We start from the raw sequence: 55561 nt of genomic DNA, 5'->3' as shown, positions 1-55561 counted from the left end.
ATGGGCGACGAGGTGGAGCCGCGGCGGGACTTCATCGAGACGAACGCGTTGCGGGCGGGGAATATCGACGTGTGAATGTCGGTGATGCGGTTGGATGCTGTTCGTGGCAGCTGCCGTCTTGCCAGCCAATGAAAAGCGGCAAGAGCTTGGGAGCGGTCAACCGATCCCGCAAAACATCCCATGACGCAACGATCCAGGGCTTGCTCTCCTCCAGCAATTCGGAGGCTGGCAGCTTGCCGGACGCTTACCTTTGTCCGTGCAACCTGCCTCAGACACTGATGCGCGAGAGCAGATTTTCCCGGTCGTTCGCCACACGCGAGTCGCCCTGCAGGATCACCTGGCCGCGCTCGATCAGGTAGTGCCGCGTGGTGAGCCGGATGGCGCGGTGCACGTTCTGTTCCACCAGCACGATGGGCGTGCCTTCGCGGGAGAGTTCACTGATCAGCTCGAACAGCTCGTCCACGATGATGGGCGCCAGGCCTTCGGTGGGCTCGTCGATCAGCAGCAGCCGGGGCGAACCGGCCAGCACGCGGGCAATGGCCAGCATCTGCTGCTCGCCGCCCGAGAGCGTGGTGCCCATCTGGCGGCGGCGTTCGGCCAGGCGCGGAAAGCGCTGGTAGATCTCGTCCATGCGACGTCGGGACTCGGCCCGGGCCCGCGAGGGGCACTGCATCTGTCCGAGCCAGAGGTTTTCCTCCACCGTCAGGCCAGGGAAGATGCGGCGGTCTTCCGGCACCAGGCCGACGCCGCGCCGGCAGATGCGGTCGGAGTCGAGGCCGTCCAGACGTTCGCCGTCGAACAGCACCTGCCCGGTGGAGGGTTTCACCCAGCCGGCGATGGTCTTGATCACGGTGGTCTTGCCCACGCCGTTGCGGCCGAACAGGCCGATCACCTCGCCTTTGCCGACCCGCAGGTCGATGCCCTGCAGCACATGGCTCAGGCCGTAATGGGCATGCACGCCCTTGAGTTCGAGCATCAGGTCTTCTCCCCGAAATACGCGGTTTGTACAGCGGCATTGGCACGCACCTCGGCCGGTCGGCCTTCGGCCAGCTTCTGGCCCTGGTGCATCACCACTACATGGTCGGACAGGTTCATCACAAGCTCGACGTCGTGTTCGACCAGCAGGATGGTCAGCCCGTGGTCGCGCGAGAGGCGCCGGATCAGCGCTTCGGTCTCGTGCGTGTCGCTGTGACTCATGCCCTGGGTAGGTTCGTCGAGCAGCAGCATGCGCGGCCTTGAGGCCAGCGATACCGCGATCTCCAGCCGGCGCTGCTCGCCGTGGGACAGGTAGCCGGCCAGCTCGTCTGCCTTGCCATCCAGGTCGAACTGTTCCAGCAGCTCGTCCACGCGGCGCCGCGCGGTGGCGCTGTGCTGCACCGGCCGAAGCAGGCCGCGCCCCTGCTCCAGGAACTGGGCTGCCAGGCGCAGGTTCTCTCGCACACTCAGGTCGAAGAACAGGTTGGTGATCTGGAACGAGCGCGACAGTCCGCTGGCCAGTAGCCGGTGCGGAGGCTGCGCAGTGACATCCTGACCATCGAATCGGACCGAACCTGCCGTGGGTCGGATGGCGCCGCTGATGAGGTTGAACAGGCTGCTCTTGCCCGCCCCGTTGGGCCCGATGACCGCGGTGATCGCGCCCTGCCGGGCTTCGAAGCTCACATCGTTGACCGCCTTGAGCGGGCCGAACTGCACGCTCAGGCCCTGCACCGAAAGAATGGGGTTCATGCCTGTTCTCCTGCGTTGTCACGGCGTCGGTCAAGCCAGCGCTGCAGCACCGGGGTGGCATATCCGATCAGGCCGCGCGGCATGAGGATCACCACCACCACGAACAGCACGCCGATGACGATGTGGTGGTGTGCGGTGAACGAACCCACCACCGAGCGCAGGCCGGTCAGGATGGCCGAGCCATAGAGCGGTCCGATCAGCGTGCCGGTCCCGCCCACGATGACGTTGATGACCGCATTGCCGGACACCTGGAAGAACATCAGCTCCGGCGACACGAAGCCGCGCAGCATTGGGTAGAGCGCACCGCTGACCCCGGCGATGCAGGCCGCCGCCACGAAGGCCCCCAGCTTGTAGCGCCAGGCGTCCACACCCAGGAACGAGACACGGTGTTCATTGATGCGGATGGCATCGAGCTGCCGGCCCATGGGCGTGTCCATGAGGTAGCGCAGCGCGAGGTAGAAGGCACCGATCAGGCCGAGCACCAGCAGGAAGAACAGCTGCGGCGTGCCCGAGGTCAGCCCTGGCGCGATGGTGGCCGCCGGCACGCCGATGATGCCGTCGGATGCGCCCAGTTCGCGGGTGTTGTAGATCAGCTTGGAGACCACCTGCGCCAGGCCGAAGCTGATCAGCGCAAAGTACACCCCCTTGGACCGGATGGCGATCAGTCCGCCAATCAGACCGGCCAGGGCACTGAACACCAGCGCCACACCCAAGGCCAGCCAGAGCGAATCGGTCCAGTGCTTGAGCACCAGTGCCGACACATAGGCACCCAGCCCGAAGAATAGCGCCTGGCCCAGCGGCAGCAGCCCGACCCGGCCGAGCAGCAGGTCGACCGACAGGGCCAGCCCCCCGAAGATCAGGGCTTCGGTGGCCAGCCGCAGGTAGAACACATCGCCCTGGGCGACGGCCACCGCGCCGAACAGCAGTGCGCCGGCAAAGAAGACGACGGCCAGCCAGGAGGCGGCGGACAGGCGGCAGGCCGGCGCCGGGGTGGCGGCGTGGGCCGTGGCCGACGCAGCAGAGGTGATGGGGCTGCTCATGTCAGGCACTCCCCAGCTTGCCGAACAGCCCCTGCGGGCGCCACATCAGCACCAGCACCATGATGCCGAACAGCAGCGGATCGCTCCACACCGGCGAGATGTACAGGCTGGAGATGGACTGCACCTGGGTGAGCAGCAGGCCGGCCAGCACCGCGCCCTTGATGGAGCCCATGCCGCCGATGATGACCACGCTGAAGGCGATTAGCACGAAGTCGCGACCCATGGTGGGGAACACGGAGTAGATGGGGGCGAGCAGCACGCCGGCGATGCCGGCCAGGGCCACGCCGAAAGCGAAGGTGGCGGCATAGACCCGCTGCACCGGTACCCCCAGAGAAGCGCTCATGTGCCGGTCGTAGGCGGCGGCCCGCACCACCGCACCGAGCGACGTGCGGAACACAAGCAGCCACACCGCCGTGATCAGGGCAGCGCCCAGCAGCATGACGAACAGCCGGTAGTTGGGGAAAAACAGGCCCACCACCTCGGTGGCACCACTGATGGGGGCTTCCACCCGCAGCGGGTTGGCACCGAAGACGATTTTCAGCGCGTCTTCCAGTACCACCGCCACCCCGAAGGTCAGCAGCAGGGTCAGCGTGTGGCGGTCCTTGCTGTGGAACACCCTCTGGATCAGGCCGCGCTCGGTGGCGTAACCGAGCACGGCCATGAGCAGCGGCGTGAGCACCAGGGCCCACCAGAACGACAGCCCCAGGCCGAGCAGGGCCACTGCCAGATAGGCGCCGATGGCATAGAACTCGCCGTGCGCCATGTTGATGACGTCGAGCAGGCCGAAGATGATGGTCAGCCCCAGCGCCATCAGCACCACGGCCACGCCGATGGACAGGCCGTTGATCATCTGGGGCGCCAGGACGAACTGCAACCAGTCCAGAGCATGGTTCATGGTGTGGCTCGCAGCTTGTGTGTCAGAAGCGGGTGCAGACGTCCGGGCCGATGGCGGCATCGGCCTTGACCTGACCCACCACCTCGAACTGCCCGCCATTCACGCGCATGGCATACATGTCCTGCATGGCCTGGTGGTCGCCGGCGCGCATGGTCTTGGTTCCTTGGGGGGTGGACCACTGCAGACCGCGCATGGCGATACGTACCTTGTCGGTGTCGGTGCTGCCGGCCTTCTCGACTGCGGCCTTGTAGAAGAACAGCACGCCGTAGCTGTCGGCGCCGTAGAGGTCTGGCCTGGCCTTGTTGGCGGCCTCGAAGTCGGCCACGAACTTGCGGTTCTCCGGCGAGTCGATGCTGGTGGCATAACCCACGCCGGTGACGAAGCCGTCGGCCGCCTTGCCGATGGCCGGGAGGTTCTGCGAAGTGACGGTGCCCGAGGCACCCACCACCTGCACATTGCGACTGATGCCGAACTCGGCCATCTGCGAGAACAGGCGCACCGTGTCGTTGCCGGCCACCGAGGTGTAGATCACGGCCGGGCGCGAGGAGCGCATCTGGCCGAAGAAGGGTGAATAGTCCTTGTTGTCCAGCGGCGCGAACACCTCGCCCACCGACTTGGCGCCTTTGGCTTCTGCCGCCTGCTTGAAGGCGGCCACCGTACTGCGGCCCATCTCGTAGTCGGGGCCCAGGTAGAACACGTTGGCATTCGGTCGGGTGGAGGCCATCCAGTCGGCCAGGGCGGCGGACTGCATGCCGGCGCGGGCATTGACGCGGAACACATTGGGCGAGCACTTGTCACCTGTGATCGAGTCCGCAAAGGACACGGTGGTGGCAATGAGGCGGTTGTTGCGCTCGGCCAGCTGGCCCACGGCCAGGGTCGATCCGCTGTTGACGGTGCCGGTCAGGAAGTCGACCTTGTTCACCTGGAACAGCTTCTCGGCCTTCTGCACCGCCACCGCCGGGTTGGCTTCCTCGTCTTCATAGACAAGCTCCAGCGGGCGGCCGGCCACGCCGCCGGCGGCATTGATCTGGCGCGCTGCCAGATCGAGGCCCCACTTCACCTGCTGGCCGATGCCGGCGTAGGTGCCCGAGAGTGGCGTGACCACGCCGATGCGGATCGGCGTGTTCTGGGCCAGGGCGCTGCCGGCGAGGCAGGCCAGAGCCAGGGCGATGGGGGTGGTGCGGAAGGTGTTCTTCATGTTTGTCTCCTGGGTTGGAACGGGGGCGGAACGGAATCAGGTGCCGTTGAAGCGGGCACGGCGCTTGTCGTGGAAGGCCTCCACGCCTTCGCGGAAATCGTTCGAGCTGCGCAGGCGCGAGTAGCAGTGGCCCTCGAGCTCGATGGCGATCGACAGCGGCGAGTCTTCGGTGTCGTTGAGCAGCTTCTTGGCGGTGCGCTGGGCCAGCGGCGAGAAGCCGCGCAGCTCTTCGACCAGCGCGTCGGTGGCGGCTTCGAGCTCCTGGTCGGGCACGCACTCGGTGGCCACGCCCCAGTCGTAGGCCTGGGCACCGCTGATGCGGCGGCTGCGCATCACGATGTCCTTGGTGCGGGTGATGCCCACCATCTTCTGCAGGCGGGCCGAGCCGCCCGAGCCGGGAATCTGGCCCAGCTTCTGTTCCGGCAGGGCATACAGCGTGGTCGGTGTGACCAGCCGGAAGTCGCAGGCCAGAGAGATCTCGAAGCCCACGCCGAAGCAGTAGCCGCGGCCGGCCGCAATCACAGGCTTGCTGCAGCGCGCCGGTGCGGCCACGTTCCAGGCCAGCTTGCTCACGTGTTCCGGCGAGGCTTCCAGAAAGCCGCTGATGTTGCCGCCGCTGGAGAAATGCTCGCCCTCGGCACGCAGCACGATCACGCGCACATCGTCGTTGGCATCGAGTGCCTCGAAGGTGATGCGTAGCTGCTCGCGCTGCGTCATGGAAATGACGTTGAACGGCGGGCGGTTCAGGATGATGTCGGCACGCTGGCGGGCCGGGTCGATCTCGACGCGGTAGCCGTCGAGGGTGGCGCTCAGGGTGAGCGCGGGGTGCTTGAGGTCGTTGAGCTGCATGGCTTCCTGCGGGGTTGGGTGAAGGGAAGGGGGGCGGGTGGGCCGGTTCAGGCCGGTGGCACCAGGGGCAGGGGCGGGGGCATGGCGTCGAACTCGCCGGCCACCAGTTTTCGGCGCAGCACCTTGCCCACGGGGGATTTGGGGATCTCGCGCACGAACACGTACTGGCGCGGTCGTTTGAAATTGACAAGGTCGGATGCCCGGCAGTGGGCGTCCAGGGCATCGGCGGCCACGCCGTCGCGCGGCTTGACGAAGGCCACGACGCGCTGGCCCCAGCGCTCGTCCTTCAGGCCGGCCACGGCCACCTCGTCCACCGAGGGATGCAGCGAGAGGACCGACTCGATGTCGACCGGCGAGATGTTCTCGCCGCCGCTGATGATCATGTCGTCCACCCGGCCGGTGACGAACAGGTCGCCCTCGGCGTCCACATAGCCGGTGTCGCCGGTGAAGTACCAGCCGTCGCGCAGGCTGCGGGCGTTGGCATCGGGCCGGTTGTGGTAGCCCTCGAAGGCCTCGTCGCTGAGCAGGTCGGCCACGATCTGGCCTTCTTCCATCGGGGCCGCCACCTCGTCCGCGCCTTTGGCATCGAGCCGGATCACCCGCAGCCGGGTGTTGATGCCGGCCCGGCCGGCCGAGCCCGGCTTGCCCACCGCGTTCTGGTTGATCGAGAAGGTGTAGATCTCGCTGCTGCCGTAGTGGTTGACGAACAGTTCCGGGCGGAAGGCCTGCTGCAGGCGCAGCAGCAGGGCGTCGTGCATGGGCGCACCGGCAAAGCCGAGCTTGCGCACCGACTGGATGTCGGTGCGCGGGAAGTCGGGGTGGGCCAGCAGGTCGTGGTAAAGGGTGGGCACCAGGTAGAGGTGGCTCACCCGCTCGGTCTCGATGGCGCGCAGGGCGGCCGCCGCCTCGAATCGCGGCATGCACACGAAGCGGCCGTCCACCAGCGCCATGGTGAGCAGCGAGCGCACACCCATGGTGTGGTAAAGCGGCATGACTCCCAGCGTGCGTTCGCCATAGCCGTATCGGTTCTGCGCCACATGGGCCAGGGCAGCCACCCGTTCGGCATGCTGGCGGCGAGGCACGCCCTTGGGTGCGCCGGTGGTGCCGGAGGTGTAGAGCATGAGCGACAGGTCGTCGGCCCGGGCCATGGGCGTCGGGTCGGCCGGCTGCTCGAAGGCCAGCTCGAAGGCCAGGTCCTGGGTGTCGACGTCACCCACCGCGATGCGCAGCACGCCGCCGGCCAGGCTGGACGCCTTGACCGCATCCTGTGATGCTGCCTCGTAAACCAGCACGCGCGCACCTGAGTCCCGCAGGGCGTGGTCCAGCTCTTCGGGCTTGGCGCGCCAGTTCAGCGGCGTCATGACCAGCCCGCCGAACTGGCAGGCCCAGTGCAGGGTGGCCGCTTCGTGCCGGTTCTGCAGCACGCTCAGCACGGTGTCGCCGCGGCGCAGGCCGAGCCGCTCCATGCCCCGCTGCACGCCGCCGATGGCGCGCGCCCATTCGGCCCAGGTCAGCCGCAGCGCGCCATCCACCAGCGCGGTGGCGTTGCTGGCGCGGTCCACGCTTTGCAGGAAGGTGCGTCCAAGGTCAAGCATGGGCCACCTCCAGCACGGCGTTCACGATGGGTGTGTAGCCGGTGCAGCGGCACAGGTGGCCGCTGAGCATGTCGCGCACCTCGGCCTCGTCCGGCCGGTGGCCGATGGACCGCTGGCGCTGCAGCCAGTCGGCACTGGACATCAGGATGCCGGCGGTGCAGAAGCCGCATTGCAGCGCATGGTGGCGCTTGAAGGCAGCCTTGAGGGCATCGAGGGTCGCGTCCATGCCCTGGGGCTGTTCCACGGTGTCCACGCAGCGGCCGTCGACCTGCACCGCCAGCGTCAGGCAGGCGCGCTGGGCCACACCGTCGATACGCACGGTGCAGGCACCACAGACGCCGTGCTCGCAGCCCACGTGGGTGCCGGTGGCGCCGAGCTCATGCCGCAGGAAATCGCTGAGCAACAGGCGGGGTCGGGCCTGGCCGGCCCGGCTGCGGCCGTTCAGGGTCAGGGCGACCGTGTGCAGGGCATCGCGTTCGTGTACCGGGTGATTCATGTGGATCTCCGGGTGGTGGGATAGGCCTGCCGAGCCAGGTGGCGCAGCAGATGGCGGCGGGTGCTTGCGCTGGTGTGGGGGTCGTCCCGCACGTCGAGCGACCAGGCGAGTTCGTTGATGGCGTCGTCCAGGGCGGGGCCGTCCAGCGCCGGCAGGTCGATGGCCTGTGGGCGGTCGCTCAGGCCCCCCACCGCCACGCGCAGGCTGCCTGGGCCCGCCACCATGGCCACCGCGCACAGCGCAAAGTCGCCGTGGCGGCGCGAATGCTCAGCGAAGCCGCAGGCCTGGTCCGGCAAGGGACGCGGAAAGCTCACTGCCTCGATCAGCTCGTCGGCCCGGCGTGCGGTGCTGAGCAGACCGGTGAAGAAATCGCTGGCCGGCACATCGCGCCGAGCGCGCGCGCTGCGCAGGTGCACCGTGCCTCGCAGCGCCAGCAGGCACAGCGGCAGTTCGGCCGAGGGGTCGGCGTGGGCAATCGAGCCACACACCGTGCCCCGGTTGCGGATCGGGAAGTGCGAGATGTGCGGGAACGCCAGCGCCAGCAGCGGCGGCACGTCGGGGTGCGCCTGCAGCTGCGCCTGGGTGACGGCCGCCCCCACCCGCACCGATCCGTCGGTCACGGTGATGGTCGAGAGTTCGGCGCTGCGCGAGATGTCGATCAGCAGCGCCGGCTGGGCCAGCCGCATGTTGAGCACCGCCATCAGCGACTGGCCGCCGGCCAGGATGCGTGCAGCCTCGCCGTGCTGTTGCAGCAGTTCGGCCGCAGCCTGGGCGCTGTCGGCCCGCACATAGTCGAAGGCGGCCGGCTTCATGCGCGCACCCCCAGGCGTTGCAGCAGCCGCTGCCACCAGGACGCCGGCAGCGCGCTGCCCCCGGCTGCCTGCCGGCCCAGCGATTCGAACAGCTGGGCCACGATGACCCGCGCTGCACCCTCGAGCATTCGGCTGCCCACCATGGCCACCTTGCCGCCCACCTGGGCGCGGTAGTCGTAGTGCAGGCGGGTGCCGGAGGCAGTGGCTTCCAGCCGCACTGCACCGTCGCCGGCGCCGGTGCCCAGGCTGGAGCTGCCCACGCCGGCGAGCCGCAGGCTGCGCGGGGCGTCGATGTCGGACAGGCTGATGCGGGCCTCGTAGCGCGCCTTGATCAGGCCCACGCCCACGGTCACGTCGGCCCGGTAGCGGTTCGGTCCGTCGGATTGCAGCCCATGGCAGCCGGGAATCACCCGGGCGAGGGCGGCGGGGTCCAGCAGCACCTCGAACACCCGTTCAGGCGGCGCGGCAATGTCCACCGTGCCTTGTGCGGCCAGCGACAGTCCGTCGCCCGCCGGGGCGGCTGCCGGTGCGCGGGCCACCGGGTGGCGGGGCGCCGGGTCCGGCGTCTGCAGGTGGGCCAGCACGCGGTCGGGGGTGAGCGGCAGGCGGATGTCGGTCACGTCCCGATGCGGCCGCAGCGCGTCGGCAAAGGCATTGGCGATGCACACCGGCGTGCTCATATTGTTGCCCTCGCCCAGGCCCTTGGCGCCCAGCGGGGTGAACGGGCTGGGGGTTTCCAGGTGCACGATCACCGGGTCGGGTGTCTCGCAGGGCGTGGGCATGAGGTAGTCGGCCAGCGTGCCGCTCTGGAAGCTGCCGTCCAGGCCATACCGGAACTCCTCCAGCAGCGCTGCGCCCAGTCCCTGGGCAAAGGCGCCGCGGATCTGGCCGTCGGCCAGCGCCGGGTTGAGCAGGCGGCCGGCGTCGTGCGCGGTGATGTAGCGGTCCACCCGCACCGCGCCGGTGGCCGGGTCGATGTCCAGTCCGCAGACATCGAACACGAAGCCGTAGGCGGCCGAGGTGTTGACCCGGTCGTCCGGGCCGGGCGCCTTCAGGGTTTCCGGGGTCCAGAAGGCGGTCTCGCGCAGGCCGGGCGTCTCGCCCTCGGGCAACAGGGCCGGCGCCCAGTGCGGGCTGGCGGCCAGCCGGGTGAAGGGCTGTGACTGTTCGTGGCGCTGGCGGTTGAACACCTGACCGGCCTCGAAGCCGATGTCGGCCGCATCGCACTGCCAGGTGGCTGCTGCGATGCGGGCCAGCTTGTCGCGCAGGCGCTGCGTGGCCAGGTGCACCGTGCCGGCCACCGCGCCGGCGAACCGGCTGCTGTAGTTGCCGGCAGCCACGCTCCAGGCGTCCTTGGCGGTGTCGAACTCCACATTCACCACCACTTGCGACGGGTGCAGACCCAGCAGGTCGGCCACCACCTGGGCGCAGACCGTCATGTGGCCCTGGCCGGCGGGGGCCGAGGCGATGGTCACGTTCACCCCGCCCAGCAGGTCGATGCCCACCGTGGCGCTGGCAATGGCCCCGTTCTTGGGACCGGCCTTGGCCCGCTGCTCGGCCGTCAGCACGGTGCTGATGTAGCCCATGTTGGACACCGAGGGCTCGACGATGGCCGCCACCCCGATGCCGTAGAGCCGGCCCGCCGCCCGCGCAGCCCGCTGGCGCTCGACCAGCCGCAGGTCGAGCGTCCGGGCCATGGCCATGTCGGTCAGGCGTGCATAGTCTCCCGAATCGAGCACGGCGCCCGCTGCTGCGGTGTAAGGGAAGGCCGTGGCCGATACATAGTTACGCTGCCGCAGCGCCACCGGGTCGATGGCCAGCTCGACGGCGATGCGGTCCATCAGGCGCTCCAGCGCATAGAACACCTGCGGCCCGCCGAAGCCGCGCACCAGGCCGGTGGGGGTCTTGTTGCAGACCACCACCCGGTTGCGCACCGCCAGGTGCTCGATGGCATAGGCGCCGGTGAGCGCACCGTGCATGCGGTAGAAGGTGGCCGGCTCGGGCGCGCGCAGGTAGGCACCCACCTCGTCGACCTGGTCGTAGCGCAGCGCCAGCACCCGGCCCTCGGGCGTGACGGCGGCCTCGATGGTGGTCAGGCGGGCGGTGGCCGAGGTGGCGGCACTCAGGTGCTCCAGCCGGTCTTCCACCCACTTCACCGGTGCACCCGCCTTGCGTGAGGCCAGGCACATCAGCACCACATACGGGAACACCGCCTGCTTCACCCCGAAGCTGCCGCCCGAGTCGCGCGGCACCCGGTGGCGCAGCTTGTTGCCCGGCACCTTCAGCGCCATGGCCATGACGGCATGCAGCGAGAACGGTCCCATGAAGTTGGAGGTGACGTCGTAGCCTTCTTCACCGGGCAGGTGCTCGGCAATCACCACGCCGCATTCCATGGGCGAGCAGCTGTTGCGCGGGTAGTGCACCGTGGTGCGCACGGTGCGAACGCCGGGCTGGTCGAACGCCGGATCGGGGGATCCGTAGCAGAACTGGCGGTCCGACACCACGTTGCTGCCCACGCCCTCGTGCAGCGGCGTGGAACTGTCCTGCAGTGCATGCTCGATGTCGCTCACCACCGGCAAGGGTTCGTAATCCACCCGCAGCAGGTCGAGTGCGTCCTCGGCGATGTAGCGGTCTTCGGCCACCACCACCGCCACTGGCTCGCCCACGTGGCGCACCCGGTCCACCGCCAGCGCCCAGTGCTGCATGGGCTGCTTGACGCCCACCACGAAGGGCTGGGCCCAGGCCTGCACGTCGGCACCGGTCAGCACCGCCCGCACACCGGGCAGCGCCAAGGCGGCTTCGGTCCGGATGGCCAACAGACGGGCGTGGGGGTGGGGAGAACGCAGAACCGCGGCATGCAGCGTGCCGGGGCGGGTGCCCAGGTCATCGGCATAGGCGCCGCGTCCGTTCAGCAGGGCATCGTCTTCCAGCCGCTCCAGGCGCTGGCCGACCCATGCCTGCCGGGCAGCGCCCGCCAGCGAGGGTTCTGAGTGCAATCTTGTCTCCTGTGCCGACCGGGCGGCTGCTGTTCTTGTGCAGCGCCAGTGTCGGCAGGCAGGAGGCTGCGGCGTTAACGCCAGGGTCCGGTCAATGTCCGCCAGGTCTGCCCACTGACCAAAAAGTCTGGTGACTTTGTGGCCAGCTTCCGATCAGATCAGGTCGGAGCGGGGGCCGCGCGGTGGCTCGAACAGGTTGACCTTGCGGCGGTAATCGCTGGGCGTGATGCCCAGGTGGGCCCGGAAGAAGCGCGAAAAATGGCTGGGTGCCGAGAAGCCCAGCCCGTGCGAGACGTCGCCTACCGGCTCGCTGGTCTGGGTCAGCCGCTGTACCGCCGCCTCGAAGCGCAGAACGTTGGCATATACCAGCGGTGTGACCCGGGTGTCGCGCTGGAACAGGGTGAAAAAGTGCGCCCGCGACAGGCCGGTGGCCGTTGCCAGGCCGTCCACATCGAGTTCGCGCGCCACGTCGCGGCGCATCAGCGCAATCGCCTGCCGGATGCGCGGGTCCATGGCCACCGGGGGCTTGGACCTGAGCAGGCTGGCCAGGTCGCGCCAGCCCGAGTAGCTCTCGACCACCGCAATGATCAGGTTGAACAGCAGGTCTTCCAGCCGGCCGGGGGAGACCTCGTCGTCCCACCACAGCTCCAGCACGAACTCCTCCACCATCTTGCGGGTGGCGGCATCCAGCCGCACGCAGGGGACGGGGAAGAAGCGCGGATGGCCCGAGAGCGCCAGCGAGCGCTGCAGCTCGGCCAGCCAGCCCGGTTCGATGTAGAGCGCCAGGATCAGGGTGCGCGCATCGGGCGGCCCTTCGTGTTCGTAGGCGTGATGCTCCCAGGCATTGACCAGCACGGCAGTGTCGTCCGACAGCGGGGCCCGCTCGCCACGCACCCGGAAGGCGCTGTCGGCGCCGCCGGCCTTGATCAGGATGTGGCAGTGGTGGTGGGCATGCCCCACCAGCGGCGCGTCCATGTCCAGCAAGGCCACCCGACCGAAGCGCCCCTGAAAGATCTTGACGGCTGATGACACGTTGGGCTCCCGGAGCAGAGCGACGGGCTGTCGGCTAGGGTAAGACTGCTCCACCGAGTGATTATTCCCCTGGCGCGGGCCGGTGCCAATCCGGGTGCGCCCAGGGGTCGCTGCGTTCAGTGGGTGACCATCATCTTCAACGACTGTTGGCGCCACCGTCTGGGTGCGACCAACGACGAAGGCCGATACACCGGGAGGTGCAGATTCAGTCGGGTTGCTCCCGCGTGGGGTGAGTTCCACGAGGCAGAAGGCGATCTCCTGCATGCGTGAGGATAGTCCGACCATTTCCAATAGTGCGGCAAGGAAAGTCCAGCGATTTCAGCGACTGACCTGCCCATCGAAGCTGAAAATACATGGACATGCGTTGATTCCCAATATGGACGTATCCAGGTTTTTCCTTGAACTCTCAGCCGCCTGGGTGGTCAGCATCGCCTTGTCGGCTTGTGCCCTGACGCCGGGCCCGACTGCCACGCCGGCTGAAGCCCCGGCGTTCAAGCCGCTGCAGGTCGACGTGGCCTCGGCCAACCGCTGGATGTTGTCCACCGAAGCCCGGTTCTAAGGACACACCTGGCAGGACATCGAAGGTGCGACCGCGCGCCTGGCGCGCGTGACCGTGGGGGCTCTGGAAGGCGCCCCCACTGGCTGGCTGTCACAGCGCCCGGTGCGCCTCCACTACCGGTTCTACGAGACGCTGGACGAGCGACACGGCGGGGTCGTCGTCGTGCCCGGCTTCACCGAAGGCCTGACGATGTACCAGGAGGTGATCCACGACCTGGTGCGCAACGGGTTCTCGGTCTACATCCACGACCACCGCGGTCAGGGTTTCTCGACCCGGCTGCTGGAGGGCGTGGATGAGGGCGACAAGGGCCATGTCGACCAGTTCGAACACCTGGTCGGCGACCTGGACCGGTTCGTGGCCATGGTGGTGCAGCGGCGCGGTTCGGACGCCCAGCCGCTGTTCCTGCTGGCGCACTCGATGGGCGGCGCGGTGAGTTCGCTCTACCTGACCCGCACCGGGGCTGACTCACCGGTGGCGGCTGCTGCGCTGGTGACGCCGATGCACCAGCCCGCTGTCGTACAGGACCAGGTGCACCGCAAAGACCGGGTGTTGTCCACCTGGTGTGACGACTGGGCCATTCGGCTGCCGGGTTCATTGCCCGTCATCAGCAGCGCGCGGGTGCAGGGCGACGGCTTCGATGCCGAGCGCCTGGCCTTTCTGGCGCAGATCGACCGCCTGGACAACGACATGTCGCACAGCGTGCCACGCCTGATGCGCCGCTGGGACGACCGCCAGGCCACCTGCGTGGGCGACACCTGCGGCCACGGCGACGCCCGCGTGGCCGGGCCTACGCTGCGTTGGGTGGCCCAGGCCTGTGCGGCCTCGCGTGAAGCGCGTGGTCCGGCGGCGCAGCGGACCGCGCGCCCCGTGCTTCTGCTGCAGGGCGGGCAGGACACCGTGGTCGTGCCCGAAGCGCAGCAGCTCTATTGCGCCAACGTCAACGCGGGCGCCCGGCCGCCCGGCCGCTGCGAAGGCCGGCGCCTGGACGAGGCCCGCCACGGGCTGCTGGTGGAGCGCGATGACCTGCGCAACCCGGCGCTGGTGGCCGTGCTGGACTTCTTCGCCGACACGCAGCGGGGAAAGTCCAGCAACTTCAGCGATTGACCCGCCCATACCCGGAACCCGCTGATCATCCCGAAGCGGCATGTGGGGTCGTTCTTCGACATCACCGCCGCCACCCCCGCAACATCAACGCGTTGCTCACCACGCTCACGCTGCTCAGTGCCATGGCCGCACCCGCCACCACCGGGTCGAGCAGGCCGGCTGCGGCCAGGGGGATGCCCACCACGTTGTAGGCGAAGGCCCAGAACAGGTTCTGCCGGATCTTGCGCCAGGTGCGGCGCGAGATGTCGATGGCGTCGGCCACCAGGGCGGGGTCGCCCCGCATCAGGGTGATGCCGGCGGCCTGCATGGCCACGTCGGTGCCGGTGGACATGGCAATGCCCACGTCGGCCAGGGCCAGCGCCGGGGCGTCGTTGATGCCGTCGCCCACCATGGCCACGGTGCGGCCGCCAGCCTTGAGGCGGTTGACGATGTCGGCCTTGTCGGCCGGCAGCACCTCGGCCTCGACCTGGTCCAGCCCCAGCTGCTCGGCCACCACGCGGGCACTGCCCCGGTTGTCGCCGGTGATCATGACGGTGCGCACCTTCAGGGCCTGCAGGCGCGCCACAGCGGCGGCCGCGCTGGCCTTGGGCGCATCGCCGAAGGCCAGCAGGCCGATCAGCGCGGGAACGGCCGTGACGTCGGCCAGCCAGGAGAGGGTGCGACCCTCGTCCTGCAGCGCATCGGCGGTGGCCTGCAGAGCCGACAGGTCGACACCGAGCTCCTGCATGTAGCGGGTGCTGCCCAGGCGCAGCGAGCGCCCCTGCACCTCGGCCGACAGGCCACGTCCGGCCACGGCAGCCACCTTGCCGGCCGACAGCTGCTCGGTGCCGGCGCGGCGGGCGGCATCCAGCACCGCCTGCGCCAGCGGGTGCTCGCTGCCCGCCTGCATGGCCGCGCTCCAGGCCAGCAACACCGTCTCGAAGCCGGGTGCGGCCTCGGCCGCCACCAGTGTGGGTTTGCCCTCGGTGAGGGTGCCGGTCTTGTCGAAGGCCACGGTGCCGATGCGGTGCGCCAGCTCCAGGGCTTCGGCGTCCTTGATCAGGATGCCGTGGCGCGCAGCGACACCGGTGCCGGCCATGATGGCCGTGGGCGTGGCCAGACCCAGCGCGCAAGGGCAGGCGATCACCAGTACCGCCACCGCGTTCAGGATAGCCTGTTCCCAGTCGCCGGTGCCCAGGCCCCAGCCCAGCAGGGTCAGGGTGGCGAGCACCAGCACCACCGGCACGAAGACCGCACTGACCCGGTCCACCGCGCGCTGGATGGGCGCCTTGCGGGCCTGCGCCGACTCCACCATCCGCACGATGCGCGCGAGCGTGCTCTCGCTGCCCACGGCGGTGGTTCGCACCAGCAGCAGCCCCTCGGCATTGACCGAGCCACCGATGACCGCATCGCCTTCGTGCCTGGCCACCGGCAGGCTCTCGCCGGTGATGAGCGATTCGTCCACCTGGCTGGCGCCCTCGATCACCGTGCCATCCACCGGCACCCGTTCGCCCGGGCGGATCACCACCACGTCGCCCACCTCCACGCGGGCCAGGGGCAGGTCCATTTCGCCACGGGCGGTGCGCACCCGCGCCACTTCGGGCCGGAGCGCCTGCAGCGCCGCAATGGCGGCGGTGGTCTGGCGCCGGGCGCGGGCTTCCAGCCACTTGCCCAGCAACACCAGGGTGACGATGACGCTGGATGCCTCGAAGTAGAGGTGGGGCGTGCCGTGATCGGCATGCTGGAACATCAGGTACACGCTGAGTCCGTAGCCGGCGCTGGTGCCCAGGGCCACCAGCAGGTCCATGTTGCCGGCACCGGCACGCAACGCGCGCCAGCCGGCCTTGTAGAAGCGGGCGCCCAGCCCGAACTGCACCGGCGTGGCGAGCGCCAGCTGCATCCAGCCTTCGAGCATCCAGTCGGCCCCGAACAGCAGGCCCACCATGGGCAGCACCAGCGGCAGCGAGAGCGCTGCGGCCAGCAGTACCGGCCACAGGGGTTCGCCGGCGTGCAGCGCCGGGGGCGGTGACGCGTCGTCCACCGGCGTGGCCTGGTAGCCAGCCCGGGCCACGGCGGCCACGAGCGCCTCGGGGCTGACCCCTGTGGCCATGACGGTGGCGCGTTCGGTGGCGAGATTGACCACCGCGTCGCGCACGCCCGCAACAGCGCCCAGCGCCTTCTCGACCCGCGACACGCACGATGCGCAGGTCATGCCCTCGATCGAGAGCTCGTGTTCATCCATCGACACAGCAACTTGCATGGGAAACCTCCTTGAGAGGCGCCGATGCTCGGGTCTGCCACGGTGGCAGGCGCAAGGGGCTGCCGGGCTTGAGCCTGACACCGTGGCAAGCCCCAAGCTGGAGACTCCCTCAACCCCCACGGAGTCATGACATGCATGCATTCAACATACCGACCATGCGCTGCGGCGGCTGCGCATCCCGCATACAGGCGGCCCTGAAACAGGTCGATGCCGGCTGCGAGATCGTGGTCGACATCGCTGGCCGGCGCGTCCAGGTCACCAGCCAGGCCACCCGCGAGGCGCTGGCGGCCGCCCTGGCCAACGCCGGCTACCCGCCGGGGGCCGATCGATAATCCGCACGGCAGCCCGACTGCCACTGCCCAGGAGTACGTCATGTCACAACGCATGAACATCGGCGAAGCGGCGGCCGCCGCCGGCGTGTCCCAGAAGATGATCCGGCACTACGAGCGCATCGGGCTGCTGCCCGAACCCACGCGAGATGCTTCCGGCTACCGCCGCTACAGCGGGTACGAGGTGTCGGTGCTGCGCTTCATCGGCCGCTCGCGGCACCTGGGCTTCTCCATCCCGCAGATCGCGGAGCTGATCGGCCTGTGGAGCGACACCGAACGCTCCAGCCGCGAGGTCAAGGCCGTGGCCGAGCGGCACCTGGCCAGCCTGGACGAGAAGCGGCGCGAGATCGAGCAGATGATGGACGGGCTGCAGGAACTGCTTCAGGCCTGCCCGGGCGACGACACGCCCCATTGCGTGATCCTTGAATCGTTGTCGCAGAGCCGGCTCGACGAATTCCATCCGCAGCACCGCCCGCAGCTCCGGAAGGTGACTGCCGACGAAGCGCCATCGAACGGCGGCGGCGCCCACATCGACCTGATGGCGTGGATGCGGGCGGTGAATGTGCACCGCCACCCTAGCTGACCAGGCCCCTCAACGCCCCATGACCCCCACCGCCTGCAGCACCCGGTGCGCCGCCGCCACCCGATCGGCCGCAGGGACGTTGCAGTTGGCCAGCATCACCAGAGCCGACTGGCGCTGCGGCACCAGGGCCACATAGGCACCGAAGCCGAAGGTCGATCCGGTCTTGTTGAGCAGCAACGTGGAGCCCGGCTGCTGCAAAAGGGGAACGGGTTTGACCGGCAACGGCTCCAGGACCGTGCGAGCGCTGTTGCCTTCCAGCAGCGCGTCCAGCGACCACGGTGGCGCATACATCTCCCAGCCCATGCCCTGCTGCATGGGGCCGGCCTGGTAGCGCGGCACGGTGGTGAGGGCCAGGGCCTTGCGCAAGGGCGGGGGCAGGCGATCGGGGTCGAGCACGGCCTGCAGGAAGTGGAGCAGGTCGCGGGCGCTGGACTTGAGGCCATAGGCCTGCGCATCGAACACGCCCGGGTTGACGCGAACCTGGCGCTGGTCCTTGCTGTGTCCCCAGGCGTAGCGGTGCATCTGGGCATCCGGCACCCGGATGAAGGTGCTGCCCAGCCCCAGGGAGGCCAGCAACTGCTCGCTCAGCATCGAAAAGTCCTGCCCCATGGCCGTGGCCACGGCGTGGCCCAGCAGCCCGATGCTGGGGTTGGAGTAGCGCCGCATCTGGCCGGGCGGTGCATCGGGCGCGAAGGCCGCGAGCCAGGCCATGGCCTGGTCGGTGGTGTTCACGCCCTCGGGAAACTGCAGCGGCAAATCGCCGGCAGTGTAGGTGGCCAGATGCAGTGGCGTGGCCCGGCCCAGGGGTGTGCCGCGCAGGGCCTGCACGACGTCGCCCACCGGCTGCTCCAGGTGCAGACGCCCCTGCACCTGCGCCTGCGCGGCCAGCAGCGAGGTAAAGCACTTGCTGATGGAGCCCAGTTCGAACAGCGTGTCGGGCGTGACCGCCGCTCCCCCCTGCCGCGCGGTGATGCCCAGGGTCTGGAAATACGGCCGACCTTCCAACAGCAGCCCCACCGCCAGCCCGGGCACGTCGTGGGTGCGGGACAGCGTCGAGAAGGTGGCGGCCAGCAGTGCCTCCACCTCGGCCGCACGGGCCGCAGAACCCCGGCTGACGGCGAACGCCGGCGCGGCCAGCACGGAGGCTGCAGCGAGCACGAGGCGGCGACTGAGCTTGGGCGGTGGGTGCAAGGACTTCATCGAGGCAACCGGATCTCGCTCAAGCGCCACTGCGCAAACCCCGACCGCACGAACACCAGGCCGGATGGGCCGCCGGTCACGGCCGTCTGTTCTTCCTGGAACACCACCACCCGGTCGGTGTCCAGCCGCACCAGCTGCCAGTCGCGCTGGTCGGGGGCGGGCTCGGCCGGCGGAGCCGACGGCTGCGGGGCGGGTGCCTGGCGGGGTTCGGCCAGGGTGGGCTTGGCTTTGCGCTCGGCCATCATGCGCATCACCACCTCGGGCCGCACCAGCGCGTCCACCAGCTGGTTGACCACGGCCATGCCGAGCGAGGCGCCCAGGGCGCTGAAGGGGTTGTCCTGGAGCTTGTCCAGGTCCGGGGCGATGGCGGCGGTCATCTGGCCCTTGAGGCTCTCGCGCAGGGCCGGGTAGTCCACCTGCTGGTTGAAGCGGTCGGCATCGCCGGCATCGGCGGCCTGCTGCATCGAGCGGATGGCCAGGTAAGGCGAGTAATGCCAGTAGCCGCCCACGGCCAGAAGGATGAGGGCCAGGGCGGCGGCGAACAGTCGGTGTTTCATGGAAAGCGGTGATGGGGTGATGGCCCCGCCGATGCTATCGGCGAACCGATGCGGCGCTGCGGGGTCAGAGGACCCATGAACACACTTTCACACACCGTCACCACCGCACGCGTGGCCCGCTCGCTGCTGGCGCTGGGCCTGGTCTGGGCGGGCCTGCTGGCGCAGGCCCAGTCCGTCAGCCCGCCCGCCGCGCCTGCGCCGCCGCCCGCCACGTCGCAGCCCACCCCCGCCCTGGGCGTGGCCGCGCAGCAGGAGGCCCGGTGCAAGGCACAGTGGGCGGCGTACGCACAGAGCCAGCGCTGCTTCAATGCCTGCGGCGTCACCGGTCGCGAGGGCGCACGCAACAACGCGGCCTGCGGGCACTGCACCGACACGCCCATGCCCGCCTGCGATCCGCCCGTCTCGGGCAACTGAGGCCGGCAGGCCCCTCCTACAATCCCGGGCGATGCGCGCCGGCCTGATCGTCCTCCTGCTGTTGCTGATCGGCCTGCCCTGGACCGGGGTGGGGCTGGACATGGCGTCGGCCCATGCCTGTGCGCCGACAGGGGTGCAGGCATCAGTGCAGCCCCTGACCGACACCCCCTGTGCGTCGGCCCCGCACGCGGCCGACGAGCGCCACGGTCTGCACGGCCATTGCGGCGGCTGCCACCTGAGTGCCCTGCCGCTGGCCGATGCGGGTCTGCCGGTGCACCCGGTGGCCCGGGTGCCGGCCCTGCCGCCCCCGGGTGGCACGCCCATGCTGTGGGCACACCGGCCCGAGCGCCCTCAGTGGGCGCCGCTGCCGCCCACCCGCCGGGCCTGACCCGGCCCCGTCGATGCCGCGTGGCCCTGCCGGCCGCGCCCTTCCTTTTTTCCTTTTTGTGGGAGTGACGTGATGACACGTCCCTGGATCCTGCTGGTGCTGGCCTGGCTGACGGCCACCCTGGCCACGCTGGGCGCCCTGTTCCTTGGCGAGGTCATGGGCATGACCCCGTGCGTGCTGTGCTGGTGGCAGCGCATCTTCATGTTCCCGCTGGCCCTGGTGCTGGGCATGGCCGCCTGGCTGGACGACCGGCGCGGCGCCCAGTACGGGCTGCTGCTGGCAGCGGCCGGCGGGCTGGTGGCGCTGTACCACTGCCTGCTGGTGGCCGGCGTGGTGCCGCGCGCCTGGGTGCCCTGTGGTGCCGGCGTGTTGTGCGCCGACCAGAAGCTCGACATCCTCGACGGCATCCAGATCCCTTGGCTGTCGCTCGCCGCCTTCACGGCCGTGGCCGTGTGGCTGCTGGCCTACCTCCGAAAGACTTTCCGATGAACATCCGAAAACTCACCGTGGCCGTGCTGGTCATCACCGTGCTGGGCTTCTTCCTGCTGGGCATGAAGGCCTACCAGCAGCGGGTCCAGCAGTCGCAGGCTCAGAAGGTGGAACAGGCGCTGGCCGAGGCCCGATCGGCACCGGCCGACCCGGCCCGCGCCGCCGACAACCGCCTGGTGCGTTTCCACTCGCCCACCGTCGGCCCGGCTCGCGCGCCGGTGACGCTGGTCGAGTTCTTCGACCCGGCCTGCGAGACCTGCCGGGCCTTCCACCCCATCGTCAAGGACATCCTGGCCCGGTACCCGGACAATGTGCGTCTGGTGATCCGTTATGCGCCCTTCCATGCCGGCGCGGACGAGGTGGTCAAGCTGCTGGAGGCGGCGCGGCGGCAGAACCTGTACCTGCCGGTGCTGGAGAGCGTGCTGGCCGCGCAACCGCAGTGGGCCAACCACGGGCGGCCCGACATCGCGCTGGCCTTCCGCGCGGCCGAGCAGGCGGGGCTGGACATGGCCCGGGCGCGGCTGGATGCCGCCAGCGATGCCGTGGCAGCCGCGCTGCGCCAGGACATCGAGGACCTGACCGCCCTGGAAGTGACACGCACCCCCACCTTCTTCGTCAACGGACGCCAGCTGCCTTCGTTCGGCGAGTCGCAGCTGCGGGCGCTGGTGGCCGACGAGGTGGCGCGCAGCCGCCGGTGAGCGGCCTGCAGCCTCAGGCCGCCGGGTTCTCCACCAGCAGCGCGATGCCCTGACCGCCGCCCACGCAGGCCGAGGCCACGCCCCAGCGTGCGCCGATGGCCTGGATCTGGCGCGACACCGTGAGGGTGCAGCGCACGCCGGTGGCCGCCAGCGGATGGCCCAGCGCGATGGCGCCGCCGTGCACGTTCAGGCGGTCCAGGTCGAGACCCAGCTCGCGGCCCACGGCCAGGGTCTGGGCGCCCTGGGCTTCATTGATCTCGAAGCGGGCCACGTCATCGAGCTTCAGGCCGGCGCGCTCCAGCAGCAGGCGGATGGCCGGGGCCGGGCCGATGCCCATGTGTGCCGGGTCCACGCCCACCACGGCCGCAGCCGCCACGCGCGCCAGCGGCGCCTTGCCCCAGGCCCGCACCACGTCGCCATGGGCCACCAGGGCGGCGGCGGCGGCATCGGTCAGGGCCGAGCTGTTGCCACCGGTCTGCACGCCGTCCTTGAACACGGTGCGCAGCTTGGCCAGCACCTCCACAGGGGTGGGGCGGGGGTGGGTGTCGCGGTCGGCCACGGTGGCCTTGCCGGCCAGGCGCAGCTGGCGCGGGCGGTGGCCTTCGAGCTCGAAGGTCTCGCTCGTCACCGGCACGATCTCGCCAGCCAGCCAGCCGCTCTCCTGCGCGGCGCAGGCGCGGGCGAACGACTGGGCGGCAAAGGCGTCCACGTCGGCCCGGGTGATGCCGTAGCGCTGCGCCAGGTTCTCGGCGGTGCGGATCATGTTGATGTCCACCGACGGGTCGGTGAGCGCCTCCCACATGTAGTCCTTGAAGCCGATGGGCGCGCCCAGGCGGAAGCCGCCCCGGTGGTCAAAAGCGGCAATGGGGTTGCGCGTCATGGACTCGGTGCCCACCAGCAGGGCCGTGGTGGCCACGCCGGCGCCGATCTGTTCGCCGGCCTGGCGGAACAGCTCGAAGCCGGTGCCGCAGATGCGCTGCACCATGAGCGCCGGCACCACCTGCGGCACGCCGGCATACAGGCCGATGTGGCGCGGCACATAGAACTGGTCGAAACCGCCGGGGGCCATGTTGCCGGCCAGCACCGAGTCCACCTGGGTGGCATCGATGCCGGTGCGGGCGAGCACCTCGCGCGCCACCTTGATGCCCAGGTCGATGGGGTTGGCGTCGGCGAACGCCCCCATGTAGTCCACCATCGGGGTGCGCACGCCGTCCAGGATGTAGACGTCGGAGAAGGTCTGGAACTGGCCACGGCTCATGAAACGGTCCTCGGGGAGTTGGGGTACTCCCCGAGTGTATGCACGCCGGTGCGTGGCCAGGCTTTCGAGCCCGGTCGGTGGCAGCGGGTTCCCCGGATGCTGGTAATCCCTGAGCGGCCATGGCCTATGACCGCCATAGGCAATTTGTCATTGCCCCGCCAAAACCACCGACCTAGACTGCCCCTTCGCCTCACCGGGCGATTCCCACCAACGACAAGGAGCCACGATGACAACCGAAACCAAATGCCCCTTCTCCGGCGCCGCCATCCCGGCCGCCGCCACCGGCCAGGCCCGCACCAACACCGACTGGTGGCCCAACCAGCTGCGCCTGGGCATCCTGCACCAGCACAGCCCGGCCTCCAACCCCATGGGCGAGGACTTCGATTACGCCAAGGCCTTCAAGGAGCTCGACCTGGACGCCGTGGTCGCCGACCTCAAGGCGCTGATGACCGACTCCCAGGACTGGTGGCCGGCCGACTGGGGCCACTACGGCGGCCTCATGATCCGCATGGCCTGGCACGCCGCCGGCACCTACCGCATCTCCGACGGCCGCGGCGGCGCCGGCACCGGCAACCAGCGCTTCGCCCCGCTCAACAGCTGGCCCGACAACGGCAACCTGGACAAGGCCCGCCGCCTGCTGTGGCCGATCAAGCAGAAGTACGGCAACCACCTCTCGTGGGCCGACCTGTTCATCCTGGCCGGCAACGTGGCCCTGGAATCCATGGGCTTCAAGACCTTCGGCTTCGCCGGCGGCCGCGAGGACATCTGGGCGCCCGAGGAAGACATCTACTGGGGCCCCGAGTCCAAGTGGCTGGCCAGCAGCAAGGAACCCAACAGCCGCTACTCCGGCGAGCGCATGCTCGACGACCCGCTGGGCGCGGTGCAGATGGGCCTGATCTATGTGAACCCGCAGGGCCCGGACGGCGTGCCCGACCCGGTGGCCTCGGGCCGCGACGTGCGCGAGACCTTTGCCCGCATGGCCATGAACGACGAGGAAACCGTGGCGCTGGTCGCCGGCGGCCACACCTTCGGCAAGGCGCACGGCGCCGGCCCGGAAAGCCACGTCGGCCCGGAGCCCGAGGGCGCGCCCATCGAGGAGCAGGGCTTCGGCTGGAAGAACAGCTTCGGCACCGGCAAGGGCGTGCACACCATCACCAGCGGCATCGAAGGCGCCTGGAAGCCCAACCCCACCACCTGGGACAACGGCTACTTCGACATGCTGTTCGGCTACGAGTGGGAACTCACCAAGAGCCCGGCCGGCGCCCACCAGTGGACGCCCAAGAACTGCAAGCCCGAGCACCTGATCCCGGACGCGCACGACCCGAGCAAGAAGCACCCGCCGATGATGACCACGGCCGACCTGTCGCTGCGCTTCGACCCGGCCTACGAAAAGATCTCGCGCCGCTTCCACCAGAACCCGGCCGAGTTCGCCGACGCCTTTGCCCGCGCCTGGTTCAAGCTGACCCACCGCGACATGGGCCCGCGCGCCCGGTACCTGGGCAAGCTGGTGCCCAAGGAAGTGCTGATCTGGCAGGACCCGGTGCCGCCGGTGGACCACCCCCTGGTCGATGACAAGGACGTGGCTGCGCTCAAGGCACAGGTGCTGGCCTCCGGCCTCTCGGTGCAGCAGCTGGTGTCGGTGGCCTGGGCCTCGGCCTCCACCTTCCGGGGCAGCGACAAGCGCGGCGGCGCCAACGGTGCCCGCATCCGCCTGGCCCCGCAGAAGGACTGGGAAGCCAACCAGCCGGCCGAGCTGGCCACGGTGCTGGCCAAGCTGGAGACCATCCGCACCGCCTTCAACGGCGCACAGCCGGGCAGCAAGAAGATCTCGCTGGCCGACCTGATCGTGCTGGCCGGCAGCGCGGCGGTGGAAGCCGCCGCCAAGGCAGCCGGCGTGAACGTCACCGTGCCCTTCGCCCCGGGCCGCACCGATGCCTCGCAAGAGCAGACCGATGTCGAGTCCTTCGCCGTGCTGGAGCCGGTGGCCGACGGTTTCCGCAACTACATCAAGCGTGGCCTGGAAGACTCGGTGGCCGAGCGCCTGATCGACAAGGCGCAGCTGCTGCGCCTGAGCGCTCCGGAGATGACGGCCCTGGTCGGCGGCATGCGCGCCCTGGGCATCACCGCCGCCGGCACCCGCCACGGCGTGTTCACCGACCGCCCGGGCGTGCTGTCGAACGACTTCTTCGTCAACCTGCTCGACATGCGCACCCAGTGGAAGAAGACCGCTGCGGCCGGCGTGCTCGAAGGCCGTGACCGCAAGACCGGCGAAGTGCGCTTCACCGGCACCGTGGTCGACCTGGTGTTCGGCTCGAACTCGCAGCTGCGCGCCCTGGCCGAGGTCTATGCCCAGAGCGACAACCGCGAGAAGTTCGTGCGCGACTTCGTGGCCGCCTGGGTCAAGGTCATGAACAACGACCGCTTCGATCTCGCCTGAAGGCGTCCGGCGTGCTCCCGGTGAGCCGCCGGAACATGGCGATGAAGGCCGAGGTGGAGGCATAGCCCAGGTCCTGGGCCGTGGCCTCCACCGTCTGGCCCCCCTCCAGCAACGGCAGCGCCCGCGACACCCGCAGGCGCTGCCGCCATTCGTTCAGGCCCATGCCCAGCCGGGCCTGGAACCGCCGGGCCAGCGTGCGCTCGGTGGTGTGCACCGTGTGCGCCCAGTCGGCCGCGCTGCGGTTGTCCGCCGGGTCGGCCTGCAGGGCCAGCAGCACCGGCGTGAGCAGCGGGTCGTCGGTGCCGGGCAGCCAGCTCGGCAGCACCGTGGCCTGCGCCAGTTCGTCCACCACCACCCGCAGCAACCGCTCCTGCGCCGGCGTGTAGGGCAGCACCGGGGCATCGCTCTGCAGGCGTTCCAGCACGCTGCGCAGCAGCGGGCTCACGCTCACCGCGCAGGCCTGCTCCGGCAGCGGCGGCATGAGCTCGGGCGCGATGTAGACCGATGCGTGGTGCGAGGCCTGGCGGTTCATGCCCCGGTGGCCCACGCCGGGCGGCAGCCACAGCCCGGCCTGCGGCGGGACCATGCACACCGTGCCGGTGAGCTCCACCTCCATCACGCCGCTGAAGGAATACACCAGCTCGCCCCAGCGGTGGCTGTGGCGCGGGTAGGTGGCGTCCGGCGGCAGGTCGGCCACGCGGAAATGCACCGGGCAGGGCAGGGCTTCGGTGAAGTCGGGGCTGCTGACCTGCAGCGGGGCGGAACGTTGACGGGCGGGCGGCATGGGCTTGTCGGATTCTCGTTAGGTGCCGCGCATCCGTCAAAGCCAGAATCGGCGCATGGACACCCGACTACCTCTGGACGCCCGCGCCACCGGCTTCATGCTCCTGCTCTGCCTGCTGTGGAGCGCGCAGCAGATCGTGCTCAAGGCCACGGCGGAGGACTTCTCGCCGGTGCTGCAGATCGCGGTGCGCTCCGGCATCGCGGCCGCCCTGGTGGGCCTGCTCATGGCCTGGCGCGGCGAGCGGCTGGATGTGTCCAGCGGCGTCTGGCAGCCGGGGGCGGCCGCCGGTGCGCTGTTCGCCTTCGAGTACCTGCTGGTGGGCGAGGGGCTGCGGCACACCTCGGCCGCGCACATGATCGTCTTCCTCTACACCGCGCCGGTGTTCGCCGCGCTGGGCCTGCACTGGAAGCTGCCGTCGGAGCGGCTGGCGCCGCTGCAGTGGGCGGGCATTGCGCTGGCCTTTGCCGGCATCACGCTGGCCTTTCTGGGGCGCGATGCCTCGGTGCCGGGCGACTGGCGCCGCATGCTCTGGGGCGACGCGCTGGGCCTGCTGGCCGGCATGGCCTGGGGTGCGACCACGGTGGTGATCCGCACCACCCGGGTGGCCACGCTGCCGGCCACGCAGACGCTGCTGTATCAGCTGCTGGGCGCCTTCGTGCTGCTGCTGCCGGCCGCCCTGCTCATGGGCCACACCACCTTCCGGCCGACCACCGCCGTGTGGGCCGGCCTGGCCTTCCAGGCGGTGGTGGTGAGCTTTGCCAGTTTCCTGCTGTGGTTCTGGCTGCTGCGGCACTACCTGGCGTCGCGCCTGGGTGTGTTTTCGTTTCTCACACCTGTGTTTGGCGTGCTGCTGGGCGCCTGGCTGCTGGCCGAGCCGATCGAGCCGGGCTTCCTGCTGGGGGCGCTGCTGGTGCTGGCCGGCGTGGTGCTGGTCAGCGGGCACGGCTGGATCACGTCGTTGCTGCCTGTGCGCGGCGCCAGCGGCGGTACAGCCAGAACGCGATCGAGAGGTTGAGCAGGTTCCAGCCGATGCCGTTGATGAAGGCGGCGCGGTAGCTGCCGGTGAGGTCGAACACGAACCCCGAGAGCCAGCCGCCCAACGCCATGCCCACCAGCGTGGCCATGATGACCGCGCCGACCCGGGCACCGGCCTCCTGCGGGTCGAAGTGCTCGCGCACGATGATGGCGTAAGCCGGCACGATGCCGCCCTGGAACAGGCCGAACAGCGCCGAGATCACGTACAGCGGCACCAGCCCGTCGAACGGCAGGAACAGCAGCAGCGCCACGCCCTGCAGCGCCGAGCCCAGCAGCAGGGTGCGGATGCCGCCGATGCGGTCGCAGATGACCCCCGAGACCAGCCGGCTGACGATGCCGCAGGCCAGCATGAGCGAGAGCATCTCGGCGCCGCGCGCCGCCCCGAAACCCAGGTCGGTGCAATAGGCCACGATGTGCACCTGCGGCATGGACATGGCCACGCAGCAGGCCACGCCGGCCACGCACAGCAGCTGCTGGGCCCGGGCCGGCGACAGGCCGAAGGGCCGTTGCCGGGTGTCGGTCGTCACCACGCCGGCCACGCCACTGACCGGCGCCGGGGCGGCCAGCGGCGGGCGCTGGCGCATCAGGAACGACAGCAGGAACATGCCCACGCCGCAGAACACGCCCATGAGGATGTAGGTCTGGCGCCAGCCCACGGTGTCGATGCCGTGCTGCACGATGGGCGGCCACAAGGCGCCCGCGATGTAGTTGCCGCTGGCGCAGATGGCCACCGCAATGCCGCGGCGCCGGTTCCACCACAGGGCCGTGTCGGCCAGCAGCGGGGCAAAGGTGGACGAGCTGCCCAGCAGCCCGAGCAGCAGGCCATGCGCCAGGCCGAAGCTCCAGATGCTGCCCGACAGACCGGCCCACACGAAGCCGCCCACCACCGCCACCGAGCCCACCCACAGCACCGGCATCAGCCCGTGGCGGTCGGCCAGGCGGCCGGTGAAGATGCCGCCGATGCCCAGGCAGACCATCATCAGCGTGTAGGGCAGCGAGGCGTCGGCCCGACCCACGCCGAACTCGGCCTGCACCGCCGGCAGCACCACCGACACCACGTACATGGCGCTGTTGCCCAGCGTCACCAGGCCCAGCGTGATGAGCAGGCGCCAGGCGGCCTGGCGGGAATCGATGGCCGAGGGATCGGCGCGCAGGGAAGCCACAGCGTTCATGGCCACACGCTATCGCAGCGCCTTGCCCGGCCCTGTCGCGCGGGTTCCCGCCGGCGGGCGGCGGCGGCGGCCGCAGCCATGCCAAACTCGCAGGGTCGCCGACGCGGCATCCACCCACCGCCACCCGCCCCCGACCGCCGCCATGGAACACAACATCTCGCTCATCACCACCATCGCCGCCGGCCTGGGGCTGGCCCTGGTGCTGGGCGTGATCGCCTCGCGGCTGAAGCTGCCGGCCCTGGTGGGCTACCTGCTGGCCGGCGTGGTGATCGGCCCCTTCACCCCGGGCTTCGTGGCCGACGCCGGCCTGGCCGCGCAGCTGGCCGAGATCGGCGTGATGCTGCTCATGTTCGGCGTGGGCCTGCACTTCTCCCTGGACGACCTGCTGGCGGTGCGCAAGATCGCGGTGCCGGGCGCGGTGGTGCAGATGCTGGTGGCCACGCTCATGGGCGTGGGCCTGGCCACCTGGTGGGGCTGGGACATCGGGCAGGCGGTGGTGTTCGGCATCTCGCTGTCGGTGGCCAGCACGGTGGTGCTGCTGCGCGCCCTGGAGAGCCTGGGCATCCTGGATTCGTACACCGGCCGCATCGCGGTGGGCTGGCTGGTGGTGGAAGACCTGGCCATGGTGCTAGTGCTGGTGCTGCTGCCCCCGCTGGCTGGCTACCTGGGTGGCAGCCAGCCGGCGGTCGACGGCGTGCCGGTGTGGCAGACCCTGGGCAAGACGCTGCTGCAGGTGGCGGCCTTCGTGGCGCTGATGCTGGTGGTGGGTCGCCGTCTGTTCCCCTGGCTGCTGTGGCAGGTGGCGCGCACCGGTTCGCGCGAGCTGTTCACCCTGTGCGTGGTGGCCGCCGCCGTGGGCATTGCCTTCGGTTCGGCCGCCCTGTTCGGCGTGTCGTTTGCACTCGGCGCCTTCTTTGCCGGCATGGTGCTGCGCGAGTCCGAGTTCAGCCACCGCGCGGCCGAAGAGTCGCTGCCGCTGCGCGACGCCTTTGCGGTGCTGTTCTTCGTGTCGGTGGGCATGCTGTTCAACCCGGCCGTGCTGCTGGAGCAGCCGCTGCGGGTGCTGGGCGTGGTGCTGATCATCCTGGTGGGCAAGTCGCTGGCGGCAGCGCTGCTGGTGCTGGCCATGCGTTACCCGCTCAACACTGCGCTCACCGTGTCGGCCAGCCTGGCCCAGATCGGCGAGTTCTCGTTCATCCTGGTCGGCCTGGGGGCCTCGCTGGGGCTGATGGACGAGGCCGGGCGCAGCCTGGTGCTGGCCGGCGCGCTGATCTCGATTGCGCTGAACCCGCTGCTGTTCCGGGCGATTGCGCCGCTGCAGGATTTCCTGCGCCGCAAATCGGCCTATGTGCGCCAGCTCGAGGCGCGCGACGACCCCCTGGCCGAACTGCCCATGACCACCGAGCAGCGCTTTCTGGCGCAGCAGGTGGTGCTGGTGGGCTATGGCCGGGTGGGCCGGCGGATCGCGCAGGCGCTGCAGGACGCCGGCCAGCCCTTCGTGGTGGCCGAACAGAACCGCGAGCTGGTGGAACGCCTGCGCAGCCGGGGCATGGCCGCGGTGTACGGCGACGCCGCCGAGCCGGCGGTGCTGATCCAGGCCCACATCGCGCACGCCCGCATGCTGGTGGTGGCCACGCCGGACGCGCTGGCCGCCCAGCCCATGATCGAGACCGCGCGCACGCTCAACCCCGACATCGAGGTGATCGTGCGCTCCCACAACGAAGAAGAGGCCGCGCAGCTGCGGGCCGCCGGGGCCGGCACCGTGTTCCTGGGCGAGGCCGAGCTGGCCCGCGCCATGACGCAGCATGTGCTGACCCCGCCGGGCAGCCGCGGCACCCAGCATGCCTGAGACCGCACCCCAAACCACCGCCACCGTCACCCCCGCAGCACCCGACACCGCCCGCACCCTGCCCCTGCTGCTGCTGGCCGCCCTGGCCAGCATGGCGGCCCAGCGCATCTGCGATGCCATGCTGCCCGAGCTCTCGCGCGAGTTCGGCGTGGGACTGGCCGAGGCCGCACAGACGGTGTCGGTCTTTGCCCTGGCCTACGGTCTGGCACAGCTGGGTTATGGCCCGCTGGGCGACCGCTTCGGCAAGCTGCGGGTGCTGGTGGGCGCAGCCCTGCTGTGCGCGGCGGGCAGCCTCGCCGCCGTGTGGGCCGGGGGGCTGGACGCGCTGCTGGTCACGCGCCTGGTGGTGGGGCTGGGGGCCGCTGGCCTGATCCCGCTCGGCCTGGCCTGGGTCGGTGACCATGTGCCCTACCAGCAGCGCGCCGTGGCGCTGGCGCGCATCGGCCTGGGCATCACGCTGGGCATCCTGGTGGGCCAGGTGGCGGGTGGCCTGTTCACCGACGGGCCGGGCTGGCGCTGGGGCTTCGGTGCCATGGCGCTGCTGTTTGCCGGCGTGGGGCTGTGGCTGGCGGCCGAGGTGCGGCGGCAGCGCCGGGCCGGGGTGGTGGTGGTGGCCGCAACGGCGCCGGCCGGCGGGCTGTGGCGGCTGTGGGGCGAGATCGTCACCGGGCGCTGGTCCCGGGTGGTGCTGGCGGTGGCGCTGGTGAACGGCTTCATCGGTTTCGGCGTGCCCGCCATCTGGGCGGCCCACCTGCACCAGGTGCAGGGGCTGAGCCTGTCGGCCGCCGGTGCGGTGGCGGCCTGCTACGGCCTGGGCGGATCGGCCTACATGCTGCTGGCCGGGCCGCTGTCGGCCCGGCTCGATGAAACCCGGCTGGCCTGGACCGGCGGTGCGCTGGTGGCCGGCGGTTATGCGCTGCTGGGCCTGCTGCCCGGCACGCTGGTATCGCCGCTGGCCGCTGCGCTGGCGGGTTTCGGCTTCTTCATGTTCCACAACACGCTGCAGCTCAATGCCACGCAGATGACGCCGCATGCGCGCGGCACGGCGGTGTCGCTGTTTGCGTGTGCCCTGTTCGTGGGCAATGCGGCCGGCGCCGCCAGCGCCGCCGCCCTGGCCCCGTGGCTGGGGTCGGGCGTGGTGCTGGCCGGCGCCGGTGCGGTGTTCGGCGCGCTCGGCGCCTTTTTTGGCTGGGCGGTGCGCGCCCTCAGATGAGGGCCAGCGACATCCAGGGGAACACGGCCACCAGGAACAGCACGAAGAGCATCACGCCCACGAACGGCAGGGCGCCGGCGAAGATGCTTTCCACCGAGACCTTGGGATCGTTGAGCGTGGATTTGACGGTGAACACCGAGATGCCGAAGGGCGGGGTGAGCAGACCGATCTCCACCGCCAGCACGGTGAGCACGCCGAACTGGATCAGGTTGAAGCCCAGGTCGGCGGCAATGGGCACGGCCACCGGGGTCATGATCAGCAGGATGGAGCTGCTGTCCAGGATCATGCCCAGCAGCAGCAGGATCAGGATGTAGACCATCAGGAAGCCCCAGGGACCGAAGCCGCTGTCCTGCACCAGGTCGCTGATGGCCACCGGCACGCCGGCCACCGACAGCATGCGGCTGTAGAAGCCGGCCGCCACCAGCAGGATCAGGATGCCCACCGACACCGCGCCGGTCTCGGTCAGCACGCGCCACAGGTTGCCGCCGCCCAGCTTGCGCCGCAGGATGGCGATCACGAAGGCACCGAACGCCCCCACGCCGCCGGCCTCGGTGGGCGTGAAGAAGCCGCTGTACAGGCCACCCAGCACCAGCGCCACCAGGGCCGCGATCGGCACCAGCTTGCCCAGCATCTCGCCGGTGGTGAGCAGGCGAGCGGCGCTGCGCTCGGCCGCGATCTCGGCCTGGCGCTTGAGGTCGAACACCGCACCCGGCGCGAAGCGGGCCATCAGCATGATCATCACGGCGAACGCGATGGCCAGGAAGAAGCCCGGAATGACGCCGGCGATGAACAGGGTGCCGATGGACTGCTCGGCCAGCACGCCGTAGATGATCATCAGCAGGCTGGGCGGGATCATCATGCCCAGCACCGAGCTGCCGGCCACCGTGCCGGCGGCAAAGCTGGTGCGGTAGCCGTGGCGCACCATCTCGGGCACGGCCACGCGGGTGAAGACGGCGGCGGAAGCGATGGACACGCCGGTCACGGCGGCAAACACGGTGTTGGCGGCCACCGTGGCCACACCCAGGCCGCCGCGGATGCGGCGCAGCAGGGTTTCGGCCACGTCGAAGGTGTCCTTGCCCACGTTCGCCACCGACACCAGCAGGCCCATGAGCACGAAAAGCGGGATGGTGGCAAAGATGTAGTCGGCCACGCCGTTGTAGGCCGACAGGTACAGCAGGCGCATGGCCATGTCGATGTCTTCGCGCATCAGCCAGATGCCGGCAAAACCGACCGCCGTGAGCGCCACGGCGATGTGCAGGCCGATCAGCACGAGGAAGACCAGGGCTCCGATCAGGAGCCCGCCGAGGGCGAGTTCGCTCATGCCTGAGCTCCCTGGATGGACGGGTTGCGCAGCAGCGAGGGGATGCAGGCCAGGTAGGCCACGGCGGCCACCGCCGAGCCCAGCACGATCAGGGCACGGAACGGCCAGGTGACCACGGTGAACACGCCCTGCACGCCCAGGTATTCCTTGGTCTGGTAGGCCTCGACCAGTTCGGGCCAGGCAATCAGGGCCAGGGCCGCGAACAGCAGCGCGCCCACGACCACATTGAAGACGTCCAGCGCCTTGACGGCGGCACTGGAGCGGCGGGCAATGAACTGCAGCAGGAAGTCGCTGCGGGTCATGCGGCCGGAGCAGATGGCGGCAGCCAGCTGCAGGAAGACGATGGAGGCCACCGAGCGGGCGGCGAATTCGGCCACGCCGGTGATGGGCGCGTCGAAGAAGTTGCGGCCCAGCACGTCCGCCACCACCAGCAGCATCATGGCAAAGATCCAGACAGTGCCGATGGCGGCCAGCACGTTGGCCACGCCTTGCAGGGGATTGGTGAGGCCGGCGACCGCAGGGGTTTCGCTGGCGAAATCAGGTTCGTTGTGCACGGGTCACCCGGTGGTGTGGGGTCAAAAAAACCGCCGCCGGCGCGCGGGCCGGTCGGCGGGGGGGGGTCCCTGAAAATCGTTGTGATGGGTCGGTGGATCAGCGGTTCTGGGCTTCCCAGTCGCGCAGCGGCTTCACGCCACGGGCACGCAGCTCGTCGAAGTAGGCCTTGAGCACCTGCTTGCCGGCATCGCCGGTGGTCTGCAGCCAGGGGGCCACGATGTTGGGCAGGCTGTTGACCCACTTGGTCTTCTCGGCGGCGGGCAGGTCGGTGATCTGCAGGCCGGCGGCCTTCATGGTCTCGAGCGCGGCGTTGGCGGTCTTGGTGACGTGCTGGCCGTGGGCCTTGGAGGTGGCCTTGCCGGCCTGGACCATGGCGTCCTGCACTTCCTTGGGCAGCTTGTCGAAGAACTTCTTGTTCACCGCCACGCTGCCGAAGTACATGGCGCCGATGTCGATGCGGGTCAGGTGCTTGGCCACTTCGTACACGCGGGCCGGGCCGATGCCGCTGGCGAACGACAGTGCGCCCTGGGTCACGCCGGTCTGGATATTGGTGTAGTAGGTGGTGAGGGCTCCGTCCACCGGGGTGGCGCCGGTGTCACGCAGCCAGTTGGCCGAGGTGCCCGGGGCGTTGATGCGCTTGTTCTTGAGCGCATCCATGTTGGTCACGGGGAAGTTGGCGTAGATGTCGTAGCTGTCGGTGATCAGCGAGGACAGCGGCACCATGTTCTGGGCGGCCCAGCTGTCGCGCAGGGCCGGCACGGTGGCGTTGAGCTTGTCGAAGATCTCGATCAGCTGCTCGTGGTTGGTGGTGGCGAACGGGGTGAAGTAGGTCACGTTCTGCAGCGGCATGGCGGAGTTCTCCCACACGGTGCCGACCATGCCCACGTCCACGATGCCGTCGCGCACGGCGGCGCGGGTGTCGGTGAACTTGTAGAGCGTGCCGCCGTAGTTCTCGCGCCAGCGCACCTCGAACTTGCCGCCGCCTTCCTTGAGGATGCGGTCGACCTCGGGCTGGAAGGTCTCCTTCATGGCGTAGGCCCAGATGTTGGTCGTGGGGTGGCTGGAGCCGATGTTGACCGTGACGCGCTGCTGCGCGAAGGCCGAACCGGCTGCGACCGTGGCCCCGAGCGCGACCAGGCTGGCCATGGCGAATTTCGTGAATTTCATGTTGTCTCCTCGGTGGATGTCGTGGCTGGTGGGTTCAGCCGGGTTGGCATGACGCCGGTGTCCCTGCACCGGCCTTTTCGAACTCATCGTCGGCGGGCGGCGGCCTTTCGGGCTGGCGCCGGCTTGACCGCATCGGTGGCAAACAGCTCGCGGCTGGCCAGCAGGTAGGCACGCACCCGGTCGCGCACCAGGGCTTCGTCGTAGCCCTCGTGCTGGGCCTCGCTGTAGACGTCCTGCGCATAAATCCAGCGGCGCATGGTGATGTAGAAGAAGCCGCCGTGCAGTCCCATGAGCAGCTCCATCTCGCGCTCGCTCGGCCGGGCCCGGCTGACCAGGCCGCGAAAGCGGCGGGTCTCGCGGATCAGGCGCGGGAACAGGCGCACGCGCAGCATGGCAAAGAAACGGTCGGTGATGGTGTGGTCGGTCAGGCCCGAGAACACCAGGATGCGCACGAACTCCTTGGACAGCGTGATGTTGACGTACTCGGCATAGAAGGCGGTGAGCTTGTCTTCCACGCTGATGCCGGGGTTGTCCAGCAGGTCGTCCCATTCGGCGCGCCAGCGGCCCTCGAACACCTCCAGGTACACCCGGTCCACCAGCGCCTGCTTGGTGGGGAAGTAGTGGTAGAGCAGGGCATGGGTCACGCCGATGCTGCGCGCCAGATCGCGCAGCTGGCCGTCGAAGCCGTGCTCGGCAAAGAAGGCGATGGCGCCGTCCAGGATCTGGCGTTCGCGCTCGGCCACGCCCATGCGCCGGCGCGCCGGAGCGGCCTCCGGGGGCAGGGACTCGGCTTCCGCGACCGGCTCAGGGTTTGTCTGGATGCGCACGCTATTTACCGACGGGTCAATGATTCGTACCATTGTTAACCGCCTGGTAAACAAAAACACCCGTGAAAACCCGAGGATCGACAACATGGAATTGACAGGAGACATCCTGATCGCCGCACCGCGTGAAAAGGTGTGGGCAGGACTCAACGACCCCGAGGTGCTGGTGCGCTGCATCCCGGGCTGCGAGGCCATGGAGGCCACCAGCCCGACCGAGCGCACGGCACGTGTGGCCGTGAAGGTGGGTCCGGTGCGGGCGCGCTTCGTGGGTCACATCCGCATGGCCGATGTGCGCGAGAACGAAGGCTGCACCCTGAACTTCGAAGGTTCGGGTGGCGCGGCCGGCATGGCCAAGGGGCACAGCAATGTGTCGCTGACCGACGAGGCCGGCGGCACGCGTCTGAGCTACACCACCCAGGCCTCGGTGGGCGGCAAGCTCGGCCAGGTGGGCGGCCGCATGATCGACGCCGCCGCCAAGCAGATGGCCGACCAGTTCTTCACCGCCTTCAACGGCATCGTGGCTGCGCCGGCAGAAGCGGCAGCTCCCGAGGCGCCGGCCGCTGCGGTGCCGGCACCGGCCGAGGCTGCGCCCGACGCACCCGCCACGGCAGCCACACCCGCCCCGGCACCGGTTGCCGCATCGGTGACCGCTGCGCCCGCGCCAACCCCCGCGCCTGCCTTCACCCCCACCGTGGCCACCCGCCCCGCCGCCCCGGCACCCGCCCCCGCGCCGGAGAGCCTGCGCGTGCTGTGGTTCGCCCTGGGTGCCCTGTCCACCGGCTTCGGCGTGTGGATCGCTTCCCTGTTGACCTCCTGAGGACCGCACCATGAAAGCCGCTGCCTTCGATTACGTCAAACCCCGGTCCCTGGACCAGGTGCTGTCCCTGCTGCAGGAACACGGCGACGACGCCCGCCTGCTGGCCGGTGGCCAGACCCTCATGGCCACGCTCAACATGCGCCTGTCCGAGCCGCGCCTGGTGATCGACATCACCGGCATCGAGGCCCTGCGGGGCATCCGCGTGCAGGGCAACGTGCTGCGCATCGGCGCGCTGGCCACCCACACCGAGATCGAGCACAGCCCGCTGGTGGCCCAGCACGCCCCGCTGCTGAAAGCCGCCGCGCCGCACATCGCCCACCGCGCCATCCGCAACAGCGGCACCTGGGGCGGGTCGATCGCCTATGCCGACCCGGCGGCCGAATGGCCGACCTGCCTGCTGGCGCTGGGCGGCACCGTGATCGCACAAGGCCCGAACGGCGAACGCCGCATCGCGGCCGACGGCTTCTTCCAGGGCCTGTACGCCACCGCGCTGGAGCCCGACGAGGTGCTGGTGGCCAGCGAGATCCCGCTGGCCGGCGCCGACCACTGGTTTGCCTTCCAGGAACTGGCGCGCCGCCACGGCGACTACGCCATCGTGGGCATGGCCGCCACCGCCAGCCGCCAGGGTGGCGTGCTGCGCAAGGTGCGCGTGGTGCTGCTGGGAGTGGACGCCACGCCGCTGCGCGCCGCCGCGGCCGAGTCGGTGCTGGAAGGCCAGGCACCGGATGCCGGGCGCATCGCGCAGGCGGTGCAGGCCCTGCGGGACTCCATCGACCCGCTGCCCGACCTGACCAACAGCCCCGAGACCAAGCGCCACCTCGCCGGTGTGCTGCTGCAGCGCCTGTTCACCGGCGCCACCGCCTGAGACCACAAGGACCCGACCATGGCAGACCTCCACACCATCCACGTCACCGTCAACGGTGAACGCCGCCAGTGCAGCGTGCAGCCCCGCACCCACCTGGTGGACTTCCTGCGCGAAGACCTCGGCCTCAAGGGCAGCCACCTGGGCTGCGAGCACGGCGTCTGCGGCGCCTGCACCGTCGAGCTCAACGGCCACATCGTGCGCGGCTGCCTCACCCTGGCGGTGCAGGCCGACGGCGGCGAGGTGCAGACCATCGAAGGTGCGAGCCGCAGCGGCGTCATCCGCGACCTGCAGCAGGCCTTCGTGCGCCGCAACGCGCTGCAGTGCGGCTTCTGCACCTCGGGCATGCTGATGGCGGCCAAGGAGCTGGTCGAGACCCAGCCCCACGCCACCCGCGCCGAGGTGCGTGAATTCATTTCCGGCAACTACTGCCGCTGCACCGGCTACCACGCCATCGTGGACGCCATCTGCGAAGTACTGGAGCAACGGCTGCAACAACGCCAGGAGGCCAAGGCATGAAACGCGACATCCTGAACCTGGAGCCGGGCGTCGAGCAGCCCCGTCCGCTGACCCCGGTGACCGAAGACCCGCGCTACATCGGCGCGACCGTGCCGCGCGGCGGCATCGAGCGCCTGACCCAGGGCCTGGGTCAGTACATCGACGACATCGAACTGCCCCGCATGGCCCATGTGGCCTTCTGGCGCAGCCCGGTGGCGCACATGCGCATCAAAAAAATCCATGCCGACGCTGCGCGCGCCATGCCCGGCGTGCTGATGGTGGCCGACGGCCACGACCTGGCCAAGGTCTGCAAGCCCTGGGTGGCCGTGCTGGGCCACCTGGCCGGCATGAAGTCGGCGCCGCAGTACCCGCTGGCGGTGGACCGTGCCTGCTGGCAGGGCGAGCCGGTGGTGGCCGTGGTGGCCGAGACCCGCGCCCAGGCCGAGGACGCGCTGGCCCTGATCACGGTGGACTGGGACGAACTGCCCGCCGCCACTGAGATGTCGACCGCGCTCGACCCGTCCACACCCCTGATCCACCCCGAGCTGGGCGACAACCTGTGCTTCACCCGCAGCCTGGACGTGGGCGAGGTGGACCGCGTGTTCGCTGAGGCCGACGCCGTGGCCGAGATCGACTTCGAATTTGGCCGCCACACCGGCGTGACGCTGGAGCCGCGCGCCCAGATCGCGCACTGGAACCCGGCCGAGCAGCGCCTGACGGTCTACCACTCGTTCCAGGCCCCGCACATGATGCAGGACCTCTATGGCCGCCAGTTCGATCTGCCGGCCAGCGCCATCCGCGTGATCTGCAAGGACGTGGGCGGCTCCTTCGGCATCAAGGTGCACGCCTACCCGGACGACTTCGCCACCGTGGCCCTGTCCATCCTGCTGGGCCGCCCGGTGAAGTTCGTGGCCGACCGGCTGGAGAGCTTCACCAGCGACATCCACGCCCGCCACCACGAGGTCAAGGCCCGGATTGCCGTCAACAAGACCGGCGAGATCCTGGGCTTCGACATGGTCGACCTCACCGGCATCGGCCCGTATTCGATGTTCCCGCGCACCAGCGCCATCGAAGGCAACCAGGTGGTCAACCTGGTGGGCGGCCCGTACAAGCACAAGCACTACCGGGCCAAGCTCAATGTGGTGTTCCAGAACAAGACGCCGACCTGCCAGTACCGTGGCGTGGGCCACCCGATCGCCTGCGCCGTGACCGAGGCGCTGGTGGATCTGGCGGCACAGAAGATCGGCATGGACCCGCTGCAGATCCGTGAGCTCAACGTGATCCCGGACGACGCCTACCCCACGGCCGGCGCCTCGGGCATCAAGCTGGAGATCCTGTCGCACCAGGCCAGCCTGAAGAAGCTGCGCGAGCTCATGAACTACGACGCGCTGCGCGCCGAGCAGGCCGCGCTGCGCAAGCAGGGCATCTACCGCGGCATCGGCTTTGCCACCGTGATCGAGCTCACCAACCCCAGCGCCGCGTTCTACGGCGTGGGCGGTGCGCGCATCGCCTCGCAGGACGGCGCCACCGCGCGCCTGGACCCCGAAGGCGACGTGACCGTGCTGGTGGGCGTGGGCGAGCAGGGCCAGGGCACCGAGGGCATCTACCGCCAGATCGCGGCCGACGCGGTGGGCGTGGACATCCACAAGGTCAAGATCGTCACCGGCGACACCGACACCACGCCGTACGGCGGCGGCACCTGGGCCTCGCGCGGTGCCGGTGTGGGCGGCGAAGCCGTGCTGCTGGCCGGCCAGGCCCTACGCGAGAACATCATCAAGGTGGCGGCCGTCATTCTCAAGCGCGAGGGCAGCACCCTGGCCGTGCGGCGCGGCCGCATCGTGGACGCGTCCACCGGCGAAGAACTGCTGCCGCTGGCCGAGCTGGGGCGCATCGCCTACTTCCGCTCCGACACGCTGCCGGCCGACTTCACGCCCGAGCTGATGGTCACCCGCCACTACGCCCAGCGCGACTACCCCTTCATCTTCACCAACGGCGTGCAGGCCTCGTATGTCGAGGTCGACCCCGACACCGGCTTCGTGAAGCTGCTCAAGCACTGGGCGGTGGAGGACTGCGGCCGCGTGCTCAACCCCATGCTGGTGGACGAGCAGATGCGCGGCGCCATCGTGCAGGGCATCGGCGGTGCGCTGTTCGAGGAATGCCTCTATGACGACCAGGGCCTGATGGTCAACGCCAGCATGGCCGACTACTTGGTGCCCATGTCGGGCGAGATGCCCGACATCGAGGTGGCCCACGTGCAGACGCCCACCGCCAGCTCGAAGCTGGGCGCCAAGGGCGCGGGGGAAGCCGGTACGGCCGGTGCGCCGGCGGCGGTGATGAACGCCATCAACGACGCCATCGCACCCTTCGACGCGCACGTGTTCTCGCAGCCCGTCACGCCGCAGAAGGTGCTGCGCGCGCTGGGCAAGGTGAGCTGAGTCCGGCCGGGGCTGGCACACTGCAGCCCCATGCCGCGACCGCCCCGCATCGACGTGGTGCGGCTGTGGACCCAGCGCCACGCCCACCACAACCTGCACCTGGCCGAGGACGGCCAGGGCAGGCTCTGGTTGCGCCTGCGCGACCTGCGGCACTGGATGCCCGGCCTGCCGTCCGACGCCGAGATGCTGCGCCGACTGCCCACGCAACTGGCGCTGGCCGACGCCAGCCACGAGCCCTACATCGACACTGATGCGCTGGAGCCGCTGACCCGCAAGGCCCGCAACCCGGGCACGCTCAAACTCATGGCCTGGCTGCAGGCCAACGTGCTGCACCCGGCTCGGCGCCGTCACGCATCGGCCCCGCTGCCGGGGCGTCCGGTGCTGCCGCCGTGGTGGGCGTCCGGCCTCGACCCGCGCTGGTGGTTCATTGCCCAGGGCCGGTGGTCGCCCTGGCGCACGGCACTCACCGGCGCAGTGATCGGCCTGGCCGGACTGCTGGCCTCGCGGCTGCTCGCCCTGCAGACCTGGGCCGTGGATGGCACCTACAGCTTGTGGCTGTGGCTGGCCGCCCTCACCGGCCTGTGGTGCACCGTGTGGTGCGGCGCCTGGGTCACCGGCAGCATCCGCAGCGCCAGTCGGCACGCCGATGACGCCGACGGCCGCACCGCCTGGACACCCCTGCTGCTGGGCCTGGGCGGCGCACCGGTGCTGGCGCTGGCGGCCTTGCTGGGCCTGGGCGGACTGCTGCAGGCCTGGTGGTCCACCACGGTGCGCGGCGAGGGTGCCGCCGTGGTCGTGCCTCTGTCCGACGCCGATGGCCAGGTGCGTGGGCTGCGCATCAGCGGCGTCCTGGGCATGGGCAGCACCCAGGCGCTGCGCGCTGCGCTCGACGCACACCCCCAGGTTCAGCGGCTGGAGATCCACAGCCCCGGCGGACTGGTGACCGAAGGCCACGGCATGGCGCAACTGGCGCTGCAGCACGCCCTCAACACCGAAGCCCGCGTGGCCTGCGAAGCCGCCTGCACCTTGGTGTTCGTGGCCGGCGAAAAGCGTCTGATCGCGCGCGAGGCGGGGCTGGGCTTTGGTGGCCTGCTGCCGTCGCTGGCGCCGGTGGTGGCCGACTTCTACCGCCAGCGCGGTGTGCCGGAAGACTTTGTGCAGCAGGCCCTGGGCCGGCGCAGCTGGCAACCCGTCGCCACCTCGGCCGAATCGGCGGTCGCGTCCGGGCTGGCAGCGCCGGCACCGCCGGCCACGCCCTGAACCGGACGACGGCCGGCGCGCCGGCATCGGTTACAACCGCCGGATGTCTGCATCCCTGATCGGCGTCATCGACTTCGAGACCACCGGCATCTCCAGCGCCGGTGGCGACCGGGCCACCGAGGTGGCCATCGTGCTCACCGAGCGCGGCCGCGTGGTCGACCGTTTCCAGAGCCTCATGAACGCCGGCGTGCCGGTCAACAGCTTCGTGAGCCAGCTCACCGGCATCACCAATGCCATGGTGCGCGCCGCGCCGCCGGCGGCCGAGGTGATGCGCGAGGCCGCCCGTTTCGTGGGCACGGCCCCGCTGGTGGCCCACAACGCCGGCTTCGACCAGCGCTTCTGGCGCAGCGAGCTGGCCCACGCCGGCGTGGCCGCACCGCACCCGTTTGCCTGCACCGTGCTGCTGTCGCGCCGGCTCTACCCGGATGCCCCGGCCCACAAGCTGGGCGTGCTGGCCGACTGGCTGGGCCTGCCGCGCAACGGCCGCGCCCACCGGGCCCTGGCCGACGCCGAGGTCACGGCCGAGCTGCTGGCCCGGCTGCGCCACGACCTGATGCACCGCCACCACCTGCCCGAGCCCGACCACGCCCTGCTGCAGACCCTGCAACGCTGTCAGAAAGCCCAGCTGCCGCGTGTGCTGCAATCGCTGGCACAGCGGACCACACCCGCAGCGGCCTGATGCCGCGCCGTTCCACCATCCCACGCCCCCCGATCCCTGCCATGTCTGCTTCTGCGCTCGCCACCGCCGGCACCCACGACACCACCCGCATCGACGACCTGCGCATCCGCGCGGTGCGCCCCCTGATCATCCCGGCCCTGCTGGAAGAGAGCCTGCCCGCCACCGACGCGGTGCAGGCCACGGTGGAGGCGAGCCGGCGGGCCATTGCCGATGTGCTGCACGGCCGCGACGACCGCCTGATCGTGGTGGTGGGGCCGTGCTCCATCCACGACCATGACCAGGCCATGGAGTACGCGCGGCGGCTGCGGGCCGAGGTGCCGCGCCTGCAGGACGCGCTGATCCCGGTGATGCGGGTGTACTTCGAGAAGCCGCGCACCACCGTGGGCTGGAAGGGCTACATCAACGACCCGCACCTGGACGGCAGCTTCGCCATCAACGAAGGCCTGCGCATGGCGCGCCAGCTGCTGCTGGACGTGGTGTCCCTGGGCCTGCCGGCGGGCACCGAGTTCCTGGATCTGCTGAGCCCGCAGTTCACCAGCGATCTGGTGAGCTGGGCGGCCATCGGTGCGCGCACCACCGAAAGCCAGAGCCACCGCCAGCTGGCCAGCGGCCTGAGCTGCCCGGTGGGTTTCAAGAACGGGACTGACGGCGGGGTGAAGGTGGCGGCCGATGCGCTGCTGGCCGCGCGGGCCGAACACGCCTTCATGGGCATGACCAAGATGGGGCAGGCCGCCATCTTCGAGACCCGCGGCAACCAGGACACCCATGTCATCCTGCGCGGCGGGTCAAGGCCCAACTACAGCGCGGCCGACGTGGACGCGGCCTGCGCGCTGCTGCGCAGCAGCGGGCTGCGCGAGCAGGTGATGATCGATGTGTCGCACGCCAACAGCAGCAAGCAGCATGCGCGGCAGGTGCTGGTGGCCGGCGAGGTGGCGGACCAGATTGCGGCGGGCGACGCCCGCATCACCGGCCTCATGATCGAGAGCCACCTGAACGAGGGCCGGCAGGACATCGTGCCCGGTCAGCCCCTGCGGCATGGCGTGAGCGTGACCGATGCCTGCATCGCCTGGGAGCAGACGGTGCCGGTGCTGGAGCGGCTGGCGCAGGCCGTGCGCCAGCGCCGGGGCTGATCAGCGGGGCTTGCGCGGCGCCATCGGGGCGCGGCCCTCGATGTGGCGGAAATTGATGCGGCCCTTGGTCAGGTCGTAGGGCGAGAGTTCGAGGGACACACGGTCACCCGCCAGGATGCGGATGTGGTTCTTCTTCATCTTGCCGGCGGAATAGGCAATCAGCTGGTGGCCGTTGTCCAGGGTCACGCGGAAACGGGTGTCGGGCAGCACCTCGTTGACGATGCCCATCATGTCGATCAGTTCTTCCTTGGCCATGGTGTGGCTCCTTTCGATCGTGGTTCTTCAATACGGCAGGGCCTGGCGCAGGCCGGCGGCCTGCACCCAGTCGCGGCCCTGCTCGATGGCATAGCGCTCGGCGGCATGGGGCGTCTCGAACGCGGTGTCGAACCGCACCAGACGCCCGGTGGACGCGCTGCCGCGTCCGCTGGCAATGCTCAGCAGCGCCGCAAATCGGCCGCCGGGCAGGGGGCGGGACGTGCCGGCAATCCGGTAGCGTCCCAGGGTCAGGGGCAGCACGCTCGAGGGCGCTGCCAGGGAGAAATCGTTCATTCGCAAAGGTCTTCCAGGGCGTGGTGGCCGGTCGGTGCCGGCCAGCGGGACGCGCCCGTCGGGTTCAGGTGGCAGCCCCAGAGCCGGGGTCCGACGGACCGGTGCACGACGCGTGGGTCGACCGGTCCGGCAGGTGGTGCCACGTGGCCGCGAGAAGACCGTATGGCTTGCCTTGATGGGGCACGACTGCGGGGCAGGGACCGGCGAGGTGCCGGTGCGGCCTGCGGCGCCGATGCACAGGGGCACGGGCGCGGTGGCCGAGAGTCGTCCAAGGCAAGTGGCTAATGTAACACGCCGGGCATCACCGGCGTTGATACAAGCCCGGGCGGCGCTCAGGGCCGCTCCGGCAGTTCGATCTTGACCTCCAGCACATCCAGGTTGTCCTGGCGCTCCAGCTGCACCTTGATGTCGTCCGGGTTGATCTTGATGTATTTGCCGATGACGGCCACCAGCTCCCGCTGCAGGGCGGGCAGGTAGTCGGGCTCGGCAGCGCTGCGGCCGCTGCGCTCGTGCGCCAGGATGATCTGCAGCCGCTCCTTGGCGACGCTGGCGGTCTTTTTCTTCTCGCCCAGAAGGAAGGACAGGAACGACATGCGTCATTTCCCCCCGAACAGGCGCTTGAAGAAACCGACTTTCTCGGCCTCCACGAAGCGCAGGGGCTTGTCCTGGCCCAGGAATCGATCGATCACGTCACCATAGGCCTCGGCCACGTCGGTGCCCTTGAGGTGGATCGCGGGTGTGCCCTGGTTGGAGGCGGTCAGCACGTTTTCGCTCTCCGGGATGACGCCGATGAGCTGGATGCGCAGGATGTCCTGGATGTCTTCCAGGCTGAGCATCTGCCCGTCGGCCACGCGGCCCGGGTTGTAGCGGGTGATGAGCAGGTGTTCCTTGATGGGTTCCTTGCCCTCGATGGCGCGTTGGGTCTTGCTGCCCAGCATGCCCAGGATGCGGTCGGAGTCGCGCACGCTGGAGACCTCGGGGTTGGTCACCACCAGGGCTTCGTCGGCGTAGTGCATGGCCATCAGCGCGCCGGTCTCGATGCCGGCCGGCGAATCGCACACGATGTACTCGAAGCCCATGGCAGACAGGTCATCGAGCACCTTCTTCACGCCGTCCTGGGTGAGCGCATCCTTGTCGCGGGTCTGGCTGGCGGCCAGGATGAACAGGTTGTCGCACTGCTTGTCCTTGATCAGGGCCTGGTTCAGGTTGGCCTCGCCATGGATCACATTGATCAGGTCATAGACCACGCGGCGCTCGCAGCCCATGATCAGGTCGAGGTTGCGCAGGCCCACATCGAAATCGATGACGGCGGTCTTGTGGCCGCGCAGGGCCAGGCCGGCGGCAAAGCTGGCGCTGGTCGTGGTCTTGCCCACGCCGCCTTTGCCGGAAGTGACGACAACGATCTTGGTCATGCGGAAATGTCCTCAGGGGGTCGGAAAAAAGGGGTCAGGCGGCCAGCGCTTCGATGACCAGACGGTCGCCGTCGGGGCCGGCGTCCAGCCGGATCTGGGCCGGGCGGTTGTGGATGGTGTCCGGCAGGGGCACTTCGCTGGTGCGGTAAATGCCGGCGATCGAGATGAGTTCGGGCGCCATGGTCAGGGCAAAGATGCGGGCATCGCCCATGCCGCGCGCACCGGCAATGGCCTTGCCGCGCAGCGGCGCGTACACATGGATGTGGCCGTCGGCAATGACCTCAGCCCCCGGGTTGACCATGGCCATGACCACCAGGTCGCGGCCCCGCGCATACACCTGCTGGCCCGAACGCAGCGGGCGGTCAATGACCAGGGCGCCGGGCGGTGGGAGCACCGGTTCGGGAGCGGGCGATGAGGTCGGGGCCGGTGTGGCGGTAGCGGGCACCGCAGCGGGTGCCGGCGTGCGGGGCATGACCGCATCCGGCGCGGCCACCAGGCCGGCCGCCAGGGCCTGGGCCATCTGGGCCTCGCTGCCGCCGCGCACCGCCAGGGGCTGGAGCTGGTGCCGGCGCAGGATGGGCAGCAGGGCCGCGAAATCGATGGCGGCTTCCGGTGCGGCCGCCTGCAGCGGCTGCAGGTCGATCAGGGTGTTCTCGCCCTCGAAGAACCCGGGCATGTCACCGAAACGCTGGTCCAGTTCGGCCGCGAGGTGCTCCAGGTCGGGGGATTTGAGCAGCAGGGCCACCAGGGACAGGTGGGCGCTCTTGATCTCGAACGTGGCCGGCGCTTGGCCGGCGAGGGCCAGTGACATGGAAGAAATTGAACAGTGTTGAAACCGGCAGGGCCGAAGCCGGTGATCTTAATCGCCGCCCGTGTCGGGGTTCGGCACAAAGCTGTGAATAAGTTTTCAACAAGTATCCGGTTATCCACATCATGTGGATGAGTCGGCTGGTTATCCCCAATGCACCGCGGAGCTCCGGCCGCCCTCCCCACAGGGTTGTCGGCCCGCCAAGTGCTTGTGGCCCAAGGAAAAAGGGCGCTTGTCCACACAGACCAGCGCCCTCTACTACGACTACGAATTCAAGAAATAAGACTACAGAAAGAATACAGAGATCAACTTTGCGGGCCTTTCTGATGGACTTGGTCGTGCCGATCGTGGCCATGGCGGTGTTTCATGCCGGCGCGCATGAAGCCCGGCACGGTGGCCTGGTCGAACACCTGCTGCTGCTGCGGGTTGAGCGCCTGGTAGAACGACAGGGTGGCCTCCATGCGCTGGGCATGCGCCGCCTGGCGCTGGTCCTGCCAGGCCTTCATGCGCTCGATGCGTTGCGGGGTGGTGAGCCTGGCAAAGTCGGGGCGTTCACCGCGTGAAGCCTCGGCCCGGTGATCCGGGGGTGCCATGCGCGCCACATAGGCCCGCCAGGCCGGTTCCTGTTCCGATGTGAGCTGCAGGCGGGTCTTGAGCTGCTCCAGGCGCTGCTGGTGGCGCTCGGCCATGCGGGCGTGGTGTTCGGCCTGGCGGGCCTGACGCTCGGCCGGGCTGGCCTGAACAGCGGGCGATGCGGTGGACGATGCCGGCGAAGGGGGCGCAGCGGTCTGGGCGGTGGCCATCAGGCTGCTGGTGGCCAGGACGGCCGCCAGGGCCGTGGTTCGCAGGAAGGCAGGGGTACGGGACATGGCGTTCTCCAGTGGAGTGAAGGGAACGCCAGTCTGGTCACCGGCCATGAAGCCCGCATGGCCGGCGGGTTGCGGCCGGGTAAAGGTGACGGGATGAAGCCGTCAGGCGACTGCGTAGCCCTCTTCGCGGATCGCGGCTTTCAGCGCATCGGCATCGGCCTGGCTGTGCACCGCCACCCGCCCTTGCGGTCGGTCGATCTGCACCTGCGCCTGGGGATCGACCTGGCGGATGGCCTGCTGCACGGCTTTTTCGCAATGACCGCAGGTCATGCCCTGCACTTGAAACACATGGTCCATGGTGAGCTCCTGTAACGGTTCCAGGGCTGCATTGTCCGATGCAGCGGCTTATGCTGGCGTCATGAACGCGTGGACCGACACCCTGACCCCTCCCGTCACCCAGGAACCTGCCGATCCGGCGGCAACCGGGGTCTGTTCGCTGGACATCGGCATCGGCGGCATGACCTGCGCGTCGTGCGTGACCCGGGTGGAGAAGGCCTTGAACCGCCTGCCCGGGGTGAGCGAGGCTTCGGTCAACCTGGCCACCGAATCGGCCCGGGTCACGGTGCAGGGCCTGTCGTCCACCGAGGCCATGGCCCGCCTGAGCCGCGCGGTGCGTGACGCCGGTTACGAGCCCCGCCGTCCCCAGGCCATGGACGATGCACCCCCCACCGGCTGGCTGGGCCTGCCGCAGGATGCCTGGCCGGTGCTGCTGGGGGCGCTGCTGTCGCTGCCCCTGGTGCTGCCCATGGTGGGCGATCTGGCCGGCCGCCACTGGATGCTGCCGGCCTGGGCGCAGTTCGCGCTGGCCACGCCGGTGCAGTTCTGGCTCGGTGCCCGTTTTTACCGGGCCGGCTGGCATGCGTTGAAGGCCGGCACCGGCAACATGGAACTGCTGGTGGCCATCGGCACCACGGCGGGCTGGGCCCTGTCCACCTGGTTGTGGTGGCGCGCCGGGCCGGGCGAGATGGTGCACCTGTACTACGAGGGTTCGGCCGTGGTCATCACCCTGGTGCTGCTGGGCAAATGGCTGGAAGCCCGTGCACGCCGCCAGACCACCGAAGCCATCCGTGCCCTGCACGCCTTGCGACCCGAGGTGGCCCACCTGATGCCCGATGGCGTGAAGCGCGAGGCCCTGACCGATGTGCCGGTGGACGAGCTGCTGCCTGGGGACGTGATCCGCGTCTTGCCGGGTGAACGGTTTGCAGCCGACGGCACGGTGGTGAGCGGTCAGACCCAGGCCGACGAATCCATGCTCACCGGCGAGGCCATGCCGGTGGCCAAGGCACCGGGCGATGCGGTCACGGGCGGATCGCTCAATGGCGACGGCGCCGTGGAGGTGCGCGTGAAGGCGGTGGGGGCGCAGAGCGTGCTCTCGCGCATCATCGGTCTGGTGCAGGACGCGCAGGCCGGCAAGGCACCGGTGCAGCGCCTGGTGGACCGGGTGGCCGCCGTGTTCGTGCCGGTGGTGGTGGTGCTGGCGCTCATCACCCTGGGGGGCTGGCTGTGGACCGGTGCAGCGGTGGAAGAAGCCCTGCTGCACGCGGTGGCGGTGCTGGTGATTGCGTGCCCGTGTGCGCTGGGGCTGGCCACGCCGGCCGCCATCATGGCCGGCACCGGTGTGGCGGCCCGCCACGGCATCCTCATCAAGGATGTGCAGGCGCTGGAGGTGGCCCACCGCGTGAACACCGTGGCCTTCGACAAGACCGGCACGCTGACCCAGGGGCGACCCAAGCTGCAGCTGATCGAGGCCCGTGCAGGGGTGGACGAGCTGTCGGTGCTGCGCGTGGCCGCCTGCCTGCAGGAGCAGAGTGCGCATCCGTTGGCCCAGGCGGTGGTGCGGGCCTCGCAGGAGCAGGGCCTGACCTGGCAGACGGGCGATGCCGAGGCGGTGCAGTCGGTCACCGGCAGGGGATCGCAGGGCCGTGTGCAGGGCACCGAACTGGCCCTGGGCAGCCTGCGCTGGATGGAGGAGCTCCAGGTGGATCTCGGCCCGCTGGCCGAGGTGGCCACGAAAGCACAGGCCGACGGTCATTCGGTGTCGGTGCTGGCCAGCCGGTCGGTGGCCGGCTGGAGCGTGCTGGCGGTGCTGGCTTTTGGTGACGAGCCCAAGCCGGGGTCGGCACCGGCACTGGCCGAACTGCGGCGCCGGGGCATGCGTCTGTTCATGGTGTCGGGCGACAACCAGGGTGCAGCCGAGGCCATGGCCCGCCGGCTGGGCCTGCAGCCCGAAGCCGGTGAGGTGCTGGCCGAGGTGCTGCCCGGCGACAAGGCCGCCATCGTGCAGCGCCTTCGGGAAGCGCCGGGCGGTGGCAAGCCGCATGTTGTGGCCATGGTGGGCGATGGTGTGAACGATGCACCCGCCCTGGCCGCTGCCGATGTGGGCATGGCCATGGGCCACAGTGAGGGCGCCAGTTCCGATGTGGCCATGCATGCCGCCGGCATCACGCTGATGCGGGGCGACCCGCTGCTGGTGGCCGCGGCGCTGGACATTTCCAGGCGTACCGTGGGCAAGATCCGGCAGAACCTGTTCTGGGCCTTTGCCTACAACGTGGCCGGCATTCCGCTGGCCGCACTGGGTTACCTCAGCCCGGTGGTGGCCGGTGCGGCCATGGCGCTGAGCTCGGTCAGCGTCCTGGCCAACGCCCTGTTGCTCAAGCGCTGGAAACCACCGCAGGACCCCACCCAGGGCTGATCAGGCCAGGTCTGCCAGCAGCTCGTCGAACACGCCCAGCAACTTCTGCACATCGGCTTCGGTGGTGGCCGGCGACACCAGCATCATGCTGTGGAAGGGCGTGAGCAGCACGCCGCGGTTGAGCATGAACAGGTGGGTGAAGGCTTCCAGGTCGGACTGGGCATGGTCGCGCACGTCCTGCGCATCGCGCGGCGTGTGGTCCATGAACTGCAGCTCCATGCGGGCGCCCAGGCGGGTCACGGTCCAGGGCCGGCCGGCGGCGCGGATGCGTTGCACCAGGCCTTTTTCGAGCTGCTCCGCCAGGTCCAGCATGTGCCGGTAGTTGGCCTCGGTGTGCAGGTGGGTCAGCGCGGCATCGAGCGCTGCCAGTGTGAGGGCATTGCCGGCCAGCGTGGTGCCGATGCCGCTGTGGCCGTCGGGGGCGGCTTCCTTGGCTCGGGTCATGCGTTCCGCCAGGTCGTCGGTGAAGCCGTACACCGCGCAGGGCAGGCCACCGGCCACGGCCTTGCCCACCACCAGCAGGTCGGGGTCGAGCCGGTGCTCCCGTGCATACCCGCCCAGGGCGGTGGAGACGGTGTGGGTCTCGTCCATCACGAACAGGGTGCCGTGGCGGCGGCACAGATCACGCACGGCGGGCCAGTAGCCGTCCACCGGCGGCACCAGGCCGAAGTTGGTGAGGGCCGGTTCGGCCAGCAGGGCGGCCACATCGCCCGGCGCCAGGGCGGCTTCGAGCGCGGCCAGGTCGTTGAAGGGCACCACCCGGGTGAACTCGGCATGGTTGTGCACCTGGCCCAGCACCGAGGCGCGGGGCAGGGTGCGGCCGGTGGTGGGGTCCCTGTCCACCAGGGTGTCGTCCACGGCGCCGTGGTAGCAGCCATCGAACACCAGCAGCACCGGCCGGCGCGTCACGCCCCGGGCCCAGCGCAGCACGAAGCGGTTGGCATCGCTGGCGCTCAGGGCCATCTGCCATTGCGGCAGACCGAACACGCGCTGCAGCCCTTGGCCCACCGCCACGGCGCGGGTGGAGGGCAGCATGCAGGTCAGCCCCTGGGACGCCTGCTGTGCAATGGCCTCGGCCAGCGGGCGCGGGCTGTGGCCGAACATGGCGCCGGTGTCGCCCAGGCAGAAGTCGGTGTACTGCAGCCCGTCGGCGCAGGTGAGGGTGACGCCTTCGGCGCACGCCACGGCCAGCGTGGCCGGGCTGGGCCAGTCGCGCATCCAGTGCAGGGGCACGCCGAACAGGTAGTGCTGGCGGGCGGCAGCGGCCTGGGCCATGGAGGCGGGGTGGGTCTGGATGAAGCGCTGGCGTTCCCGGGCCTGCAATGTGCTGATGTCGACCATGAAGATGACTGTAAGCCGGGCCTGTCACCACTGCGGCAGCCCGGGCCCAGTGGCTGGTTCGTCCGACCTTGAATTGGCACCGCAGCGGGCGACAATGGCCTGCGATGGAACCGACGACGACATCTGCCCGGAGCGAACCCCTGCTGGGCCTGGCCATGGCCCTGTCGCTGGGCGCGGCGGTGTCCCTGGGCATCACCCGCTTTGCCTACGGGCTGCTGCTGCCCCCCATGCGGGCCGACCTGGGCTGGAGCTTCACCCTGGCCGGCGGCATGAACACCGCCAATGCCCTGGGCTACCTGCTGGGCGCGCTGGCCACACCACTGCTGCTGCGCCACCTGACACCGGCGCGGCTGATGCTGCTCGGCTCGGCACTGGCCACGCTGTTCATGCTGGCCAGCGGCTTCTTTGTCGACGCCCTGCCGCTGTTGCTGCAGCGCCTGCTGGCGGGCGTGGCCAGTGCCTTCGTGTTCATCACTGGCGGCCTGCTGGCGGCTCGACTGGGCGCGCGCGACCCGCGCCGCAGCGGCCTGCTGCTGGGGCTGTACTACGGCGGCACCGGGCTGGGCATCGTGGCCTCGGCCCTGCTGGTGCCACCGGTGCTGCAGGCGGCCGCCAGCGTGCCCCATGGCTGGGCCTGGGCCTGGTGGATGCTGGCCCTGCTGTGCGGCATGGCCACGCTGGGCCTGGCCTGGCCGGCGCGGGTGCTGGGCCGGCACGCGCCGCCGTCACCACCCGCCGCCGACGGAGCGGTGCCCCGGGTGTTCCGCTGGCGCGACTTCCGGCCGGCGCTGCTGGGCTATGGCTGCTTCGGCATCGGCTACATCGGCTACATGACCTTCGTGATCGCCCTGCTGCGCGAACAGGGGCGCTCGCCGCTGACCATCACCGTGTTCTATGCCTTGCTGGGGCTGGCGGTGATGGCCTCGTCGCGGCTGTGGGCGGGCTTGCTCGACCGGCACCGCGACGGCCAGCCCCTGGCCCGCCTGAACGCGCTGCTGGGTCTGGCCTGCGTGTTGCCGGCGCTCACCACCTGGGTGCCTCTGGCCCTGGTGTCGGGGCTGCTGTTCGGCGGCGTGTTCCTGTCGGTGGTGGCGTCCACCACCGCGCTGGTGCGGCACAACCTGCCGCCGGCGCAGTGGGCGGCCGGCATCAGTGCCTTCACCACGGTGTTTGCGGCCGGCCAGATCGTCGGCCCCACGGTGGTGGGCCTGATCGCGGATGGTCCTGGCGGCCTGTCCCTGGGGCTGGGTGTGTCGGCCCTGGTGCTGTGGCTGGGGGCGGTGCTGGCGCTGCGCCAGCGGGCCTGGTGAGTGGAGACGGGTGTGCGCGGCAAGGGATGGTGGATCGGTCTGGGCAGTCTGGTGGCGCTGGGCGGCGTCGGTGCGGTGGCGCTGTCGCACTGGCTGGGCACCGACGACTTCCGGCTGCGGGTGCAGACCCTGGCCAGCGACGCGCTGGGCGCACCGGTGCAGATGCAGCGCATCCGGCTGGACTTCCGGCCTTGGCCAGCGGTGGGCATCGAAGGCCTGGTGATCGAGCCGCCTGCGATGAATGCGGCTGGACGTAAGACCCGTCAGGCGCCCGACCCGGTGACCGTGGGCCGGGCCGCGCTGCAGCCCGATTACGCGGCCTTGCTGGGTGGGCGGTTCCGGCTGTCCGTCCTGCATGTGGACGACGCGGTGCTGCCGCAGGGTGCCTTGCTGGCGCTCTCGGCCCTGGCGCAGCGCCCGCGCGGCACCGAGCCGTCTGCGCCAGAGGCCGACACCCTGCCCGATGCCGCCCTGCTGCCGCGCGAGGTGCGCCTGCAGCGCCTGAGCTGGATCAGTCTGGAGCGGGTGCGCCACACGGTGGATGCCGACCTGAAGCTGTCGGTCGATGGCTGGCCGCAGCAGGCCGGCGTGAAGGTGCTCGAAGGCCCTTACCGCCAGGCCACCGTGCAGCTGGAGCGCCAGCCGCCCGGTGCCGACCCCGCCGAGACCGGCACCCGGGTGTGGCAGCTGTCGGCCCGCATCGGTGGCGGCACCGTCGGTGGCCCCCTGCGCTGGACACCGCTGCCGGCCGATCCTGCGGGCTCGGCTGACCGGCCCACGGTCTGGCAGGTGCAGGGCGATCTGGTGACCCGCCAGGTGGAGCTGTCGGCCCTGACCGTGCCCAGCCGCACCCTGACCGGCCGGCTGCAGGCCACCACCGCACTCTCGGCCCGGGTGGACCCGGCCGCCGGCACCGACGTGCTGCTGCGCTCGCTGCGCACCCAGACCCGGTTCCAGATCGACGACGCGGTGCTGCACGGCATCGACCTGGCAAAGGCAGTCACCACCGTGGGCCTGTCCCGGGGCGGCGAGACCTCGCTGGACACGCTGGCCGGCCAGGTGAACACGCGCGGGGCGGCCATCGAGCTGCAGAACCTGGTGGCCACCTCGGGCGTGCTGGCAGCCACCGGCGACGTGGCGATTGCGCCGTCCCGCGCCCTGTCGGGCCGGGTGCGGGTGGACATGACCCGGGGTGCCGGCGGCGGCGCCATGGGCGTGCCCCTGGCCCTGGGCGGCACGCTGGACGATCCCTCGGTCACGCTCACCCGCTCGGCGCTGCTGGGCGCGGCCATCGGCACCGCCCTCATGCCGGGCGTGGGCACCAGCGCCGGTGCCAACCTGGGCGACCGGCTGGGTGAGGGCATCAAGGGCCTGTTCGGCGGCTCCAGCGAGCCGCGCAGTCCGCAGCGCACCGAACCGCGGCGCTGAACTGGCCTCCCGGCCCCGGGGAAATTGGACCTGCCGTTCCGGTGGTCCGGGGGTATCTTGCGGGGCCAATCCAGCCCCCGGTTTTCCCGTTCCTCCTTTTCAACGGATCCCCACCATGGCCATCGGACAGTTCGCCTACGCCAGCAGCACCCAGCGTTTCATGGCCTGCGCGCCGCTGGCCGACCAGCCCTTTGCCATCTGCGGCGTGCCCTATGACGGGGTGGTCACCAACCGGCCCGGTGCCCGCTTCGGGCCGCAGGCCATCCGCACCGCCAGCCTGATGCTGTGCGACGCCATCCATCCCGTCTTCGATGTGTCGCCCCTGGCCCATGTGGGCGACGCCCTGGACATGCGCCTGCCCAACGCCTCGCCCCTGCCCGAGGTGCGCCGCCACATCGAGCAGCAGGCGGCCGAGCTGATGGCGCGGCACCACTGCATCTTTCTGGGCGGCGACCATTCGGCCACGCTGTCGCTGCTGCGCGCGGCCCAGGCCCGCCATGGTGGCGAGCCGCTGGCCCTGCTGCACTTCGATGCCCACTGCGACACCTGGACCGACCATTTCGGCGAGCCCTCCGGCCACGGCACCTGGACCTACGAGGCCCTGCAGGAAGGGCTGGTGAGCCCGGCGCACACGGTGCAGGTGGGCATCCGCTCCAGCGGCGAGCGGGCCGCCCGCGAATACGTGGCCGACCAGGGCGGGCAGATCTTCACCGCTCGCCGCCTGCGCGGCATGGACGGCGCCGGTCTGGCACCGGCGATCAACGCCATCCGCCAGCGCATCGGCCAGCGGCCGGCCTACCTCACGCTGGACATCGACGTGCTCGACCCGGCCTTCGCCCCCGGCACCGGCACGCCCGAGCCGGGCGGCCTGAGCAGCTCGCAGGTGCTGACCTTCATCGAGGAGCTGGCCGACCTGAACTGGATCGGCATGGACTGCGTGGAAGTGGCACCGGCCTACGACCATGCCGAGCTCACCAGCAACGCCGCCGCCACCCTGGTGTGGACCTACCTCTCGGGTCAGGTCGCTCGCCAGGCCCGGCGCTGAAGGGGTCGGTCATGTGGCGCGCCTCCCTGATCGGATCGGATACCCAGCTCAACCAGGCCAGCTACTACGAGGCCAGCGTGCAGCGGCCGCCGCTGCAGGACCCGCTGGACGCTTCGCTGCAGGTCGATGTGCTGGTGGTGGGCGCCGGCTTTGCCGGCCTGAGCGCCGCGCTGGAGATGGCGCAGCGCGGCCTGAGCGTGGTGGTGCTGGAGGCCGACCGCGTGGGCAGCGGCGCCAGTGGCCGCAACGGCGGCCAGGCCATCGTGGGCTATGCCAGCGGCCTGGGCCCGTTCGAGCAGCAGCTGGGCGCAGCCGACGCGCAGCGCGCCTGGGACATGTCGCTGGACGCCATCGACCTGATCGACCGCCGCATCGCCGAGCACGGCATCGCCTGCGACCGCCGCCACGGTTACCTGTACGTGGCCGACGCGCCGCGCAAGGCCCGCGCGCTGCGTGAGGAAGCCGAGGACCTGCAGGTGCGCGGCGTGCCGGTGGACTGGGCCGAAGGCGACGACGTGGGCCGGCTCATCGGCACCCGGCGTTATGTGGCGGCCTTCCGCGAACAGCGCAGCGGCCATCTGCACCCGCTGAAGTACGCGCTGGGTCTGGCCGATGCGGCCCGGGCGGCCGGCGTGCAGATCTTCGAGCGTTCGCCGGTGACCTCGCTGCGCCGCGGCCCGTCGCTGCAGGCGCTCACGCCCAAGGGCGCGGTCACGGCCCGTTTCGGTGTGCTGGCAGGCAACTGCATGCTGCCCGAATACGGGCCGGCGGTGGCGCCCGACATCGCGCCGCGCATCATGCCGGTGGGCACCTACATCATCGGCACCGAGCCGGTCGACCCCGAGCTGGCCGCCACGCTGATCCCCGGTCATGCGGCGGTGTGCGACAACAATTTCGTGCTCGACTACTTCCGCTTCAGCGCCGATCACCGCATGCTGTTCGGCGGCCGGGTGAGCTACACCACCATGACGCCACCGAACCTGCAGGCGCTCATGCGCGACCGCATGGTGCGCATCTTCCCGGCGCTGCGCGAGGTGGCGGTGGCCTTCTGCTGGGGCGGCTTTGTGGACATCAGCATGAACCGTGCGCCCGACTTCGGCCGCCTGGGCGACAACCTGTACTACCTGCAGGGCTTCAGCGGCCATGGCGTGGCGCTCACCGGCCTGGCCGGCCAGCTGGTGGCCGAGGCGGTGGCGGGGCAGGCCGGGCGCTTCGATGTGTTTGCCCGGCTGCAGCACCGCCGCTTCCCGGGGGGGCCCTTGCTGCGCACGCCCAGCCTGGCCCTGGGGATGTTGTGGCACCGGTTCAGGGACGTGGTCTGAACCGCCCGGTCCGGGTGTCTCAGGCCGGCAGCGGCCGGCTTGCCAGCACCCGGGCCACGGCCATGGCCAGCAGCGGCCCGCAGCGCGCGATCTCGTCCAGCGGTGCATAGCCGTAGCCGATGATCAGCCCGCGCAGGTCGGTGCGCTGCAGGCAGTAGGCCGACAGGGGCCGGACCGTCAGGCCCTGCTGGGCGATGCGCTGGGTCAGCGCCACGTCGTCCACCGAACCCGGCAGGCGCAGGCACAGGTGCAGGCCCTGCTCGGCCCCGGTGATGCGCGGGCCCTCGGTGT

Annotated in this window: 55 protein-coding genes (2 of these 55 only partly in view); 25 read left to right on the top strand and 30 right to left on the bottom strand. The window is 70.1% G+C overall.

Going from position 1 to position 55561, the window contains the following annotated elements:
- On the top strand, positions 1-75 hold the end of the coding sequence (gene gyrB / locus WD026_RS12390) for a DNA topoisomerase (ATP-hydrolyzing) subunit B (protein ID WP_425723967.1). The gene continues 2511 nt to the left of window position 1, outside the view; the window shows 75 of its 2586 coding nt (coding positions 2512-2586); the start codon falls outside the window, past its left edge; it ends in the stop codon at positions 73-75.
- Positions 76-268: 193 nt separating this feature from the next.
- Here the strand turns inward: gyrB and WD026_RS12385 are convergent, their stop codons facing one another.
- From WD026_RS12385 to WD026_RS12335, 11 genes are all read right to left on the bottom strand, one after another.
- Positions 269-976 (bottom strand): ABC transporter ATP-binding protein, encoded by a 708-nt coding sequence (locus WD026_RS12385; protein ID WP_425723966.1) that lies wholly within the window; start codon positions 974-976, stop codon positions 269-271.
- Positions 976-1725, bottom strand: a complete 750-nt coding sequence (locus WD026_RS12380; protein ID WP_425723965.1) for an ABC transporter ATP-binding protein — start codon at positions 1723-1725, stop codon at positions 976-978. Before WD026_RS12380 ends, WD026_RS12385 begins: the two co-directional genes overlap by 1 nt.
- Positions 1722-2765, bottom strand: coding sequence for a branched-chain amino acid ABC transporter permease (locus tag WD026_RS12375; RefSeq protein WP_425723964.1), 1044 nt, complete (start codon positions 2763-2765; stop codon positions 1722-1724). The genes WD026_RS12380 and WD026_RS12375 overlap by 4 nt, the downstream gene beginning before the upstream one ends.
- Before the next feature lies 1 nt (position 2766).
- A complete protein-coding gene (locus tag WD026_RS12370) occupies positions 2767-3660 on the bottom strand; it encodes a branched-chain amino acid ABC transporter permease (protein ID WP_425723963.1) in 894 nt (297 codons plus the stop codon).
- A 22-nt stretch (positions 3661-3682) separates the two neighbouring features.
- Positions 3683-4858: an ABC transporter substrate-binding protein gene (locus tag WD026_RS12365; RefSeq protein ID WP_425723962.1), complete on the bottom strand. Its 1176-nt coding sequence runs from the start codon at positions 4856-4858 to the stop codon at positions 3683-3685.
- 36 nt (positions 4859-4894) lie between these two features.
- On the bottom strand, positions 4895-5707 hold the full coding sequence (locus WD026_RS12360; protein ID WP_425723961.1) for an enoyl-CoA hydratase/isomerase family protein: 813 nt from the start codon (positions 5705-5707) through the stop codon (positions 4895-4897).
- A gap of 47 nt (positions 5708-5754) precedes the next feature.
- Complete coding sequence (locus WD026_RS12355) at positions 5755-7302, bottom strand: AMP-binding protein (protein WP_425723960.1); 1548 nt, start codon at positions 7300-7302, stop codon at positions 5755-5757.
- Positions 7295-7798: a (2Fe-2S)-binding protein gene (locus tag WD026_RS12350; protein WP_425723959.1), complete on the bottom strand. Its 504-nt coding sequence runs from the start codon at positions 7796-7798 to the stop codon at positions 7295-7297. Before WD026_RS12350 ends, WD026_RS12355 begins: the two co-directional genes overlap by 8 nt.
- Positions 7795-8610, bottom strand: coding sequence for an FAD binding domain-containing protein (locus tag WD026_RS12345; RefSeq protein ID WP_425723958.1), 816 nt, complete (start codon positions 8608-8610; stop codon positions 7795-7797). The genes WD026_RS12350 and WD026_RS12345 overlap by 4 nt, the downstream gene beginning before the upstream one ends.
- The gene (locus tag WD026_RS12340; protein ID WP_425723957.1) at positions 8607-11606 is read right to left on the bottom strand and encodes a xanthine dehydrogenase family protein molybdopterin-binding subunit; all 3000 of its coding nucleotides are present in this window, start codon (positions 11604-11606) and stop codon (positions 8607-8609) included. The genes WD026_RS12345 and WD026_RS12340 overlap by 4 nt, the downstream gene beginning before the upstream one ends.
- 153 nt (positions 11607-11759) lie before the next feature.
- Positions 11760-12638, bottom strand: coding sequence for a helix-turn-helix domain-containing protein (locus tag WD026_RS12335; protein WP_425723956.1), 879 nt, complete (start codon positions 12636-12638; stop codon positions 11760-11762).
- A gap of 376 nt (positions 12639-13014) precedes the next feature.
- On the opposite strand from WD026_RS12335, the gene WD026_RS12330 reads away from it, so the two are divergent.
- On the top strand, positions 13015-13197 hold the full coding sequence (locus tag WD026_RS12330) for a hypothetical protein (protein ID WP_425723955.1): 183 nt from the start codon (positions 13015-13017) through the stop codon (positions 13195-13197).
- A gap of 48 nt (positions 13198-13245) precedes the next feature.
- Entirely contained in the window at positions 13246-14301 is a 1056-nt protein-coding gene (locus WD026_RS12325) for an alpha/beta fold hydrolase (protein WP_425723954.1), read from the top strand.
- Positions 14302-14362: 61 nt separating this feature from the next.
- Here the strand turns inward: WD026_RS12325 and WD026_RS12320 are convergent, their stop codons facing one another.
- Positions 14363-16540 carry a heavy metal translocating P-type ATPase gene (locus tag WD026_RS12320; RefSeq protein ID WP_425723953.1) on the bottom strand — a complete coding sequence of 726 codons (2178 nt, stop codon included), beginning with the start codon at positions 16538-16540 and terminating at the stop codon, positions 14363-14365.
- A 131-nt stretch (positions 16541-16671) separates the two neighbouring features.
- Between WD026_RS12320 and WD026_RS12315 the strand changes: the two genes are divergently transcribed.
- Both WD026_RS12315 and WD026_RS12310 read left to right on the top strand, forming a co-directional pair.
- Positions 16672-16872, top strand: a complete 201-nt coding sequence (locus tag WD026_RS12315; protein WP_425723952.1) for a heavy-metal-associated domain-containing protein — start codon at positions 16672-16674, stop codon at positions 16870-16872.
- Positions 16873-16912: 40 nt separating this feature from the next.
- Entirely contained in the window at positions 16913-17452 is a 540-nt protein-coding gene (locus WD026_RS12310; protein ID WP_425723951.1) for a MerR family DNA-binding protein, read from the top strand.
- Between the two features lie 9 nt (positions 17453-17461).
- On the opposite strand, the gene WD026_RS12305 is transcribed toward WD026_RS12310, so the two are convergent.
- Together WD026_RS12305 and WD026_RS12300 are read right to left on the bottom strand one after the other, a co-directional pair.
- Positions 17462-18652, bottom strand: coding sequence for a serine hydrolase (locus tag WD026_RS12305; protein ID WP_425723950.1), 1191 nt, complete (start codon positions 18650-18652; stop codon positions 17462-17464).
- Positions 18649-19209 carry a DUF2939 domain-containing protein gene (locus WD026_RS12300; RefSeq protein WP_425723949.1) on the bottom strand — a complete coding sequence of 187 codons (561 nt, stop codon included), beginning with the start codon at positions 19207-19209 and terminating at the stop codon, positions 18649-18651. Before WD026_RS12300 ends, WD026_RS12305 begins: the two co-directional genes overlap by 4 nt.
- 75 nt (positions 19210-19284) lie before the next feature.
- Between WD026_RS12300 and WD026_RS12295 the strand changes: the two genes are divergently transcribed.
- The 4 genes from WD026_RS12295 to WD026_RS12280 all read left to right on the top strand — a co-directional run bounded on the left by WD026_RS12295 (position 19285) and on the right by WD026_RS12280 (position 21198).
- The gene (locus WD026_RS12295; protein WP_425723948.1) at positions 19285-19623 is read left to right on the top strand and encodes a hypothetical protein; all 339 of its coding nucleotides are present in this window, start codon (positions 19285-19287) and stop codon (positions 19621-19623) included.
- A 31-nt stretch (positions 19624-19654) separates the two neighbouring features.
- Positions 19655-20011 carry a hypothetical protein gene (locus WD026_RS12290; protein WP_425723947.1) on the top strand — a complete coding sequence of 119 codons (357 nt, stop codon included), beginning with the start codon at positions 19655-19657 and terminating at the stop codon, positions 20009-20011.
- Positions 20012-20083: 72 nt separating this feature from the next.
- Complete coding sequence (locus tag WD026_RS12285) at positions 20084-20500, top strand: disulfide bond formation protein B (RefSeq protein ID WP_425723946.1); 417 nt, start codon at positions 20084-20086, stop codon at positions 20498-20500.
- The gene (locus tag WD026_RS12280; RefSeq protein ID WP_425723945.1) at positions 20497-21198 is read left to right on the top strand and encodes a DsbA family protein; all 702 of its coding nucleotides are present in this window, start codon (positions 20497-20499) and stop codon (positions 21196-21198) included. The genes WD026_RS12285 and WD026_RS12280 overlap by 4 nt, the downstream gene beginning before the upstream one ends.
- Before the next feature lie 13 nt (positions 21199-21211).
- Here WD026_RS12280 and WD026_RS12275 read toward each other — a convergent pair whose 3' ends face one another.
- Positions 21212-22456: a thiolase family protein gene (locus WD026_RS12275; protein ID WP_425723944.1), complete on the bottom strand. Its 1245-nt coding sequence runs from the start codon at positions 22454-22456 to the stop codon at positions 21212-21214.
- Between the two features lie 226 nt (positions 22457-22682).
- On the opposite strand from WD026_RS12275, the gene katG reads away from it, so the two are divergent.
- The gene (gene katG, locus WD026_RS12270) at positions 22683-24893 is read left to right on the top strand and encodes a catalase/peroxidase HPI (protein WP_425723943.1); all 2211 of its coding nucleotides are present in this window, start codon (positions 22683-22685) and stop codon (positions 24891-24893) included.
- Here the strand turns inward: katG and WD026_RS12265 are convergent.
- Positions 24862-25677, bottom strand: coding sequence for an AraC family transcriptional regulator (locus WD026_RS12265; RefSeq protein WP_425723942.1), 816 nt, complete (start codon positions 25675-25677; stop codon positions 24862-24864). The genes katG and WD026_RS12265 overlap by 32 nt on opposite strands.
- A gap of 55 nt (positions 25678-25732) precedes the next feature.
- Here WD026_RS12265 and WD026_RS12260 point away from each other — a divergent pair, with 55 nt between their 5' ends.
- Entirely contained in the window at positions 25733-26692 is a 960-nt protein-coding gene (locus WD026_RS12260) for a DMT family transporter (RefSeq protein WP_425723941.1), read from the top strand.
- On the opposite strand, the gene WD026_RS12255 is transcribed toward WD026_RS12260, so the two are convergent.
- A complete protein-coding gene (locus tag WD026_RS12255) occupies positions 26628-27884 on the bottom strand; it encodes an MFS transporter (protein WP_425723940.1) in 1257 nt (418 codons plus the stop codon). The genes WD026_RS12260 and WD026_RS12255 overlap by 65 nt on opposite strands.
- A 142-nt stretch (positions 27885-28026) precedes the next feature.
- Between WD026_RS12255 and ybaL the strand changes: the two genes are divergently transcribed.
- Together ybaL and WD026_RS12245 are read left to right on the top strand one after the other, a co-directional pair.
- Positions 28027-29733 (top strand): YbaL family putative K(+) efflux transporter, encoded by a 1707-nt coding sequence (gene ybaL, locus WD026_RS12250; RefSeq protein ID WP_425723939.1) that lies wholly within the window; start codon positions 28027-28029, stop codon positions 29731-29733.
- Positions 29726-30946, top strand: a complete 1221-nt coding sequence (locus WD026_RS12245; protein ID WP_425723938.1) for an MFS transporter — start codon at positions 29726-29728, stop codon at positions 30944-30946. The genes ybaL and WD026_RS12245 overlap by 8 nt, the downstream gene beginning before the upstream one ends.
- Here WD026_RS12245 and WD026_RS12240 read toward each other — a convergent pair.
- The 4 genes from WD026_RS12240 to WD026_RS12225 all read right to left on the bottom strand — a co-directional run bounded on the left by WD026_RS12240 (position 30939) and on the right by WD026_RS12225 (position 34816).
- Complete coding sequence (locus WD026_RS12240; protein ID WP_425723937.1) at positions 30939-32267, bottom strand: TRAP transporter large permease; 1329 nt, start codon at positions 32265-32267, stop codon at positions 30939-30941. The two genes, WD026_RS12245 and WD026_RS12240, sit on opposite strands and share 8 nt — an antisense overlap.
- Positions 32264-32821, bottom strand: a complete 558-nt coding sequence (locus tag WD026_RS12235) for a TRAP transporter small permease subunit (protein ID WP_425723936.1) — start codon at positions 32819-32821, stop codon at positions 32264-32266. Before WD026_RS12235 ends, WD026_RS12240 begins: the two co-directional genes overlap by 4 nt.
- A 97-nt stretch (positions 32822-32918) precedes the next feature.
- Positions 32919-33989: a C4-dicarboxylate TRAP transporter substrate-binding protein gene (locus tag WD026_RS12230; protein WP_425723935.1), complete on the bottom strand. Its 1071-nt coding sequence runs from the start codon at positions 33987-33989 to the stop codon at positions 32919-32921.
- 83 nt (positions 33990-34072) lie between these two features.
- Positions 34073-34816, bottom strand: a complete 744-nt coding sequence (locus WD026_RS12225; protein ID WP_425723934.1) for a TetR/AcrR family transcriptional regulator — start codon at positions 34814-34816, stop codon at positions 34073-34075.
- Positions 34817-34901: 85 nt separating this feature from the next.
- Here WD026_RS12225 and WD026_RS12220 point away from each other — a divergent pair, with 85 nt between their 5' ends.
- Genes WD026_RS12220 through WD026_RS12190 form a run of 7 tightly spaced genes read left to right on the top strand, consistent with a single transcriptional unit; the run spans position 34902 to position 42494 of the window.
- Positions 34902-35630: a CoxG family protein gene (locus WD026_RS12220; protein WP_425723933.1), complete on the top strand. Its 729-nt coding sequence runs from the start codon at positions 34902-34904 to the stop codon at positions 35628-35630.
- 10 nt (positions 35631-35640) lie between these two features.
- On the top strand, positions 35641-36495 hold the full coding sequence (locus WD026_RS12215) for an FAD binding domain-containing protein (RefSeq protein WP_425723932.1): 855 nt from the start codon (positions 35641-35643) through the stop codon (positions 36493-36495).
- Between the two features lie 18 nt (positions 36496-36513).
- A complete protein-coding gene (locus WD026_RS12210; RefSeq protein ID WP_425723931.1) occupies positions 36514-37011 on the top strand; it encodes a (2Fe-2S)-binding protein in 498 nt (165 codons plus the stop codon).
- Complete coding sequence (locus WD026_RS12205) at positions 37008-39425, top strand: xanthine dehydrogenase family protein molybdopterin-binding subunit (protein ID WP_425723930.1); 2418 nt, start codon at positions 37008-37010, stop codon at positions 39423-39425. The genes WD026_RS12210 and WD026_RS12205 overlap by 4 nt, the downstream gene beginning before the upstream one ends.
- A gap of 30 nt (positions 39426-39455) precedes the next feature.
- A complete protein-coding gene (locus WD026_RS12200; RefSeq protein ID WP_425723929.1) occupies positions 39456-40685 on the top strand; it encodes a hypothetical protein in 1230 nt (409 codons plus the stop codon).
- 43 nt (positions 40686-40728) lie between these two features.
- Entirely contained in the window at positions 40729-41364 is a 636-nt protein-coding gene (locus WD026_RS12195) for a 3'-5' exonuclease (protein ID WP_425723928.1), read from the top strand.
- Positions 41365-41405: 41 nt separating this feature from the next.
- Positions 41406-42494: a 3-deoxy-7-phosphoheptulonate synthase gene (locus WD026_RS12190; RefSeq protein WP_425723927.1), complete on the top strand. Its 1089-nt coding sequence runs from the start codon at positions 41406-41408 to the stop codon at positions 42492-42494.
- Here WD026_RS12190 and infA read toward each other — a convergent pair whose 3' ends face one another.
- The 7 genes from infA to WD026_RS12155 form a co-directional block, all read right to left on the bottom strand.
- On the bottom strand, positions 42495-42749 hold the full coding sequence (infA, locus tag WD026_RS12185) for a translation initiation factor IF-1 (RefSeq protein WP_086121792.1): 255 nt from the start codon (positions 42747-42749) through the stop codon (positions 42495-42497).
- Positions 42750-42776: 27 nt separating this feature from the next.
- Positions 42777-43043 carry a hypothetical protein gene (locus tag WD026_RS12180; protein ID WP_425723926.1) on the bottom strand — a complete coding sequence of 89 codons (267 nt, stop codon included), beginning with the start codon at positions 43041-43043 and terminating at the stop codon, positions 42777-42779.
- A 332-nt stretch (positions 43044-43375) separates the two neighbouring features.
- A complete protein-coding gene (gene minE, locus WD026_RS12175; protein WP_425723925.1) occupies positions 43376-43636 on the bottom strand; it encodes a cell division topological specificity factor MinE in 261 nt (86 codons plus the stop codon).
- A gap of 3 nt (positions 43637-43639) precedes the next feature.
- Positions 43640-44455, bottom strand: a complete 816-nt coding sequence (minD, locus tag WD026_RS12170) for a septum site-determining protein MinD (protein WP_425723924.1) — start codon at positions 44453-44455, stop codon at positions 43640-43642.
- A 34-nt stretch (positions 44456-44489) separates the two neighbouring features.
- A complete protein-coding gene (minC, locus tag WD026_RS12165) occupies positions 44490-45266 on the bottom strand; it encodes a septum site-determining protein MinC (RefSeq protein WP_425723923.1) in 777 nt (258 codons plus the stop codon).
- Between the two features lie 302 nt (positions 45267-45568).
- Complete coding sequence (locus tag WD026_RS12160; protein ID WP_425723922.1) at positions 45569-46132, bottom strand: Spy/CpxP family protein refolding chaperone; 564 nt, start codon at positions 46130-46132, stop codon at positions 45569-45571.
- A 102-nt stretch (positions 46133-46234) separates the two neighbouring features.
- Complete coding sequence (locus WD026_RS12155; protein WP_425723921.1) at positions 46235-46429, bottom strand: heavy-metal-associated domain-containing protein; 195 nt, start codon at positions 46427-46429, stop codon at positions 46235-46237.
- Positions 46430-46490: 61 nt separating this feature from the next.
- Here WD026_RS12155 and WD026_RS12150 point away from each other — a divergent pair, with 61 nt between their 5' ends.
- Positions 46491-48824, top strand: coding sequence for a heavy metal translocating P-type ATPase (locus WD026_RS12150; RefSeq protein ID WP_425723920.1), 2334 nt, complete (start codon positions 46491-46493; stop codon positions 48822-48824).
- On the opposite strand, the gene WD026_RS12145 is transcribed toward WD026_RS12150, so the two are convergent.
- On the bottom strand, positions 48825-50165 hold the full coding sequence (locus WD026_RS12145; protein ID WP_425723919.1) for a transaminase: 1341 nt from the start codon (positions 50163-50165) through the stop codon (positions 48825-48827). It abuts the gene before it with no gap.
- A gap of 104 nt (positions 50166-50269) precedes the next feature.
- On the opposite strand from WD026_RS12145, the gene WD026_RS12140 reads away from it, so the two are divergent.
- From WD026_RS12140 to WD026_RS12125, 4 genes are all read left to right on the top strand, one after another.
- On the top strand, positions 50270-51475 hold the full coding sequence (locus tag WD026_RS12140; RefSeq protein WP_425723918.1) for a YbfB/YjiJ family MFS transporter: 1206 nt from the start codon (positions 50270-50272) through the stop codon (positions 51473-51475).
- A 12-nt stretch (positions 51476-51487) separates the two neighbouring features.
- The gene (locus WD026_RS12135) at positions 51488-52903 is read left to right on the top strand and encodes an AsmA family protein (RefSeq protein ID WP_425723917.1); all 1416 of its coding nucleotides are present in this window, start codon (positions 51488-51490) and stop codon (positions 52901-52903) included.
- A gap of 115 nt (positions 52904-53018) precedes the next feature.
- Positions 53019-53948 (top strand): agmatinase, encoded by a 930-nt coding sequence (gene speB / locus WD026_RS12130; protein WP_425723916.1) that lies wholly within the window; start codon positions 53019-53021, stop codon positions 53946-53948.
- An 11-nt stretch (positions 53949-53959) separates the two neighbouring features.
- Positions 53960-55270 carry an NAD(P)/FAD-dependent oxidoreductase gene (locus tag WD026_RS12125; RefSeq protein ID WP_425723915.1) on the top strand — a complete coding sequence of 437 codons (1311 nt, stop codon included), beginning with the start codon at positions 53960-53962 and terminating at the stop codon, positions 55268-55270.
- Positions 55271-55289: 19 nt separating this feature from the next.
- Here the strand turns inward: WD026_RS12125 and WD026_RS12120 are convergent, their stop codons facing one another.
- Positions 55290-55561, bottom strand: partial view of a PLP-dependent aminotransferase family protein gene (locus WD026_RS12120; RefSeq protein ID WP_425723914.1) — the final stretch only. Its footprint extends 1234 nt past the window's final position; 272 of the gene's 1506 nt are visible here — the last part of the coding sequence; its start codon lies off the right edge, out of view; its stop codon occupies positions 55290-55292.

This window comes from Hydrogenophaga sp. R2, assembly GCF_049843595.1.
Taxonomy (GTDB): domain Bacteria; phylum Pseudomonadota; class Gammaproteobacteria; order Burkholderiales; family Burkholderiaceae_C; genus Hydrogenophaga.
This window is presented reverse-complemented; position numbering and strand designations above follow the sequence as displayed.

Coding starts and splice junctions, on each gene's coding strand:
- WD026_RS12330 (WP_425723955.1), top strand. CDS start 13,015: ATGGACGTATCCAGGTTTTTCCTTGAACTCTCAGCCGCCTGGGTGGTC.
- WD026_RS12320 (WP_425723953.1), bottom strand. CDS start 16,540: ATGCAAGTTGCTGTGTCGATGGATGAACACGAGCTCTCGATCGAGGGC.
- WD026_RS12375 (WP_425723964.1), bottom strand. CDS start 2,765: ATGAGCAGCCCCATCACCTCTGCTGCGTCGGCCACGGCCCACGCCGCC.
- WD026_RS12245 (WP_425723938.1), top strand. CDS start 29,726: ATGCCTGAGACCGCACCCCAAACCACCGCCACCGTCACCCCCGCAGCA.
- WD026_RS12385 (WP_425723966.1), bottom strand. CDS start 976: ATGCTCGAACTCAAGGGCGTGCATGCCCATTACGGCCTGAGCCATGTG.
- WD026_RS12230 (WP_425723935.1), bottom strand. CDS start 33,989: ATGAAATTCACGAAATTCGCCATGGCCAGCCTGGTCGCGCTCGGGGCC.
- WD026_RS12365 (WP_425723962.1), bottom strand. CDS start 4,858: ATGAAGAACACCTTCCGCACCACCCCCATCGCCCTGGCTCTGGCCTGC.
- WD026_RS12155 (WP_425723921.1), bottom strand. CDS start 46,429: ATGGACCATGTGTTTCAAGTGCAGGGCATGACCTGCGGTCATTGCGAA.
- WD026_RS12280 (WP_425723945.1), top strand. CDS start 20,497: ATGAACATCCGAAAACTCACCGTGGCCGTGCTGGTCATCACCGTGCTG.
- WD026_RS12160 (WP_425723922.1), bottom strand. CDS start 46,132: ATGTCCCGTACCCCTGCCTTCCTGCGAACCACGGCCCTGGCGGCCGTC.
- WD026_RS12315 (WP_425723952.1), top strand. CDS start 16,672: ATGCATGCATTCAACATACCGACCATGCGCTGCGGCGGCTGCGCATCC.
- WD026_RS12215 (WP_425723932.1), top strand. CDS start 35,641: ATGAAAGCCGCTGCCTTCGATTACGTCAAACCCCGGTCCCTGGACCAG.
- WD026_RS12300 (WP_425723949.1), bottom strand. CDS start 19,209: ATGAAACACCGACTGTTCGCCGCCGCCCTGGCCCTCATCCTTCTGGCC.
- WD026_RS12210 (WP_425723931.1), top strand. CDS start 36,514: ATGGCAGACCTCCACACCATCCACGTCACCGTCAACGGTGAACGCCGC.
- WD026_RS12255 (WP_425723940.1), bottom strand. CDS start 27,884: ATGAACGCTGTGGCTTCCCTGCGCGCCGATCCCTCGGCCATCGATTCC.
- WD026_RS12355 (WP_425723960.1), bottom strand. CDS start 7,302: ATGCTTGACCTTGGACGCACCTTCCTGCAAAGCGTGGACCGCGCCAGC.
- WD026_RS12265 (WP_425723942.1), bottom strand. CDS start 25,677: ATGCCGCCCGCCCGTCAACGTTCCGCCCCGCTGCAGGTCAGCAGCCCC.
- WD026_RS12360 (WP_425723961.1), bottom strand. CDS start 5,707: ATGCAGCTCAACGACCTCAAGCACCCCGCGCTCACCCTGAGCGCCACC.
- minC (WP_425723923.1), bottom strand. CDS start 45,266: ATGTCACTGGCCCTCGCCGGCCAAGCGCCGGCCACGTTCGAGATCAAG.
- WD026_RS12205 (WP_425723930.1), top strand. CDS start 37,008: ATGAAACGCGACATCCTGAACCTGGAGCCGGGCGTCGAGCAGCCCCGT.
- WD026_RS12150 (WP_425723920.1), top strand. CDS start 46,491: ATGAACGCGTGGACCGACACCCTGACCCCTCCCGTCACCCAGGAACCT.
- ybaL (WP_425723939.1), top strand. CDS start 28,027: ATGGAACACAACATCTCGCTCATCACCACCATCGCCGCCGGCCTGGGG.
- WD026_RS12290 (WP_425723947.1), top strand. CDS start 19,655: ATGCGCGCCGGCCTGATCGTCCTCCTGCTGTTGCTGATCGGCCTGCCC.
- WD026_RS12200 (WP_425723929.1), top strand. CDS start 39,456: ATGCCGCGACCGCCCCGCATCGACGTGGTGCGGCTGTGGACCCAGCGC.
- WD026_RS12220 (WP_425723933.1), top strand. CDS start 34,902: ATGGAATTGACAGGAGACATCCTGATCGCCGCACCGCGTGAAAAGGTG.
- WD026_RS12285 (WP_425723946.1), top strand. CDS start 20,084: ATGACACGTCCCTGGATCCTGCTGGTGCTGGCCTGGCTGACGGCCACC.
- WD026_RS12145 (WP_425723919.1), bottom strand. CDS start 50,165: ATGGTCGACATCAGCACATTGCAGGCCCGGGAACGCCAGCGCTTCATC.
- WD026_RS12305 (WP_425723950.1), bottom strand. CDS start 18,652: ATGAAGTCCTTGCACCCACCGCCCAAGCTCAGTCGCCGCCTCGTGCTC.
- WD026_RS12180 (WP_425723926.1), bottom strand. CDS start 43,043: ATGAACGATTTCTCCCTGGCAGCGCCCTCGAGCGTGCTGCCCCTGACC.
- WD026_RS12370 (WP_425723963.1), bottom strand. CDS start 3,660: ATGAACCATGCTCTGGACTGGTTGCAGTTCGTCCTGGCGCCCCAGATG.
- WD026_RS12380 (WP_425723965.1), bottom strand. CDS start 1,725: ATGAACCCCATTCTTTCGGTGCAGGGCCTGAGCGTGCAGTTCGGCCCG.
- WD026_RS12125 (WP_425723915.1), top strand. CDS start 53,960: ATGTGGCGCGCCTCCCTGATCGGATCGGATACCCAGCTCAACCAGGCC.
- WD026_RS12190 (WP_425723927.1), top strand. CDS start 41,406: ATGTCTGCTTCTGCGCTCGCCACCGCCGGCACCCACGACACCACCCGC.
- WD026_RS12140 (WP_425723918.1), top strand. CDS start 50,270: ATGGAACCGACGACGACATCTGCCCGGAGCGAACCCCTGCTGGGCCTG.
- WD026_RS12275 (WP_425723944.1), bottom strand. CDS start 22,456: ATGAGCCGTGGCCAGTTCCAGACCTTCTCCGACGTCTACATCCTGGAC.
- speB (WP_425723916.1), top strand. CDS start 53,019: ATGGCCATCGGACAGTTCGCCTACGCCAGCAGCACCCAGCGTTTCATG.
- WD026_RS12260 (WP_425723941.1), top strand. CDS start 25,733: ATGGACACCCGACTACCTCTGGACGCCCGCGCCACCGGCTTCATGCTC.
- katG (WP_425723943.1), top strand. CDS start 22,683: ATGACAACCGAAACCAAATGCCCCTTCTCCGGCGCCGCCATCCCGGCC.
- WD026_RS12310 (WP_425723951.1), top strand. CDS start 16,913: ATGTCACAACGCATGAACATCGGCGAAGCGGCGGCCGCCGCCGGCGTG.
- minE (WP_425723925.1), bottom strand. CDS start 43,636: ATGTCGTTCCTGTCCTTCCTTCTGGGCGAGAAGAAAAAGACCGCCAGC.
- minD (WP_425723924.1), bottom strand. CDS start 44,455: ATGACCAAGATCGTTGTCGTCACTTCCGGCAAAGGCGGCGTGGGCAAG.
- WD026_RS12295 (WP_425723948.1), top strand. CDS start 19,285: ATGAACACACTTTCACACACCGTCACCACCGCACGCGTGGCCCGCTCG.
- WD026_RS12240 (WP_425723937.1), bottom strand. CDS start 32,267: ATGAGCGAACTCGCCCTCGGCGGGCTCCTGATCGGAGCCCTGGTCTTC.
- WD026_RS12195 (WP_425723928.1), top strand. CDS start 40,729: ATGTCTGCATCCCTGATCGGCGTCATCGACTTCGAGACCACCGGCATC.
- WD026_RS12345 (WP_425723958.1), bottom strand. CDS start 8,610: ATGAAGCCGGCCGCCTTCGACTATGTGCGGGCCGACAGCGCCCAGGCT.
- infA (WP_086121792.1), bottom strand. CDS start 42,749: ATGGCCAAGGAAGAACTGATCGACATGATGGGCATCGTCAACGAGGTG.
- WD026_RS12350 (WP_425723959.1), bottom strand. CDS start 7,798: ATGAATCACCCGGTACACGAACGCGATGCCCTGCACACGGTCGCCCTG.